Genomic DNA, 55,530 nt, shown 5'->3' with positions numbered 1-55,530 from the left:
CCGCCTGCATGGACTTCATCCGATAGGCGACGTTGCTCTCGAACACCCCCGACGGCTGCGCGGTCACGCCGCCCCGGTACTTGCGGACGATGCCCTGCCGCTCCAGCTCGTCCAAGTCGCGGTGGACCGTCATCAGGCTCACGCCGAAGCGGTCGGCCAGGTCGCCGGCACCGGCCGAACCCACCGACAGCACGTGGTCGGCGATCGCCCGCCGCCGCGCCTCGGGCCCGCGGCGACCGCTGTTGTCCTTGGTCATGCTGCGATCCTCTCGTGGCCGCGCACTCCAGGACGGGTGACCGGCTGCACCGAACGGCAATATGCCACGCGATGTTAACAAATCTCATGCCGACATCGGTGGACTTCTAACACCGACACGGGCGACGCAGGCCCCGCGCCGCCGTGGTCACGGAGTCCCGCGGGCCGTGATCCCGAACTTGGTATGGTGCTTCGATGTTATAACTTCACGTCTAACGATGATAAATCGAAGGGGTCATACCGTGCGAGGGTGTCTGTTCGGAGCGGCCCCGGGTCGGGACGGCGGAGGAGCGGTCGCCCGCCGAGGCGGCGGTGCACGCGCGGAGGCAGGGGTGAAGAGGTCATGAGCACCACCCTCTATCTGGTCCGGCACGGCGACACCGAGTGGGATGCGGAGAGCCGTTACGCGGGAGTGAGCGACATCGCGCTCACCGATACCGGCCGCGCCCAGGCCGAACGCCTGGGGCGCTGGGCCGCGGAGGAAAGGGTGGACGCGGTCTGGGCATCGCCGTTGAACCGGTCCCGCGCGACGGCCGCGCCCGCCGCGACCGCCCTGAACCGTCCGATCCTGATCGACGGCGACCTGGCCGAACTGGACTTCGGTTCGGCCGAAGGCCGCACCCTCGCCGAGCTGCCGCCGGCGGACGTGGCCGCGTTCCTCGCCGACCCCGTCCTCGGCGCGTTCCCGGGAGGCGAGGATCCGCGCAAGGCCGTCGCACGGGGAACGGCGGCACTACGGCGCGCCGCGTCCCGCCACCGGGACGAGAGAGTGCTGATCGTCGGGCACGACACGCTCCTGCGGCTGACGCTGTGCGGACTGCTCGGGATCGATCCCTCCACGTACCGGACCGTCTTCCCCCAGGTCCGGGGCTGCGCCGTCACCGAGCTGACGGTGACGGCGCAGTGCGGCGCCCTGATGAGCTACAACGTTCCCATCTCCTGAGGGCCGCAGGCGGGGTTCCGATTCCCCCGGACAGCTCGCTCGTCCGCCGCTCGCCCCTCCTCAGTAGTTGATCTACAACGTAAAGGACCGTGCGGGTGAGGCGCGTCGCCGGCTGCCGGGCGTCGCGCCCGGCAGCCGGGGGCGAACATGCGACGAGCCCGATTCAGGAGGCGGGAGAGGCCGGCTCTTCCTTGGGGGCGTCGGCGTTCGTGTAGACGAGGTGCACGACGCCGGTGGCCTCGAAGGTCGTCGAGGAGAGCAGCTTCAGGGGGACGGTCTTGCCGTCGGTGAACAGCTTCGCGCCGTGTCCGACGACGATCGGGTGCACGAGCAGGTGCAGTTCGTCGACCAGGCCCTGCTCCAGCATCCAGCGCACCAGCGCGGCGCTGCCGGTGGTGCCGAGCCGGGTGTCCGCCTTCAGCGCGGTCAGCTTCGCCGCGACGTCGCCGTTGATGAGCGTGGAGTTCTGCCAGGTCGCTTCGGTCAGGGTGTCGGACACCACGAACTTGCGCGCGCCGTTCATGGTCTCGGTCATCGGGTCGGCGGGGTCGGCGTTCGGCCAGTAGGAGGCGAACCCTTCGTAGGTGCGCCGGCCGAGGAGGGTCGCCTCGGCCTCGCCCATCAGCGCGCCGACGACGGCGCCCATCTGGTCGTCGAAGTAGGGGAAGTGCCAGGTCTCCGGCGCTTCGATGACGCCGTCGAGGGAGATGAAGAGGCTGGACTTGATGAATCCCATCGCGATGCTCCTTCTGTCGGGCGTCCGGGGCGGCCGCCTCGGACGGGTGGGTCGACCAAAGGTCGAACGGCGTCCCGGCGGATCGACAAACCCCCGAGATTTTTTCTCACCGGCGACGGACTCGTTGGACGATCGCCGCGGCGGGCCGCGTGCATGACCGGCCGGCCGTGGCGGACGCTCAGATGCTGCGCAGTACCGACACGACGATGCCCAGGATGACGGCGTCGTCTCCGTCGATGGTCTCGTAGTCGGGGTTGCGCGGTTCGAGGAGGACGTGGCCGTTGCGGCGCCGGTAGACCTTGACGGTGGCCTCGCCGTCGAGCATCGCGGCGACGATCTGACCCGGGTGGGCTTCGGGCTGCTGCCGGACCACGACGAGGTCGCCGTCGCAGATCGCGGCGTCGATCATCGAGTCGCCGCGCACGCGCAGGCCGAACACGGTGCCGCGTCCGGTGAGCTCCTGGGGGAGGGACAGCGTGTCGTCGACGTGCTCCTCGGCCGTGATGGGAGTGCCGGCGGCGATGTGGCCGACCACGGGGACGGTCACGGCCTCGTCGGGCCGGTGGCCCGGGTCCTCGCGCAGGAACGCCCGCACGTCGATCGGCCGGGACACCGAGGCGCCGCGCCGCAGGAACCCCTTCTCCTCCAGGCTCGCCAGATGCCGCGAGACGGACGAGGCGGACCGCAGCCCGACGGCGTCGCCGATCTGGCGTGTGCTCGGGGGATACCCGTACCTGACGACCCAGTCCCGGATCGTGACCAGGATCCGCTGCTGGCGTGCGGGCAGTGCGGAGGCGTCCAGGCCCTCGAACGCTTCAAGATCGCCGTATCCGGTCACCTTCGGGATTGTAGAGGTCGCGCGGCACTTCGAGCGTCACTTCGGCAGCACGTCCCTCGGCGGCTACAGCAGTTTCGACGCGCTCGTGAGCGCGTCGCGCAGGATCCGCTCCATCTCGTCGAACTGCGCCTGGCCGCAGATCAGCGGGGGCGCGAGCTGGACGACCGGTTCCGCGCGGTCGTCGGCGCGGCAGTACAGGCCGGACTCGAACAGCTTCGCCGACACGTGCCCGTGCAGGATCCGTTCGGACTCCTCCGGCGTGAACGTCTCCCGGGTCGCCTTGTCCTTGACGAGTTCGATCCCGTAGAAGAAGCCGCCGCCGCGGACGTCGCCGACGATGGGCAGGTCGGTGAGCCGGTCGAGGGTCGCGCGGAACGCGGATTCGGTCGAGCGCACGTGCTCGTAGAGGCCCTCGCGTTCGAGGACGTCGAGGTTCGCGAGGGCGACCGCGCAGGAGACGGGGTGCCCGCCGTAGGTCGACCCGTGCATGAACGGGACGCCGAGGCGGCGGAACGGCTCCATCAGCCGTTCGTCGGCGAGGACGGCGCCGAGCGGGGCGTACCCGGAGGTCAGGCCCTTCGCGGTGGTGATGATGTCGGGACGGTAGCCGTAGCGTTCGGCGCCGAAGGCGTGGCCGAGCCGGCCGAACGCGCAGATGACCTCGTCGGACACCAGCAGGACGTCGTGCCGGTCGCAGATCTCGCGGACGCGCTCGAAGTAGCCGGGCGGCGGCGGGAAGCAGCCGCCGGTGTTCTGCATGGGCTCCAGGAAGACGGCCGCGACCGTGTCGGCACCCTCGAACTCGATGGCCTCCTCGATGCGGTCGGCGGCCCACCGGCCGAAGGCGGTGCGGTCGTCGGCGTGTTCGGGCGCGCGGTAGAAGTTGGTGTTCGGCACCCGGATCGCGCTGGGCACGAGCGGTTCGAAGTCCTGTTTCGCGCCGGGGATGCCGGTGATCGACAGGGCGCCCTGCGAGGTGCCGTGGTAGGCGAGCGCGCGGCCGATCACCTTGTGCTTGCGCGGCCTGCCGGTCAGCTTGAAGTACTGCTTGGCCAGCTTCCAGGCGGTCTCGACCGATTCGCCGCCGCTGACGGTGAAGAACACGCGGTTCAGGTCGCCGGGCGCGGCGGCGGCGAGGCGGTCGGCGAGGTCGATCGCGGCCGGGTGGGCGTGCGACCACAGCGGGAAGTAGGCGAGCTTCCGCGTCTGCGCGGCGGCGGCCTCGGCGAGTTCCTCGCGGCCGTGCCCCACCTGGACGGCGAACAGCCCGGCCAGGCCGTCGAGGTAGCGCCGGCCGCGGTCGTCCCACACGTAGGCGCCCTCACCGCGGACGATCACGGGGACGGACGGGTCGTCGGCGTCGGAGTGCCGGGTGAAGTGCAGCCAGAGACGGTCGGTGGTCGGCATGTCTTCCTCTCGGGTCGTCGCGGTCAGCTGTCGAAGCCGAGGCCGAGCGCGTCCAGCGTCCGCAGCCACAGGTCGCGCCTGCCGCCGTTGAGGTCGGCGCGGGCCATGGAGCGGCGGGTCAGTTCGATGCCGGCCCAGCGGAGGGGTTCGGGCGGGAACGGGACGGGCTTGTCGCGCACCATCCGCAGCCGCGTGCGCGGCGTGTCGAGGCCGTCGAGCCGGTCGAGGACGACCTGCGCGGCGAACCGGGTCGCCGCCACCCCGAGCCCGGTGAAGCCGAGCGCGTAGCCGACGCGGCCGCGGGCGGCGGTGCCGAAGAACGCCGTGAACCGGCTGCAGGTATCGATCGCGCCGCCCCACGTGTGGGTGAAGCGGACGCCTTCGAGCTGCGGGAACGTGTGGAAGAAGTTCTCGGCGAGGACCTGGAAGGTGCCCGGCCGCTGGTCGAGGTCGCCGGAGAGGCGCGAGCCGTAGTGGTAGACGGCGTCGTAGCCGCCCCACAGGATCCGGTCGTCGGCCGTCAGCCGGTAGTAGTGGAACCGGTTCGCCGAGTCGGAGACGCCGCGCCGGTTCCGCCAGCCGACCGACGCGAGCCGCTCGGGCGTGAGCGGCTCGGTGACCATCGCGTAGTCGTACACGGGCACGACGTACGGACGGACGCGGCGGACGAGCGAGGGGAACGCGTTCGTCGCGAGCGCGACGCGGCGGGCCACCACCCGCCCGTAGCCGGTGCGGACGACCATGGCGGCGCCGCGCGTGCCGAGCCCGGTGGCGGCGGTGCGCTCGAAGATGCGCACGCCGCGCCGGACGCACGCGTCCCGCAGTCCCCACGCGAGCCGGGCCGGATCGACGAGCGCGGTGCCGCGCCGGTCGAGGACCCCGGCGAGATAGGTCGGCGAGGCCACCTCGGCGCGGACCTCGTCGGTGCCGAGGAACTCGGGGGCGTCGCCGAAGTGCCGTGCCGTCTCGGCCAGGTCGCGCAGCTCGCGGACCTGGTGGGGGCGGGTGGCGACGTGGAGTTCCCCGGTGCGCTCGAAGCCGCAGTCGATGCCGTACCGGTGCAGCGCGTCCTCGATCTCGTCGAGGTTCTCCCGTCCGAGCCGCTGCAGCTCGGCGAGTTCGTCCGGCCAGCGGGCCAGGCCGTTGCCGAGTCCGTGGGTGAGGGAGGACGAGCAGAAGCCGCCGTTGCGTCCGGACGCGGCCCAGCCGATCTCGCGGGCCTCGAGGAGCACGACGTCGCGGTCCGGGTCCCGTTCCTTGGCGAGCAGGGCGGTCCACAGGCCGCAGTACCCGCCGCCGACCACGGCGAGGTCGCAGTGCTCCTCCCCGGCCAGCGCGGGCGACGGCGCCGGACGCGCGGGGTCGTCGAGCCAGAACGGGACGGGTTCGGCGTCAACGAGCGAACGTACGGGATCAGTTCCGGCAACGCGCAACATGCCACCAATATAGTGGCATGTGGCTAAATGTCTACTGGTTCAGTTGTCGAAGCTGCTTCTGGCGACGAATTCAGTCGTCACTGGCTCGCCATTGGTAGCTCTCCTTGCGCAGCTGCAGGTAGACGAACGTCTCCGTGCCCGCGACCCCGGGGATCGACCTGATGGTGGTCGACAGCATCTCGGCCAGGTGCTCGTCGTCGTCGCACACGATCTCGCAGAGGATGTCGTAGGAGCCGGCGCAGAGGACGACGTAGATGGTCTCCCGCAGCTCGGAGAGGGCGGACGCGACGGGCTCCAGCGGCCCGTCGACCTTCACCCCGACCATGGCCTGGCGGCGCCCGCCCACCCGCATCGGGTCGGTGACGGCGACGATCTGCATGACGCCCGCCTCGATCATGCGCTGCACCCGCTGCCGGACGGCGGCCTCCGAGAGCCCGACCGCCTTCGCGATGGCCCCGTAGGACCGCCGGCCGTCCTGCTGCAGCTGCTCGATGATCTGCCACGAGATGTCGTCGAGGTCGGGGAGGGGTGAGCTCTTCCTGGTCATGACCGCATCATCGCAGGACGCGGACGGGACGGGCGGCGTCCGGAGAGCGCGCACGCAGATCGTGGCGATATCAGTCGTCATTGACATCGCTGACGACTCATCTCATAGTTTGTGGCTCCAATCTCAACGAAATCAGCACATGGAGGATCCTGGTGACGACCTTCACCAACGTCGTGGACGGTGCGCGGCGGGCTGCCGCCGACGGCCGGACGCTCGACGTCGTCGACCCGGTGACCGGGGAGGTCTACGCGACGTCGCCGCTGTCGGGGCGGGCCGATGTCGACGCCGCCGTGGCGGCGGCGGCCCGCGCGTTCGAGACTTGGCGGTGGACGACGCCCGCCGACCGGCAGCGCGCCCTGCTGAAGATCGCGGACGCGATCGACGCCCGGCTGGACGAGCTGATCGACGTCGAGTGCGCGGACACGGGCAAGCCGCGGGCGCTCACCGCGACCGAGGAGGTGCCGCTGTGCGCCGACCAGTTCCGGTTCTTCGCCGGGGCGGCGCGGGTGCTGGAGGGACGCTCGGCCGGCGAGTACATGGCCGGGCACACCTCGTTCGTGCGGCGCGAGCCGGTCGGGGTGTGCGCGCAGGTCACCCCGTGGAACTACCCGCTGATGATGGCCGTGTGGAAGGTCGCCCCGGCGCTGGCCGCCGGGAACACCGTGGTGCTCAAGCCGTCCGACACCACCCCGGCCTCGACGGCGCTGCTGGCCGAGATCTGCGCGGAGTTCCTGCCGCCGGGCGTGCTGAACGTGGTGTGCGGCGACCGCGACACCGGCCGCGCGCTGGTGTCCCACCCGCGGCCCGACATGGTGTCGATCACCGGGTCGGTGCGGGCCGGGATGGAGGTCGCCGGGGCGGCGGCCGCCGACCTCAAGCGCACCCACCTCGAGCTCGGCGGCAAGGCCCCGGTCGTGGTGTTCGCCGACGCCGACATCGCGGCGGCGGCCGAGGGCATCGCGGCCGCCGCGTACTTCAACGCCGGGCAGGACTGCACCGCCGCCAGCCGGGTCCTGGTCGCCGCCGACGTCCACGACGACCTGGTCGCCGCGCTCACCGAGCAGGCCCGCGCGACCCGCACCGCCGGGCCGTCCGACCCCGGCGCCGCCTACGGGCCGCTCAACAACGCCGACCAGCTCGCACGCGTCGCCGGCATGGTCGACCGGCTCCCCGGCCACGCCACCGTCCACCACGGCGGCGCACGGGTCGGCGACCGCGGCTACTTCTACGCCCCCACCGTGGTGTCCGGGCTCCGGCAGGACGACGAGGCCAGCCAGACCGAGATCTTCGGCCCCGTCATCACCGTGCAGGCCTTCACCGGCGAGGACGACGCCGTCCGCTACGCCAACGACGTCAAGTACGGGCTCGCGTCGTCGGTGTGGACGCGCGACCACGCGCGGGCGATGCGGATGTCGGCCAAGCTCGACTTCGGCTGCGTGTGGATCAACACCCACATCCCGTTCGTCGCCGAGATGCCCCACGGCGGGTTCAAGCACTCCGGCCACGGCAAGGACCTGTCGATGTACGGGTTCGAGGACTACACCCGCGTCAAGCACGTGATGAGCGCGATCGACGGGTGAGCGCCGGACGCCCGGGCGGCCGGTCAGACCGCCCGGGCGCCGCGCGTCAGGACGCGACGGGCGGGACGAGCCGGGGCGCGCGGTCCTCGATCGCCTGCGCGACGTCGAGGAGGCGGTCCTCGGTGAACCGGCCGCCGATGAGCTGGACGCCGATCGGCAGCCCGCCGGCCGTCCCGGCCGGGACGCCGACGCCGGGGAAGCCGAGGACCGGCAGCGACGTCATCGGCCACTGCGCGGCGACGACGGCGAGCCCGCGCTCGCGGTCGGCGATGTCGGCGTCCTGCTCGAAGGGCGGTTCGGCCGAGGCCGGTGTCAGCAGGACCATGCCCGTGCCGAGCAGCTCCTGCAGCCGGGTGATCAGCGTCGCGCGGCGCGCCCACCCCTGGACGTACGCGGCGATGCCGGGCCGCTCGCCCCAGAGCCCGGCGGCGTACTCGTAGGCGTAGGTCATGTGGACCCGTAGCGCCTCGTCGGCCACCTCGAGCATGCCGGGCAGTCCGGGGCGCATGTCCTCGAACAGCAGCAGCGACCACAGCCGGGCCGCCTCGCCGAGCAGCGGCAGGTCCAGCTCCTCGACCCGGTGGCCGGCGTCGGCGAGCCACCCGGCGGCCCGGTCGACCGCCGCGTCCACGGCCGGGTGCGGCGCCACGATGCCGACGTCCCGGACGACGCCCACCCGCACCGGCCCGGCGTGCGGCGCGCCCGCCGGCGGCAGCGCGGGGACGCCGAACGGGTCGCGCAGGTCCGCGCCCGCCATCGCGTGCAGGGCGGCGCGCGCGTCCGCGACCGTCCTGGCCAGCGGACCCTGGACGGCCCACGCCTGGACGGTCAGGGGAGGTTCGGGCCCCATGTCCTCGGGCGCGGTCCAGTTCGAGACGAGCCCGACCGTGGGGCGGACGCCGACGACGCCGCAGCAGGCGGCGGGGAAGCGGATCGAGCCGCCGATGTCGTTGCCCTGCGCGATCGGGGTCATCCCGGCGGCGAGCGAGGCGGCGGCGCCGCCGCTGGAGCCGCCGGGCGTGTGCGCGTGGCTCCACGGGTTGAGCGTCCGCCCGTGCAGGTCGTTCGTCGAGAACCAGCGGACGGAGAAGGCGGGGGCGTTGCTGCGGCCGAGGAAGATTGCGCCCGCCGCGCGCAGCGCCGCGACGCATCCGTCGTCGTGCGCGGCGGTCGCGCCGGCCATGGCCGCGACCCCGTGGGTGAGCGGCAGGCCGCGCTGCGGTGTGTTGATCTTGGTGGAGACGGGGACGCCGTGCAGCGGGCCGAGGGGCTCCCCGGCCGCCACGGCCGCGTCGGCGCGGCGCGCGTCGGCGAGGGTCTCCTCGGGACGGACGTCGGCCAGGGCGTTCAGCACCGGGTCGACCCGCTCGATCCTGCGCAGGCAGGACTCCGCCGCCTCGACCGCCGAGATCTCTCCGGTGCGGATTCCCGCCGCGAGCCGTGTCGCGGACATCTGCCAGAGTTCCATGCTGCTCCTGGGCGTGCTGACGCGATGAATGCGGAGGAGCGTACGTGATGCAACGTTGATGTACAACGGTGTTGTATCTCGGGTTCGTTCTGGTTAGCCTGCCGCCATGCCGGTGGAAATCGACGTAGCCCAGCGCCTCGCGACCATCGCCGACGCCACGCTCGACATCGTGGCGTCGGACGGACTCGACGGGGTGTCGATCAGAGCCGTGGCCAAGCGGATCGGCGGATCCACGACCCTGGTCACCAACTACCTGCGCACCCGGGAGGCGCTCCTGGTCAACGCGATCGAGCACGCGACCCGGGCGTGGGCGGCGGAGCTGGAGGAGGAGGTCGCGGGGGCCGGCGACCGCGAGCGCCTGACCGCCGCCGTCCGCTGGGCCGGCTCCACCGGCGGGAACGACGAGGTCCTGCGGCGGCTCTTCATGGAGATCCTCGGCCGCGGCGACCCCGAATCGGCCGCGGTGCGGACGCTGCGCGAGGACGCCCGGGAGAACCGCGCGGAGCTGGCCGAGGCGGCCGGCGCCGCGGGTGCGGGCGACCCCGAATTCACCGCCGACGTCCTGTTCCTGGTGCTCCGCGGCTTCTACATCTCCAGCCTGGAGGACCCGGAGCGCTGGAACGACGCCTCCATGACCCCGCTGCTCGAGCGGCTCGTCCGCCTGCTGACGACCGCGACCTAGTACCGGCCCCGCCCCGGACACACCCCCACCCCACCCACCCCCACCCCGGCCGCTTCATTTTCGAAGGGTCCACCCATGCCACGTTCACGTCGCCCCTTGATGCTCACCATCATTCTCGGTGCCTGCACGCTCACCGCCTGTAGTGGTGGCGGCCCGGCCGCGAAGGCCGAGGCGCCGAAGCTCACCACGTCCGTCCCGGCCCCGACCCGGGCCGTCGACACCGTCTCCTGGAACCTCCCCACGGGCGAGCCGGCCACGCTCGACCCGGTCCTCGCCGCGACCGAATCCGGCGGCACCGTCATCGCCAACATGTGCGAGGGCCTGTTCACCTACGGCCCGAACTACGAACGCGAACCCGCGCTCGCCACGTCCGTCGACCACCCGGACCCGCTCACCTACGTCGTCCGCCTCCGCGAGGGCGCGGAGTTCTGGAACGGCGACCCCGTCACCCCCGAGGACGTCCGCTACAGCGCCGAACGGGTCCTCGACCCGGCCTTCGGCTCGTCGTGGATCGCCTGGGCCCAGCACCTCGACCGCATCGAGATCACCGGAGCCCACGAGATCACCGTCAGGATGAAGAAGCCGGACGCCCTGGTCCCGAACTACTTCGCGAGCCCCGCCTTCTTCGTCGTCCAGAAGGAGTTCGCCGAGAAGGCCGGCAAGTCCTTCGGCACCGCTCGGGGCGGCGTCATGTGCACCGGCCCGTACGAGTTCGGCGAGTGGACCCAGGGGCAGCGCATCACCCTCACCCGCAACGACGCGTGGTGGAACACCTCCGTCCGCCCCAAGGTGAAGAACCTGGAGTTCCGCTTCATCGCCGACCCGGCCGCGCAGACCGCCGCGCTCGCGAGCGGCGACGTGGACGGCCAGTTCCTCGTCCCGGCCGCCGCCCGCACGCAGCTCGAGGGCAAGGGGAACCTGCTGTACGGCGAGAGCCTGAACACCACGTTCCTGTCGGTGCTGAACCGGCGGGGGGCGCTGGCCGACCCCGCCGTCCGGCAGGCCCTGCACGCGCTGCTCCCGTACGAGGGGATCGTCGAATCGGTCTACCGGGGGACGGCCGAGCCGCTGCGGGCGCTCGTCCCGCCCTTCGCGTGGGGCTACGGCGAGAACGTCTACGAGCAGGCGTACGAGAAGCTGCCCGTGCCGAAGCAGGACCTCGAGCGGGCGAAGAAGCTCGTCGCCGGGTCCCCGGGCGCGAAGCAGAAGATCGTCCTCGCCTACACCACGGCGATCGAGGAGGAGACGCGGATCGCCACCGCGATCGCCGACACCGCCGGGCAGGCCGGGCTGAACGTCGAGCTGAGGCCGCTCACCGGCGAGCAGTTCGGCGCGATGTTCGCCTCGCCCGAGGCCCGCAAGGGCGTGGACCTGTTCCTGTCCACCGGCTTCCTGAGCTTCCCGGAGCCGCTGGAGTACTACGCGTACTTCACCACCGGGCACTTCTACAACTTCCCCGGCTACCGCAACGAGCGGTACGACGCCGCGATCGCGCAGGCGCAGAGCACCGAGGACCCCGCCGGGCGCGCCCGGCTGGTCGCCCGGGCGCAGGCGATCCTCGCCGGCGACATGGTCAACCTTCCGCTCGTGTCGCAGTACCTCAGCGTCTACTACGGGCCCGACCTGGCCGGCCTGGCGCCCCGGGCGAACTACCTCTACACCCCCTGGGCGACCGCCCTCGGCGGCAAGTGACCGGGCGGACGCTCTCATGAAACGCCCGCCCACGAAACGCCCGCCCACGAAACGCCCGCCCACGAAACGACCGCGGATGACCGGCCCGCTCGCGGCCTGGATCGGCAGGCGCGCCGCCGGTGCGCTGCTGACCGTGCTGATCGCGTCGATCGTCATCTACGGAGCGCTGCGGCTGGTCCCCGGCGACCCGGTGCTCGCGGTGACCTCCGGGCGCCGCCTCACCCCCGAGCAGCTCGACGCGCTGCGGCACGCCTACGGCCTCGACCGGGGCTTCCTGCAGGGCTACTGCGCGTGGATCGCGGACGCCGTCCGCCTCGACCTCGGGACGTCGCTGAACTACCGGACCGGCGTCACCTCGCTCATCACCGGACGGCTCGGCGTGTCCGGCCCGCTGATCCTGTACTCGGCGGTCCTGACGGTCCTGGCCGGGGTGTCGGTCGCGCTGCTGTCGGCCGTCAAGGGCGGCGTCGTCAACCGGATCGCGACCGTCTCGGCGGCCGTCACCACCGCGACGCCCCCGTTCGTGGCCGCCATCGTGCTGCTGTCGGTGTTCGCGGTCGGGCTCGGCTGGTTCCCCTCGACGGGGGCGGGCACCGGCCCGGCCGACCGGCTGTGGCACCTCACCCTGCCCGCCGTCGCGATGGCCACCGCCGCCTACGGCGTCATCGCCCGCGTCGGCGACGCCGCGTTCGCCGACGAACTTGCCCGCGAGCACGTCGAGGCGGCGCGGAGCCGCGGGGTGGGCGGCGCGGCGCTCGTCCGCCGGCACGTGGCGCGCAACGCGCTCGGGCCGATGCTCACCCTCGTCGGCCTGCTCGCGGCGAGCCTGTTCGTCGGGACGGCCGTCGTCGAGACCGCGTTCGGCCTGGACGGCGTCGGGTCCCTGCTCGTCAGCTCGGTGTCGCGGCGGGACTTCCCCGTCGTGCAGGGCATCGCGCTCATCGCGGTCGTCCTGTTCGTCGCCGTCAACACGCTGGTCGACCTGGCGCTGCCGTTCCTCGACCCGCGGGTGACGATCGGGGGCCCGGTCCGATGACCCTGACGATCCCCGCGCTCCGCGCGAAGAACGTCCGGCGGCGGCGCCGCACCCCGCTCGCCGTGGGCCTCGCGGCCGCGTTCCTGCTCGCGGTCGTCGCCGCGGCCGTGCTGGCGCCCGCCCTCGCCCCGCACTCCCCGGACGGCACCGACCTGCTGAACTCGCTGGCGCCGCCCGGCTCGGAGGGGCACCTGCTCGGCACCGACTCCGCCGGACGGGACGTGCTGTCGCGGCTCCTGCACGGGGCACGGCTCTCGCTGCTCGCGCCCCTCGGCGTCGTGCTGCTGTCGGGCGTCCTCGGCACCGTGATCGGGCTGACCGCGGCCCGCGCGGGCGGCTGGGCCGACGCCGTCCTGTCGCGCGGCATGGACATCGTGTTCGCCTTCCCCGGCCTGCTGCTCGCGATGCTCGTCGTCGCGGTGTTCGGGCCGGGGCCGGCCGGGCCCATCTGCGCGCTGTCGGTGAGCTACACGCCGTTCATCGGCCGGATGGTCCGCAGCCTGGCGATCCAGGAGGGGACGCGCCCCTACATCGACGGATACCGCGTCATGGGGTTCGGCGAACTGTGGGTGACCGTCCGCCATCTCCTGCCGAACATCCTCCCGGCGCTCATCGCGCAGAGCGCGCTGGGATTCGCGCACGCGCTGATGGACCTCGCGGCCCTGTCCTACCTCGGGCTGGGGGTCCGGCCGCCGGAGGCGGACTGGGGCTCGATGCTCAGCCAGTCGCAGAGCGCCATCCTGCAGGGCGCCCCGTGGAGCGGGCTGATCCCCGGGATCGCGATCCTGCTGACCGTCGTGAGCGTCAACGTGCTCGGCGAGCACATCGGGGGATCCATCGGCCGCAAGACGAGCGAGGGGACGTGATCGTGCTCGCGAAGAAGGACGCACCCGACGGGACCCGGCGGGCCGCGGCCGTCCCGGACACCGTGCTCGACGTCTCCGGGCTCGGGCTCACGATCGGCGCGGGCGCGCGGGCCGTCCCGCTCCTCGCCGACGTCACCGTCCGCGTCGCGCCGGGGGAGACGGTCGGGCTGGTCGGCGAGTCCGGGTCGGGCAAGTCGCTGACGGCCCGGGCGGCGCTCGGCATGACGCCCCGGGGAGCCCGCGCCACCGGGAAGATCGCGGTCGCGGGCGTGGACGTGCTCACCGCCGGACGGGCGGACCTGCGCGAACTGCGCCGCACCCGCGTCTCGATGGTGTTCCAGGATCCGCGCGCCTCCCTCAACCCGGTGCGCCGCATCGGCGACTACCTCACCGAGGGGCTGCGCGCCGGCGGCGTCCCGGCCCGGGACGCCGCCGCACGGGCCCTGGACCTGCTCGGCCAGGTCGGCATCCGCGACCCGCGCGGCGCGCTGCGGCGCTACCCGCACGAGTTCTCCGGCGGGATGCTGCAGCGCGTCGTCATCGCCGGGGCGCTGTCGACGGAGCCCGCGCTGCTGCTGGCGGACGAACCGACGACCGCACTCGACGTCACCACGCAGGCGGAGGTGATCGCACTGCTGAAGACCCTCCAGTCGGCGCACGGCACCGGGATCCTGTTCGTCACGCACGACCTGGACCTCGCCGCCGCGATCTGCGACCGCATCTACGTCATGTACGCCGGGCGCATCGTGGAAGAGGCGGCCGGGACGACGCTCTTCGAGGCCCCCGCGCACCCGTACACGCGGGCGCTGCTGGAGGCGAGCCCGTCCGTGCACGGCGACAAGGTCGCGATCAGGGCCATCGAGGGCCGCCCGAAGCCGCTCGCCGAGGCGCCGGACGGCTGCGCGTTCCGCGACCGCTGCCCGCTCGCCGACGACGCCTGCGCCGCCGAGGTGCCGGCGCTCCGCGCGCACACCGTCCGCACGGACACCGTCCGCACGGGCGCGGGCTCGCGCGTCGCGTGCGTCCGTCCCGAGGAGGCGACCCCGTGAGCGGCCGGTCCGAGAACGACGTCGTCCGCGGCGAACCGGTCCTCCGCGTGTCGTCGCTGGTGAAGCGGTTCGGAACGTTCACCGCGGTGGACGACGTGAGCTTCGCGCTGCCGCCCGGCGGCTCGCTCGGCATCGTCGGCGAGTCGGGGTCGGGCAAGACGACGACGGCCCGCATCCTGGCGGGGCTCGAGGAACCGACGTCCGGGACCGTCGTGCTCGACGGGGAGCCCGTGGACGGACGGTCGCGCCGCGCCCGCCGCCGGCAGGCCCGCCGGCTCCAGATGATCTTCCAGGATCCGTACGGGTCGTTCGACCCCCGGCAGACCATCGCCCGGTCGATCGCCGAGCCGATGCGGCTGCACGCGCCGGGCCCGGCCGCGGCGCGCCGCGCCCGCGTCGGCGAGCTGCTGGACCAGGTCGGGCTCAGCGCCCGCGCCGGGGAGTCGCTGCCGCGCGACCTGTCGGGCGGCCAGCGGCAGCGCGCCGCGATCGCGCGGGCGCTCGGCATCGAACCGCGCGTGCTCGTCCTGGACGAGGCGGTCGCCGCGCTCGACGTGTCCATCCAGGCACAGGTCCTGACCCTCCTGGACGACCTGCGCCGCAGCACCGGCGTCTCCTACGTCTTCGTCGGCCACGACCTCGCCGTCGTCCGCCACATCACCGACACCGTGATCGTGATGCGGCACGGCCGCATCGTCGAGCAGGGCGACACCGAGCGGATCCTGCGCGGCCCCGAGCACCCGTACACCCGGCTGCTCCTCGACTCCATCCCCGGGCCCGGCTGGGACCCGGGCCGGGTGGCGCGCGACCGGCGCGCCCTCGACGCGTCCTGACCCCGCCCCTTCCCCCGACTTCACGGAGACCCTCACGTGCCGAACATCGAACGGGTCGGGCCCGCCCCCGTGCCCGCGGACGCCGCGCAGGTCGCGATCCCCATGCGCGACGGCGTCCGGCTCGCCGCCGACGTCTACCGCACCGACCCGCCGCGCCCGCGGCCCGTCGTGCTCGTCCGCCTGCCCTACGACAAGGACGGCGAGTACTGCTTCATGCCCGCGATCGCCCGCCGCTTCCGCGACCGGGGGTACAACGTCGTCGTCCAGGACGTCCGCGGCAAGTACCGCTCCGAGGGCGCGACGGAGTTCGGCCGCCACGAGGTCGACGACGGGTACGACACGGTCCAGTGGGTCGCCGGGCAGCCCTGGTGCGACGGCGACGTCGTCATGTGGGGCGACTCCTACTACGGCTACACCGCCATCGCGGCGGCGATCGGCGGCCACCCCGCCCTGCGCGCGATCGCCCCGCGCGTCACCGGATCGCAGCTCTCCACCGTCCTGGAGCACGGCGACGGCACCCGCGACGTCGAGCAGACCGCCCGCAAGGTCTACTTCGCGACGCACTACGTCGACGCCGGCCGGTACGAATGGGACATCGACTGGAACCGGCGCCCGCTGCGGGCCGCGTTCGAGGACTTCTTCGGACGGCTCGGCCGCCGCTCGGCGAACTTCGACGCCGAGTTCGGCGCGGCGGCGTCCCCGTTCGTTCCGCCGCCGCTGAAGGCGCTGCTCGAGGCGCCGCCCGTCCCGGCCCTGTACACGATCGGATGGTTCGACAACTGCGCCGTCTGGTCCTGGCACGACGTCCGCGCGCTGTCGCGGGACCCCGGCTGGGCCGCGAACCTGTACCTCCGCCTGGAGGCCATCGACCACGAGAACTACCGGCTCGACGACGCCCCCGTCGCCGCCCACGACGACCACGCGGTCACCGGCGCCGCACGGGCACGGATGCTCCCCGGCTACCTCGACCCCGCGATCGAGTTCTTCGGCGCCGTGCTCGGCCGCACCGGCACGCTCGCCGACCTGCCGCGCGTCCGGTACGAGCTGTGCCACGGCGGACGGCGCGCGGCCGGGGCATGGCCGCCGCCGTCGGCGCCCGACCTGACGTTCTACCTGTCGGCCGACCCGCGGCCGTCCCTCGCCGGCGAGGCCCCCGCGGACGCGCGGACGCTCGGCTGGACGCACGACCCGGCCGACCCGGTTCCCTCGGCCGGGGCGAACCCCTTCGCCGTCCTGCACGATCGCGGGGACCTTGCGTCGCTGGCCGACCGCCCGGACGTCCTGCGCCTCACCGGGCCGCCCGTCCGGGCCGACCTCGACCTCGTCGGCGCGGCGACGCTGCAGCTCCGCGTGACGGCGCCCGCGGGTGCGCACGTCCACGCCCGCCTTCTGGACGTGACGCCGGGCGGCGCCGCCTTCCTCATCGCCAAGGGGCAGGTGCGGCTCGACGTCCCGGCGGACGGCACGGACGGCGCGGGCGGCGCGGACACGGTCGTCGACCTGCAGAGCGTCGCGTACCGGCTGCGCGCCGGGCACCGGCTCGCGCTCGACCTCGCCAGCACCGACTTCCCCGAGTACGTCGTCGAGGCCCCGGACGGCGGCGACCCGTGGGACGCCGTGCCCGGGGCCCGGGTCAGGCGAGAGATCACGGTCGGCGGCGCCCGTCCGTCCTGCCTGCGCATCGGCGGACGGACGCCGGACCTGGTGCGGCGGTCGCTCGGTCTCGTGGGGGAGGGATAGCGGCCATGCGGAATCACGGCATCGGCTCGTGGACGGCCCGTCGCGCTCGCAAGACCCCCGGGAAGACGGCGATCGTCCATGGGGAGACACGCCGGACGTACTTGGAACTGCACGTGCGCGTGTGCCGGCTGGCGCGCGCGCTGCGCGGCCTGGGCGTGAGGCCCGGTGACCGGGTCGCCTACTGCGGCCCGAACCATCCGGCGTTCCTCGAGACGCTGTTCGCCACCGGAATGCTCGGCGCGGTGTTCGTCCCGCTCAACATGCGCCTGACCGGTCCCGAGCTGGCGTACCACCTGACCGACTCGGGGAGCGGGGTCCTCGTCCACGCCCCGGAGCAGGCGTCCGTGGTCGCCGAGGCTCGGGACGCGATGGCGGGGGACGCGGTTCCGCGTGGGGTCGCGTTCGTCGCTCTCGCCGGGCCGGAGCCCGGTTCGTCCGGGTACGAGGAGCTGCTGGCGTCGTCGTCGGGAGAGCCGATCGACGAGCCGGTGGGGCTCGACGACCCCTGCATGATCCTCTACACGTCGGGCACGACCGGCCGGCCGAAGGGCGCGGTCCTCACGCACGGCAACGTGGTCTGGAACGCGGTCAACGTCCTGGTCGACGTCGACCTCGCCGCCGACGAGGTCGCGCTGGTCGTCGCGCCGCTGTTCCACACGGCCGGCCTGAACATGATCTGCCTGCCGACGCTCCTCAAGGGCGGGACGGTCGTCCTGATGCCCGCGTTCGACCCCGCCGAGGTGCTGCGGACGATCGCGGCGCACCGGGTGACGTACATGTTCGGCGTCCCCGTCATGTTCGACGCGATGGCCGCGTGCCCGGCATGGGAGGCGGCCGACCTGTCGAGCCTGCGCAGGCTGAACTGCGGCGGGTCGCCCGTCCCGCGCGCCACCATCGACGCCTATCTGGCGCGCGGCCTGTCGTTCAGCCAGGGCTACGGCATGACCGAGGCGTCGCCCGGCGTCCTCTACCTGGCCGCCGGGGACGCCGTCCGCAAGGCGGGCACGGCCGGTGTGCCGCACTTCTTCACCGACGTCCGCCTCGTGGACGGCGACCTGCGCGACGTCGGCCCGGGGGAGAAGGGCGAGGTCCTGGTGGCGGGCCCGAACGTGATGGCCGGGTACTGGGGCCGCCCGGACGAGACCGCCCGCGCCATGGCCGGCGGGTGGTTCCGCTCCGGCGACGTCGCCGTCCTGGACGCCGACGGGTACGCGACGATCGTCGACCGGGTGAAGGACGTGATCATCTCCGGTGGCGAGAACGTCTACCCCGCCGAGGTCGAGGCCGCGCTCCGCGACCACCCGGCCGTCGCCGACTGCGCGGTCATCGGCGTCCCGGACGACCGCTGGGGCGAGGTGGGCCGCGCGATCGTCGTGCTCCGCGCGGGCGAGGATCCGGACGGGCGTCCGGCGGGCCGTCCGGAGGAGGACGACCTCGTCGCCTTCCTCCGGGACCGGCTCGCCAAGTACAAGATCCCGAAGTCGGTCGTGTTCGCCGCCGAGCTGCCGCGCAACCCGGCCGGGAAGATCCTCAAGAAGGCGCTGCGCGACCGCTACGCGCGCCCGGACCGGCCGCCGGACAGCTGGTCGTGGGCGAGCAGCGCGACGCCGAGCGACAGCCGGGACTCGTGATCGTCCAGCGGCACCCCGAGAAGCGCCTCGAGCTTCTTCAGGCGCGGATAGAGCGAGCTGCGGTTGCGGTGCGAGACCCGCGCCAGCTCCGCCTTGTTGCCGTCCACGGCCAGGTAGAGGCGGAGGAGGTCGAGCGTGCCGTCCTGCGTGCGGGCGTCATGGGCCAGGACGCGCGACAGCTCGACCTCCGCGAACCCCTGCAGGCGCGGGTCGTCCCGCAGCGCGTGGATCAGGCCCCGGATGCGGACGTCGGAGTGCCGCCGGAACCCCTGCGCGGCGGGCGGCATCGACACCGCGACGTCCACCACGACGCACGCCGACCGCAGTGACTCGCGGGCGTCGAGCAGCCCGGTCACCGGTTCCCCGACGCCGAGGCGCACGTCGTCGCCCGCCGCCTCGCGCAGCCCGGCGGCGAGCGACCGCAGCGCCCGCTCCTCGCGCTGCGCGGAGGGCAGGCACAGGACGACGCCGACCTGCCCTCCGCCCAGGACGCCGATCAGCCCGTCGGCGCCGGCGCCGCGCAACGTCTGCGCCACCTGCTCCGACAGCCGGAGCAGGTGACGGCGGGCCGTCCGTTCGTCCTGGGGAGCGCGCCCGGCGCGGCGGACCGCGACGCCCACGTAGCGGCGGCCGGGACGGATGCCGAGCGACGTCAGGCTCGCGATCGCGTCCGCCTCGCTCGCCGGCGACCCCTCCTGGAGGGCCCGCAGCAGCCCGTCCTGCGCGCGGAGCCGCTCGGTCAGCTCGTCCCGCGTCGTCCTGCGGTGCAGCTCCAGCGCCTCGGCGGCCCGTTCGAGGACCATGAGGACGCGGTCGTGCGCCTCCCGGGCGTCCTCCCCGCCGTCGCCGGCCCGGGAGTCCACGGCGACGAGCCGCGCCCACGAGCGGCCCCGCGCGCCCACGTCCGCCGCCGCCCAGTCGGCCCCGGGCGCCGGATCGTCCCTGGTGAACGGGCGGGCCAGCCGCGACCGGCGCTCCCAGCCGTCCAGCAGGCCCGCGACGTCCCCGTCCGCGGCGTGGAAGGCGATCACGCGGCGGCCGAGGTCCTCCAGCACCACCGACCGCCCGGTCAGGTCGCCGGTGCCGCGGACGATCTCGTCCGGCGCCGCGCCCGCGAGACTCAGCCGGGTGAACGCCTCGTGCATCGCCTTGGCGAACTCCACCTGCTCGTACTGCGCGGCGACGAGGCGCCGGTGCGCCGCCTCGGTGACCTCGACGAACCGGACCTGCGCGCGCAGGCACACCAGCGGCAGGCCGAGGTCCTCCGCGCGGGCGACCGCCTCCGGCTGGACCCGCGGGTAGGACGGCCCCAGCTCCACCACCAGCCCGGCCGCGGACGCGCCCGCGAGCTGCTCGACCAGCGCCACCGCCGACCGCGCCGACGCCGCCATGGCCTGCCCGGTGGTCAGCACCAGCTCGCCGCCCGCGAGGACCTCGCTCACGTTCGGGACGTCGCTGACGTGCACCCACCGCACGCTCCGACCGAGCAGGCCGGCGCCCGCGAGCACCTCGGGCCGCCCCGCCCGCGTGGCCGGCAGTTCCAGGACGTCCGCCACCGTCAATCCCACGGCACCCTCCCAGCCTCGACACAGTGTCGTCTCCCGGACGGTTCCGGCGACACATCGTCCGATGACGTCCCATTATGCGGGTGCCAGACTTCCCGGCATGCCCACTCCTCACAGCGCCCTCATCACGCACTGGATCGCAGGCCGGCGCCACGCAGGGACCGGCGGCCGCCGCGGCCCGGTGACCGACCCCGCGACCGGACGGACCACCGCCGAGGTCGTCCTCGCCGAACCCGCCGACGTCGACGCGGCCGTCGCGAGCGCCGCCGCGGCGGGCCGGGCCTGGGCGGCCGCCACGATCGCCGCCCGGACGCGCGTCCTGTTCGCCTTCCGGCAGCTCGTCGACGCGCGCAGGGACGAGCTCGCCGCGCTGATCACCGCCGAGCACGGCAAGGTCCGCTCCGACGCCCTCGGCGAGGTCGCCCGCGGCCTGGACGTCGTCGAGTTCGCCTGCGGGATCGGCCACCTGCTGAAGGGCGACGCGTCCACGAACGTCTCGACCGGCGTGGACGTCCGCGACATCCGGCAGCCGCTCGGCGTCGTCGGGATCATCAGCCCGTTCAACTTCCCGGCGATGGTGCCGATGTGGTTCTTCCCGATCGCCGTCGCCGCCGGCAACGCCGTCGTGCTCAAGCCGAGCGAGAAGGACCCGTCCGCGTCCCTGTGGCTGGCCGAACGGTGGAAGGAGGCCGGGCTGCCGGACGGCGTCTTCACCGTCGTCCAGGGCGACAAGACCGCGGTGGACGCGCTCGTCGACCACCCGGACGTCGCGGCGGTCAGCTTCGTCGGGTCCACGCCCGTCGCGCGGTACGTCTACGGGCGCGCGGCGGCGGCGGGCAAGCGCGTGCAGGCCCTCGGCGGCGCGAAGAACCACATGGTGGTCATGCCGGACGCCGACCTCGACGACGCGGCCGACGCCGCCGTCAACGCCGGGTTCGGCTCCGCGGGGGAGCGCTGCATGGCCGTGAGCGTCGTCGTCGCGGTCGGCGGCATCGCGGACGAACTGGTCGAGAAGATCGCCTCGCGGACCCGTGCGCTGCGGACCGGCGACGGCGCCGGGGACGCCGACATGGGGCCGCTCGTGACGCGCGAGCACCGCGACCGCGTCGCGTCCTACGTGGCGGCGGGCGAGGCCGCCGGCGCGACCGTCGTCGTCGACGGCCGCACCGTGGAGCCGGACGGGGACGCGGGCGGGTTCTGGCTCGGCCCGACCCTCCTCGACCGCGTCACCCCCGCCATGACGGTCTACACCGACGAGATCTTCGGCCCCGTCCTCGGCGTCGTGCGCGTCGAGACCTACGCCGAGGCGCTGGAGCTGATCAACGGCAACGCGCACGGCAACGGCACCGCGATCTTCACGCGGGACGGAGCCGCGGCCCGCGCCTTCGAGAACGACGTGCAGGTCGGCATGGTGGGGATCAACGTGCCGATCCCGGTCCCCGCGGCGTTCCACTCGTTCGGCGGCTGGAAGTCGTCCCTGTTCGGGGACGCGCACGCGTACGGCGCCGACGGTGTCCGCTTCTATACCCGGGGCAAGGTCGTCACCTCGCGCTGGCCCGACCCGGCCGCCGCGCCGTCCGGCGGCGTCGAACTCGCCTTCCCGAGCAACCGCTGAAAGGGGCCGCCATGTCGCGCACCCGCGAACTCGACCGCCGGCACGTCTTCCACTCCTGGTCGGCGCAGAACCGCATCGACCCGATCGTCCTCACGGACGCGGAGGGCGCCCACGTGTGGGACGAGGACGGCAACCGCTACCTCGACTTCACCTCCCAGCTCGTCTACACCAACCTCGGCCACCGGCACCCCAAGGTCGTCGAGGCGATCCGGGAGCAGGCCGCCCGGCTGTGCACGGTCGCGCCGCAGTACGCCAACGACCGGCGCTCGGAGGCCGCCCGGCTGATCGCCGAACGCGCGCCCGAGGGCATGGAGCGGGTCTTCTTCACCAACGGCGGCGCGGACGCGAACGAGCACGCCGTCCGGATGGCGCGGCTGCACACCGGCCGTCCCAAGGTGCTGGCCGCCTACCGCTCGTACCACGGCGGCACCCAGACCGCGATCAACCTGACCGGCGACCCGCGGCGCGTCCCCAACGACACGGCCACCGCCGGAGTGGTCCACTTCTTCGGCCCCTACCTGTACCGCAGCGAGTTCCACGCGACGACGCCGGAGGAGGAGTCCGAGCGCGCGCTGGCCCACCTGCGCCGGACGATCGAGGCCGAGGGCCCGTCGACGATCGCGGCGATCGTCCTGGAGACGATCCCCGGCACCGCGGGCGTCCTGACGCCGCCGCCCGGGTACCTCGCGGGCGTCCGCGCCCTGTGCGACGAGCACGGCGTCCTGCTGATCGCGGACGAGGTGATGGCCGGGTTCGGCAGGGCGGGCGCCTGGCTGGCCATCGACCTGTACGGACTGAAGCCCGACCTGATCACCTTCGCCAAGGGCGTCAACTCCGGGTACGTCCCGCTCGGGGGCGTGATCCTCAGCGACGCCGTCGCCGACACGTTCGGGGACCGCCCCTACCCGGGCGGCCTCACCTACTCCGGGCACCCGCTCGCCGCGGCCGCAGCCGTCGCCACCCTGACCGCGATGGAGGAGGAGGACGTCGTCGGCCGGGCCGCCCGGCTCGGGACGGACGTGTTCGCGCCCGGCCTGGCGGACCTCGCGGACCGGCACGAGGCCGTCGGCGAGGTGCGGGGGACGGGCGTGTTCTGGGCCGTCGAGCTGGTCGCCGACCGCCGCACCCGCGAGCCGCTGCCGGACGCGGCCGTCGCCGCGATCGTCGCCGAGTGCCGGGCGCGCGGGCTGCTGCCGCTGCCCAACGCCAACCGCGTCCACCTCGTGCCGCCCTGCACCCTCGCCGCCGGGGAGGCCCGCGACGCGCTCGCGATCCTCGACGAGGCGATGCGGAAGGCGCTCGGCGGTTCAGGCGAGGGAGCGCCAGGCGCGGGACAGGGCTAGCCGGAACTGCTCCTCCTGCCGGGCGGTCAGCTCGTCGAGCATGCGCCGCTCCAGCAGGCGGACCGGCTCGGCGAGCTCCGCCAGCAGCGCGCGTCCCGCGTCGGTGAGGTGGATGAGCAGCTCCCGGCGGCTGGCGGGGTTGCGCTCGCGCCGGATGAGCCCGCGGCCCTCCAGGGTGCGCACCATGTCGGCCATCGACTGCGCCGTGACGAACGAGTCGCGGGCCAGCTGCGCCGCGGACAGGCCGTCGTGCCGTTCCAGGACGGTGAGGGCCGTGTACTGCAGCGCGGTCACCCCGGCGGGGCGGACGATGTCGTCCAGGTTCGACCGGACGGCGAGTTCCAGCCGTTTGACCATGTAGAGCAGCGACGGCGCCGTCCGGCCGCCGGTCGTCCGCTCGTCCTTCGCGAAGTCGTTCACGCTCTGATCCTGTCATCGATCACGCACCGACGATTGACAGGAAACCTGTTCGTCGTGAGACTGTCGAATCAGCAGGAATCCTGACGATCTTGGAAGGTGCGACATGCGGTTGGACGGCAGCAGGGCGATCGTGACCGGGAGCGGCCGCGGCTTGGGCCTCGCCTACGCCGAGGCGCTCGCCGCCGCGGGCGCCGCGGTGGTGGTCAACGACGTGGACCGGAAGACGGTGGACGCGGCGGTGGAGAAGATCACCACGGCGGGCGGCCGCGCGGTCGGCGTGGTGGCGGCGGTCGGGGACGCCGAGGCGGCCGAGACGCTCGTGAACGCGGCCGTCGAGGAGTTCGGCGGCCTGGACGTGCTGGTGACCAACGCGGGCATCCTGCGCGACCGGGTGCTGTGGAAGATGACCGACGACGACTTCGACGCGGTGATCGGCGTGCACCTGCGCGGGACGTTCACCTGCGCGCGGGCGGCGGCGGTGCGGATGCGCGAGCAGGGGACCGGCGGCCGGATCGTCCTGGTCGGCTCGCCCGCCGGGCAGCGCGGCAACTTCGGGCAGACCAACTACGCGGCGGCCAAGGCCGGGATCGTGGCGATGGCGCGGACCTGGGCGATGGAGCTGGCCCGCGCCGAGATCACCGTGAACGCGATCGTCCCGGTGGCCGCCACCGAGATGACCAAGACGATCCCGGCGTTCGCCCCGGCCATCGAAGAGGCAGAGCGCACCGGCGCCCCGTTCCCCGGCTGGCTGCGCAAGGACGAGGGCCTGGGCACCCCCGAGGACGCCGCCGGGCTCGTGACGTTCCTGGCCTCCGAGGCGTCCAAGGGCGTCACCGGGCAGGCGATCGGGATCGGCGGCGACCGGCTCGCGCTGTGGTCCCACCCGGCGGAGAAGGCGGTCGCGTTCGCCGACGGCGGCTGGAGCGCCGACGCGATCGCCGAGCAGTGGCACACCGGCGTCGGCGCCGCGCCCGAGACCTACGGCGTCCCCGCCCCCAAGGCCCCGGGAGCCTGACATGCCCGACATCAACGTGGCCGAGCTGGTCGCGATCGACGTCCACACCCACGCCGAGATCTCCAAGACCGGGCACCGCTCGCTCAGCCCCGAACTGTTCGGGGCGTCGGAGGAGCATTTCAAGGCCCACGGCCACCGGCAGCCGTCCATCGGCGAGATGGCGGCGTACTACCGGGAGCGGAAGATGGCGGCGGTGGTGTTCACCGTGGACGCCGAGCACGCCACCGGCTGGCCCCGCATCGCCAACGAAGAGGTCGCCGAAGGCTGCGCCGAACACCCCGACGTGCTGATCCCGTTCGCCAGTATCGACCCCCACAAGGGCGAGGCCGGCGTGCGCGAGGTGCGCCGCCTCGTCCAAGAGCACGGGGTGCGCGGGTTCAAGTTCCACCCCAGCATCCAGGCGTTCGCCCCCAACGACCCGATCGCCTACCCGCTTTACCAGGCCATCGAAGAACTCGGCGTCCCGGCCCTGTTCCATACCGGCCAGACCGGCATCGGCGCAGGCGTCCCGGGCGGCGGCGGCATCCGCCTGAAGTACTCCAACCCGATGCTCGTGGACGACGTCGCGGTCGACTTCCCCGAACTGCGGATCATCCTGGCGCACCCGTCGTTCCCGTGGCAGGACGAGGCCCTCGCCGTCGCCGTCCACAAACCCCACGTCTACATCGACCTGTCGGGCTGGTCGCCCAAGTACTTCCCGCCCCAGCTCGTCCGGTACGCCAACAGCCTGCTGCAGGACAAGGTCCTGTTCGGGTCCGACTTCCCCGTCATCACCCCCGACCGCTGGCTGACCGACTTCGACGGGCTCGACATCAAACCGCAGGTCCGCCCCAAGATCCTCAAGCACAACGCCGCCCGCCTGCTCGGCCTCACCCACCGGGAGACCGCGTGATCACCGCCACCGGACTCGACGAGATCAAGGCCCTCGCCGGCACCGACCTCGGCCACAGCGACTGGCTCGAGATCACCCAGGAACGGGTGAACACCTTCGCCGACGCCACCGACGACCACCAGTGGATCCACACCGACGCCGCCAAGGCGAAGGACGGCCCTTTCGGCGGCACCATCGCCCACGGCTACCTCACCCTCTCCCTCGTCATCCCCCTCTTCAACGACCTGCTGGCCATCCAGGGCACGACGATGAGCATCAACTACGGCCTGGAGAAGGTCCGCTTCCCCAGCCCCGTCCGCGTCGGCGCCCGCGTCCGGCTGGCCGCCACCGTCGCCGAGGTCACCGACGTCCCCGGCGACGGCGTCCAGATGACCTGCGACTTCACCATCGAGATCGAGGGCTCCGACAAGCCCGCCTGCGTCGCACGCCCCGTCTACCGCCACTACGCCTGAGAGAGACCGACGATGCCGTTCGCCCCCGCCCTCACCTTCGCCTTCGAGATCCGCGCGACCCTCGCGCCGACCCTGCACGTCGGCCACGGCGACGGGGAGAAGACCGAATTCACCCCCATCACCGGCGGCACCGTCGACGGCCCCCTCCTCCGCGGCACGGTCCTCCCGGGCGGCGGCGACTGGTCCAACACGCGCGGCCGGGTCGTCGAACTGGACGCCCGCTACCTTCTCCGCACGGACGACGGCGCGGTCATCGACATCGTCAACCGCGGCTACTACCACGAGGACGCGGACTGCCCCGACCAGCACGACGGCGACCTCCAGGTCACCAAGGCGGGCGTGTACTACCGGACCTCGCCCACCTTCCGCACCGACGCCCAGGCGTATCGATGGCTCGCCCGGACCGTCTTCGTCGGCCTCGCCCGCGAAGCGGAAGACCATTCCGTGGCCATCCGCATGTACGCGCTCTCCTGACGCACCGCCGGACGGCAGGGCGGGGAATCCGCGGTCAGGCGGTGGCCGGGGCGCGGCGCAGGGCGACGGTGGACGCGATCGCGGCGAGGACCCAGATGGCCGGGCCGGACACGCCGCCGATGACGTCCACGTGCCCGGGCAGCACCATCACCATGAGGAACGCCGCGTCCACGATCCCGAGGGTCAGGAGGTTGAGCCAGTGGCCGCGGCGGCTGTTCAGGCGGTTCATGGTGAGCGCGACGGCGATGGCCTGCCCGCCCAGGAGGGCGGCGCACAGGAAGAACATCAGGCTCTCGGCCTGCGCCTCGCCCGCGGACGCCTCCGCCGAGATCCCGCCGAGCACCATCGAGACGCCCAAGCCCAGATGCAGCACGCCCCACAGCACGTACAGCGCCGTAGCGGCGACCGTCCATCCGCTCGCTCCGTTATATTGTTTCACGTCGTGAAATATACACGCCGTGAACCACTGGAGCAGTGTGGACGCCTTCCCGCAGGACCGAGCAGACGTGACCGGAGTCCTACGCGCGATCCGTGAGCTGCACACGGAGACCGAGGCCCTGTTCGACGCGGTCGCCGAACGCTACGGGCTCAATCGCAACGACCTGCGCTGCCTGGAGCTCCTCCAGCGGGAGGGCGAGATGCGCGCCCGGCGGCTCGCCGCCCTGAGCCATCTCAGCCCCGCCGCGGTCACCAAGGTCGTCGATCGCCTGGTGGCGGCCGGGTACGCGACCCGCCGGCAGAGCGCCGACGACCGCCGCGCCCAGATCATCGGCGTGTCCGACCGGCACGCCGGCCTCCGCGCCGCGATCTGGGACCCGGTCCGCGACGACGCGGTCGCCGTCCTGGAGTCGGTGAGCCCGCAGGAACTGCACGCCGTGGCCTCGGTCGTCCACCGGCTCGCCGATGTGAACCGGAGCCACGCCCTCCGCAACTCCGCCTCTGCGGAGGGGGACACTGAAGATCGACCCGGGACGCGGTAGGCCATGGACGACGAAGAACCCCACCGGCTCGGCCGACGCGAACAGATCACGAATGCGCCGAGGGCGGCGGCGGGCGGGGGAGACGGTGGCCGGGCCGAACGGAACCGACCGGGGCGTGCCCTTGCGGTTCGTCCGGCCCGGCTTCAGGCGGATGGGTTCGAGGTCAACGCAGTTTCGCGGTATCGGTCGGGAGCGCGATCTGGCCCGTGACGAATTCGCTCCAGAGGCCGAAGCGGAGGCGTGCGCCGGGGCGTGCCGTGGTCTCGGCGAAGCCGACCGGGCGGCCGTCGACCATGCGGGTGGCGCCGAAGGAGAGTTCGAAGCGGGCCGTCCCCGCGCGTTGCCCCGGCGGGACGGGCGTGGGCGGCACGATCTCGTCCAGTGTCCAGCGGTGGGCCCGGCGGTAGGGCGCGGAGGCCCGTTCGAAGGTCTGCTCCAGGACCATGCCGGCTTCCGGGATCACGACGAGGGCGCCGCGCATCCCGTCGACCCGGCTGTTGAACAGCAGGACGTCCTGCTCGGTGCCGTCGAAGGCGGTCAGCCGGCCGGAGCCGACCTGCGAGCCCGGCGGGCAGGCCCGCACGCCCTCGGTGTCGATGGTCGTCCTCGCGCAGGTCGGGAACGCCTCGGGGTTGAAGCTGATCGAGCGGTCGAACAGGAACACGAACCGGCGCGCGGCGGCGGGCACCGTGTTCTGGGCCGTCCGGCTGCGGCGGTCGAACGCGACGGTGACGCTGCGGCCCGCGTTCCGGGTGGCCTGCACGGTGATCGCGTCCAGGTTGCGGGGACCCGTGACGTCGGGCTCGTGGGGCCGCAGCGGGCCGCCGGGCGCGGGGTCGGGGAACGAGCCCGCCGCCGCCACGGAGGCGGATCCGGCGAAGACGAGGGCGGTGGCGGCGAGGACGAAACCGGTGCGTGTGAATCGCATGCATTCCTCCGATTCGGCGGTGTATCGACGACCCCAGTTGATCAACCCGCACCGAAAAGCGACATAAAGAGCGGCAATTCTCTCCGCGCATGCAGCGACCCGCCATCGAGGTGGCGAAGAGTCGCAGGAGAGGCTTCGATAAGCATGGGCGAAATCGCCATCGCACACGGCGCGGAAGTGACTTCATATGGCTCGTACTGGACGCGGTCAGACGCCCGCACAGCGAGAAGCGCTTTCTCGGCTCGGTGCCCCTGGACGGGAGATCAGAAGCCGGGGTCGTCGAGGTCGCCGTGGACCGCGTCCAGACCCAGCAGCGCGGCGACGACCGCGACCGGCAGGAGGAAGGCCAGGACGAGGATGCTCCAACTCCAGGTGGTCAGCCTCCGCGCCGAGTCGGGGTGGGAGCTCGAACGGCCGATCGCCAACGCGGCGGTGATGATTCCGGGGACCGCGAGCACGTTGCAGCACAGGACGACCGCGAGCACGTTGCAGATGAGGGCGGAGGTGGTCCAACCCGAGGCGGTCGCCCCACTGCCGTAGTACCCGGGATAACGCGCCTCAGAATGATTCCGGCTCTGTTCGTGGCCGTGCGGATCGGACCATCCCGGAGGAGTTCGTCCATAATCGTTCACAGATCACCTCACCTTGGAGGGGAAAAGCGATGGCTCGCCACGGCGGGCGGCCGTTCAGCGGCCTTGGAAGGTGATTTCCACACGTCGGTTCTCGGCGCGTCCCTCGGGGTTGTCCTCCCCGTCCTTCGTGTTGGGCTGGACGGGATCGGCCTCGCCCCGGCCGGTCGCCTCGATCCTGAGCGCCCCGGCCGTCCGCAAGAGTTCCGTGCGGACGGATTCGGCGCGATCTCGGGACAGCCGCATGTTGTCCGCGTCCGTTCCGAGCGAGTCGGTGTAACCGGTGACGCGCACGGTGCCGGTGGCGCCGCGCAGCCGCCCGGCGACCGCGGCGATCGCGGTGCGGGCGGCCGGGGTGAGTTCGTGCTCGCCGAACTCGAAGAGCACGTCGGCGTTGATGCGCACGGTGGTGGTGGAGCCGTCGGTGCTCTCCCGGCGGAGCGGGACGATCGAGGCCGCGAGGTCGATGTCCTGGATCGACGCCGCGTGGTCCAGGTCCTGAACGGACTGGGCGATCTCCCGATCGGTCGGTTCGGGCGCGGCGGCGGCCGGTGCGGGCACGAACACGGCCCCCAGCAGGATCGCCGTCGCGACGGTCCGGGCGCGGCGGCTCACCGGGTCACCGGGACGTTGCGGAACGGGGCCCACTGCCCGAACGAGACGTCCACGGTGCGCACGTTCTCGGGCGGCGCGGCGAACGTGTAGGTCTGCACGTTGGGCTGGCCGTTGCGGACCTTGTCGAAGATGTAGTGCGGCTGGAGTTGGCGGCTCCCGGCCCTGACGACCCGGTAGCGCTTGAGGTTGACGGTGTCCAGGAGCGCGACGTCGGGGGCGCTCCTGCCGTTGAGCTGGGAAACGCTGACCTGCTCCGATCCCGCGTCGCGCGGAGTGAGCACCAGGGTCAGGTGGGCCAGCCGCCCGGACACCTTCAGCTCGATGATGCCGATCTCCAGCGTGGCGCCGTCGGCGATCGGCGAACCGAACGTCTGGCGGGCGATCGTCCTGCTCGGGTCGACCGTGCCGACCGTGCCGCCGGCGGGACGGGCTCCGGTGCCGCGCCCGGGCTCCTCGGCGTCCTCGCCCCCGCCGAGGCAGCCGGTCAGGCTCACGGCGGTGACGACGGCGACACAGGCGGTTCTCAGCGGGGTGCGCATGCGTGCTCCTTGGGGGCAGACCTCGTGGGGTCAGCGGTCGGGGTAACCCAGCGCCCGCCGGCACAGCCGCAGGAGGAGGGCGTGCATCTCGTCTTCCTCTTCGGGGCTGTGCTCGCGAGAGAAGAGCATGTACCAGTTGCGTTCGCACATGTAGGTCAGCGTGATGCACATGGCGCGGGCGTCGCCCAGGTCGGGCACCAGGCCCTCGGCCCTGTCCCGTTCGAGCGCGGCGGCCTGCACGTCGGCGGCCCGTTCGAAGAAGCGGCGCCACGTCTCGCGCAGCGCGGCGTCGCGCCCGGACTGGTCGATGATCGCGCACAGCAGGCCGCTGTTGTGCCGCCACCACTCGGCGAAGCCGGAGAGCACGTCCTCGATGATCTGCTCGAGTCCCCGGCCGGCGTGCACGGTGAGGATGCCCATGGCCGCCTCGATCGTGCGGTCGAGCGCGGCCCGCACCAGCGCGTCCTTGTTGTCGAAGTAGAAGTACACGGCGGCACGCGACAGCCCGGCGCCCGCGGCGATCTGCGCGAGGTCGATCTCTGCGAGCGGTTTGACCGCCATCAGCCGCTCGACGCTGTCGAGCAGGGCGATCTCCTGCCGGTCGCCGCGACTCATCCGCGGCCGCCTGCGCCCCGCCCGCGCCGCGGATCCCGGCGACGTCGGAGCTGCTTCGGATGCCAAGTCACACCTTCTACATGGAGGCCGGCCGCGCGAGCCCGCACCGGAACGAGCGCGGCCGACACTCTGTCGGAGGATCTGAACAGATCGTCTTTTATTCTCAACATGTTGTCAAACTCCGGCGGCGCCGACGCCGGCGCGCCGCAGCGCACCCGGTGCACGCGGCGCCGGCTCGTCCTTAGCTCCGAACCGGGGCGCTGCGCACGACGCCGGCGCCTTCGGCGACGCGGGTCACGACCGCGGCCGGTGGAAGGCACTGGCCGGAGAGGTCGGCCTGGTCACCATGGCCCCGCGCTCGAAGAGGCGGGCGCGTGCCTGTACCCGGGACCGGTGCGGGCGTCCGTCCTGACCGCGTGGGCGCTCGGTCTCGCGAGCCTCAAGCCGGCGTTCGTCCCGGACGGGTGGGTGACCGCCGGGAACTCAGGGCAGGATCGAGTCGACGTAGCCGCCGTCGACGCGCACCGCGGCGCCCGTGGTGGCGGAGGCGTGCGCGGAGGCGAGGTAGACGATCATGTTGGCGATCTCCGCCGGTTCGATGAGCCGCTTGAGCAGCGAGTTCGGGCGGTGCTCGGCCATGAACCGGCGCTGCGCGTCGTCCCAGGGCAGGTCGTCCCCGACCATCTCCGCGACGAAGTCCTCCACGCCCTCGGTGTGGGTCGGGCCCGCGAGGACGGTGTTGACCGTGACGCCCGTGCCCGCGACCGCCTTGGCGTACCCGCGCGACACGGCGAGCAGCGCCGTCTTCGACACGCCGTAGTGCACCATCTCCTCGGGGATCGCCACCGCCGAGTCGCTGGCGATGAACTGGACCCGGCCCCAGCCCCGCTCCGTCATGCCGGGAAGGTAGAGGCGGGCGAGGCGCACCCCGGACAGCACGTTGACCTCGAAGTAGCGCCGCCACTCGTCGTCGTCGATCTCGAGGACCGGGCGCGCGCCGAAGACGCCCAGGTTGTTCACCAGGATGTCGACATCGGGCACCTGGTCGCGCACCGCCTCGGCGCCCTCGGCCGTCGCGACGTCGGCCGCCGCTCCGCGCAGGTCCGCGCCCGGAAGCTCCGAGCGCAGGGCGTCGAGGGTCTCGGTGACGCCCTGCTCCGATCGTCCGTTGACGACGGTGGTCGCTCCGGCCCGCGCCAGCCCGGCGGCGATGGCGCGGCCGATGCCCTTGGTGGAGCCGCTGACGAAGGCGGTCCGTCCGCTGAGATCGATGTCCATGCCGGTGACCGTTCCCGTTGCGGCGCCGGTCAGGCGTGCAGGCCGACGCCGCGCCTTCACGGGCCGTGAAACGTGCGCGGGTTGAACGGGTCTCGCCTTCCGCCCTCCCGATGACCGGGAAACACGGTGTGGGCGCCGCAGGGCGTGCGGCTGTGATGGCAGTCACGGCGCACGGTCCTCTTGGTGGGAGTTGCACATGATCGAACTCGGAATGATGGCCCCGTTCGCGGACGGCCTGATCACCTCGGGCGGGTTCCTGCGGGACTACCGGCCCGCCGGAGGGCCTGCCGATGCCCGACCCCCTCGACACCATCGCCTACATGGCCGGCGGGTCGGACGCGCTGCGGTTCGGGACCGCGATGGTCGTCGCGCCGCTGCACAGCCCGGTCGTCCTGGCCAAGCGCGCCGCGACCATCGACCTGCTCTCCGGCGGGCGGCTGATGCTCGGCCTCGGCATCGGCTGGCAGAAGGAGGAGTACGCGGCGGTCGGCGTGCCGTACGCGCGGCGCGGGGCGCGCCTGGACGAGTGCATCGCCGCGATGCGGGCCCTGTGGGGCGAGTCCCCGGCGAGCCACGCGGGCGAGTTCGTCGCGTTCGACCGCGTGCACTGCCTGCCGCGGCCCGCATCCGGCTCGGTCCCGATCGTGCTCGGCGGGAACAGCGAACCGGCCGTCCGGCGGGCGGGCCGCGTCGGCGACGGCTGGTTCCCCTACACCATCGGGCCCGCGGAGTTCGCCGAACGGGCGGGCCTGCTGCGCGCCGCGTCCGCCGGGCGCCCCGTCGAGATCACCGCCTGGCCCGGCAGCCACGCCCCCGACCGCGAGACCGATCCGGCGTTCGTCCGCCGGTACGTCGAGGCGGGCGCGACCCGCATCGTGATCGGGCCCCGGGTGGGCGGCCCGGACGGCGTCCTCGGGCCGCGCGGGCTGGGCGCCCTGCGCGAGCAGATCGCCCGGTACCGCGAGACCGTGCTGGAGAAGCTGTGACCACCGTCCTGGACACCGTCGTCCTGCCCGAGGCCGCCGCGGAGGACTGGCTCGTCCGCTGGCGCGGCGAGTACCTGCCGGGCGCCCTGGAGCGCGGCATGCTGCTGGAGCGGGTGTGGCGCTGCTACACCGGCCTCGAACAGGTCACCGTCCATGTCCTCTGGTCGCTGCCGACGCCCTACGACTTCTACGCGATGCGCGCGACCGCGGCCGCCGACCCGTCGGTGCGGGCCTTCTGGTCCGCCACCGACGCCGTCGCCCACGACCGCGCGCGGCGCGTGCTGGAGGAGGTTCCATGTCCCGCTGGGTGATCCTCGCCGCCGTCCGGTCAGCGCGAAATGCCCGAGGTGGTTGGTGCCGAACATCAGCTCGTGACCGTTCGCGGTCTTGCGGCGCGGCGGGTGATCGAGCGCGACGCCCATGGCGGGTACCGGCGAGCGCCGTTTCTCTCGGGCCGGGTCAGGAGGCGGTGATCGCGTGTTCGAGGAGTGACCGGTGGCGGAGCATCCAGGCGGCCGATCGTGCTCGCCAGGCGAGGGCCCACAGGGGTTCGGCGTCGGTGCTCTCGGGGGTGATCTGTGCCGCGACGGCTTCGGCGGCGCAGTCGCGGACGGCGTACTCGATCATCCGTGTCACGAGCGGCCGCCGGTCGGGGATGGCGAGGCCGTAGCCGTCCAGGAAGCGGCGCAGTTGGACGGCGCGGGTCGCGGCGTCGGGCAGGTGCTGGCGTTCGGCGACGTCGTCGTCGTGGAGTTGGGCGTTCAGCCAGCCGGTGGCGGCGATCTCGTCGAGGCGGTCGGTGGGGCCGGCGGTCGGCCAGTCGATGAACGCGACGGGCAGGCCGTCGCGGGCGACGATGTTCCAGGGCCCGGTGTCGCGGTGGCCGATGATGGCGTCGGGCGCGTCGGAGTGGAACGGCCATGGGTGCCAGACGGCGTCCGGCGGCGGGCGGAAGGTGGCGGTGGCGTCGTGGAGTTCGCGCAGCAGCCTGCCGACGTGCCAGATCCCTTCGTCGCTCCAGGCGTGGGGATGGACGAGGTCGCCGTCGATGTAGGTGAGGACTTCGCGGCCGTGGCCGTCGTGGCCGTCGCCGACCACTCGGGGGCTGCCGGGGAAGCCGACGGCCTCCAGGTGGTCGAGCAGGGCGTGGACCGCCGGGGTCCATGGCCCGGCGGGGCGCAGCACGGTGCCGCCGCGACGCAGGACCACAGTGGGCTGGCCTTCGGGACCGGTGAGCGGCTGAAGGGGGATGTGCGAAGACACTGACGCTCCTTGAGGTACGAACCCGTGAAGCGCTGGGCTTCACGCAGGCGAGACCGCAGGGACGGTGTCCCTGCGCTGGGATCGCTTCGACTTCAGGAGCGCAACGGTGAGGTGACGGCCGACCGCTCTGTGGCCGGCGGCGGTGGTGCAGGTCAGGCCGTGGCGCGCTCTGCGGCCGAAGCGGTGGCCGGGGCCTCGCCGGAAACCTTGATGGTCATGAACGACCTCCCGCGATCGGATCGGCGGCGTCATCGAAACGCTGCCACGGGCATCGACGCCCCGCAACATTTTTTCGAGGCTCCGGGACGGCTCTCCCGGGCGTGGCGCGTCGCGGCCACGTCACTAATCGTGGTGGGCGGGTGGCGTTGCGCACGTTTGGGGCTTTGCCTAGAGGCAACTTTGCTTTGACGAAGCGAGGAGGTCCCTAAGTGGAAGCTGTCAATGTTTTTGTGCTCGGCCTGGAAGAGGACAACTTCGACACCCTGCTGGACGTCCCGCACGCCGAGCAGTACCGGTTCCACCCGCTGCTCGGCCCGGAGGAGCTGCTGCACGGCGAGATCGACATCGACGCTCTGCTCGACAAGGCGCAGCGGCGGCTGGAGGAGTTCGACGGGAGCATCGACGCGATCGTGGGCTACTGGGACTTCCCGGTCAGCACCATGGTGCCGATCCTGACCCGCCGGTTCGGGCTGCGCGGGCCCGATCTGGAGGCGGTGGTCAAGTGCGAGCACAAGTACTGGAGCCGGCTCGAACAGCGGAAGGTGACCGACGCCTACCCGCGGTTCTCGCTGCTGGACCTCGAGAACGCCGAGCGGCCGCCGGAGGGCATGCGGTACCCGATGTGGCTGAAGCCGGTGAAGTCGGTGTCCTCGGAGCTGGCCTTCCACGTGCGGGACGACGCCGAGTTCCGGGACGCGGTCGCGCGGATCCGCGAGGGCATCGGCCGGCTGGGCAAGCCCTTCGACCGCGTCCTGCGCCTGCTCGACCTGCCGCCGGAGATCGCGGAGGTCGGCGGGGAGGCGTGCCTCGCGGAGGAGGCGATGTCGGGCGCCCGCGCCGCCGTCGAGGGGTACGTCCGCGACGGCGAGATCAAGGTCTACGGCCTGCTCGACTCCATCACGTATCCCGGCAGGTCCAGCTTCCTGCGGCACCAGTACCCGTCCCGGCTGCCGCCCGAGATGCAGCGCAGGCTGGCGGACGTCTCCACGCGCGTGATCGCGCAGGTCGGGCTGGACAACTCGACGTTCAGCATCGAGTACTTCTGCGACCCGGAGACGGGCGAGGTCGGCCTGCTGGAGATCAACCCGCGCCACTCGCAGTCGCACGCCCGGCTGTTCGAGGAGGTCGACGGCATGCCCAACCACCACTGCATGCTCAGCCTCGCGCTGGGAAGGGATCCGAGCCTGCCGGACCGGAAGGGCCCGCACGCGCTGGCCGCCAAGTGGTACCTGCGGCGCTTCTCCGACGGCGTGGTCCGCGACCGGGCGAGCGCGGAGGAGATCGCGCGGGCCGAGCGGGAGATCACGGGCGTGAGCATCCATCCCCTGGTGGACGTGGGGCAGCGGCTGTCGGACGCGCCGCAGGCGGAGGACAGCTACAGCCACGAACTCGCGCACATCGCCGTGGCCGCGTCCGACGAGGAGGAGCTTCAGGACAAGTACGACCGGTGCGTCAAGGCGCTGGGGTTCGTCTTCGACGAGGGCCGCGGGCCGGACGAGCGCTGAGGCGACGGCGCGACCGAGGGAACGAAGCGACCTAGGGGGCGAGCGATGCGTGAGGTCACCGCACTGCCGTGGGCGGTCAAGGAAGAGGAACACCTGTGGATCCCGATGTCGGACGGGACCCGGCTGGCGGCCCGGCTCTGGCGCCCGGTGGCGTCCGACGACGAGCCGGTGCCGGCGGTCCTGGAGTACATCCCGTACCGCAAGCGCGACCTCACGGCGGTGCGGGACTCGATCCACCACCCCTACATGGCGGGACACGGCTACGCCTGCGTGCGCGTCGACATCCGCGGCACGGGAGAGTCGGAGGGGGTGCTCACCGACGAGTACCTCGACCAGGAGCACCGCGACGCCGAGGAGGTGCTGGCCTGGCTCGCCGACCAGCCCTGGTGCGACGGGCGCACCGGGATGATGGGCATCTCCTGGGGCGGGTTCAACTCCCTCCAGGTGGCGGCCCGCAGGCCGCCGAGCCTGCGGGCCATCGTGATCGCGTCCTTCACCGACGACCGGTACGCCGACGACATGCACTACATGGGCGGCTGCCTGCTGTCGGACAACCTGGCCGAGGCGTCCACGATGTTCGCCTACACCACCTGCCCGCCCGATCCCGCGCTGGTCGGCGAACGCTGGCGGGACATGTGGAAGGAGCGCCTGGAGGGCAGCGGCCTGTGGCTGGAGAACTGGCTCGGCCACCAGCGCCGCGACGGCTACTGGCGGCGCGCGTCGGTCTGCGAGGACTACTCGGCCGTCCAGTGCCCGGTGTTCGCCGTCTGCGGCTGGGCCGACGGGTACTCGAACGCGGTGTTCCGGCTGATGGAGCACCTCGACGTCCCGCGCAAGGGGCTGATCGGCCCGTGGTCGCACCGGTACCCGCACCTGGGGGAGCCGGGCCCGGCCATCGGCTTCCTCCAGGAGGTCGTGCGCTGGTGGGACCGGTGGCTGAAGGACGAGGACAACGACGTGATGGACGAGCCGATGCTGCGCACCTGGATGCAGGACAGCGTGCCGCCGTCCACCTCCTACGAGGAGCGTCCCGGCCGCTGGGTCGGGGAGCCGTCGTGGCCCTCGCCGCACGTCCGGCGCGACGCGCTGCCGCTGGCGCCGCACCGGATCGCCCGTCCGGCGGAAGAGGTCCCCGAGGACGAGTTGACGATCCAGTCGCCGCTGTCGGTGGGGCAGTTCGCCGGCAAGTGGTGCTCCTACAGCGCGCCGCCCGACCTGCCCTACGACCAGCGGGAGGAGGACGGCGGCTCGCTCGTCTTCGACACCGACGTGCTGACCGAGCGCTGCGAAATCCTCGGCGGCCCCGTCGTGGAACTCGACGTGGCCGCCTCGGAACCGGTCGCCATGATCGCCGCCCGGCTCTCCGACGTGGCGCCGGACGGCCGCGCCACCCGCGTCACCTACGGGCTGCTCAACCTCACGCACCGGGACGGCGACGACCGTCCCGAGCCGCTGGAGCCCGGTCGCCGCTACCGGGTGCGCATCCGGCTCAACGGCGTCGCCCAGGCGTTCCCGCCGGGCCACCGCATCCGGCTGTCGCTGTCCAGCTCGTACTGGCCGCTGGCCTGGCCGCCGCCGCGCCAGTCCCGGCTCTCGGTGTTCACCGGCGGCAGCCGGCTGATCCTGCCCGTGCGTCCGGTCGCCGAGTCCGACGAGGTGTCGATGCGGCCGTTCGACGAGCCGGAGGGCGCGCCGCCGCTGCGCACCGCGCAGGTGAGCCCGGGCGACCAGCAGTGGCGGGTCTCGCGGGACCTGGTGGGCTACGAGTCGGCGCTGGAGGTCGTCAAGGACGGCGGCGTCCAGCGGTTCGACTCCATCGACTTGGACGTCGGCCGGCGCGTCGACCAGCGGTACAGCTGGGTGGCCGACGACTTCACGTCCGCCGCCGGCGAGGTCGTGTCGACCATGACGTTCCACCGCGGGGACTGGGAGACGCGGACGGTCACCCGCACGGTCCTGACCTGCACCGAGGACGAGTTCCACGTCCACGCGCAGCTCGACGGCTATGAGAACGACCGCCGGATCCACTCCGATAACTGGAACCTCAGCATCCCGCGCGACCACCTGTAGGGGAGACCGGGCCGTGCACGCGGCGGGCGCGTCCCGTGGGCATCTCACGGGGCGCTTACCGGCCTTTTTCGCCCCATGCGCGGGCACCGGGCCCCGTCTTGCTGAGCCTATGATCATCGGATGGCGCTGCGACTTGTTCAGGTGAACTTCAAGGCCGGAGACGACTCGGCGCTCGGCGGGTTCTACGCGGACGCGCTCGGCTGGAAGGTCTCCAGCGAGGGACCCGGTGTGACCAACCTCGAGCCCGAGGGCTTCGAGTGGCCGGACCCCGCGGCCTTCTACATCGATGTCGTCAAAGTGCCGGACCCCGAAGCGGTGAAGTACCGCGCGCACCTCGAATTCGCCACCACCTCCGAGGCCCACCAGGCGGAGCTGGTCGCGCGCTTCCGGGAGCTCGGCGCGACGCCCGCCGACGCGGGCCAGGGCGACGTCCCGTGGACGGTCTTGGCCGACCCGGAGGGCAACGTCTTCAGCGTGCTGGAGCCTCGGGAGATCTACCGGGACACCGGCCCGATCGCCGCGGTGGTCGTCGACTGCGCGGACCCGCGCGCCATGGCCGGGTTCTGGGACCGGGCGCTGGACTGGACCGTCCATGAGATGACCGACGACCGCGCGACGCTGCGCTCCGCCGAGGGCGTCGGGCCGTATCTGGAGTTCCGCCGCACGACCGGCGCGCCGCCCGTGCGGACGCGCGTCCACGTGGACCTGCTGCCGGACCCGATCGACGACAAGGAGGCGGAGGCGGCCCGGCTGCGCGCCCTCGGCGCCACCGACGTCGACCTCGGTCAGGGTGACGTCCCCTGGTCGGTCCTGGCCGACCCGGAGGGCAACGAGTTCTGCGTCCTCGGCCGAGGCTGACGCGGAACCCCCGCACCGGTGCCCGCCGGATCACCGATGACCGTTGATCGGGTCGCCGGTGTGCCGCCGGGTGCCGTCCGGGTCGAGGAGCTGCTCCAGGCGGGCGTGGTAGGAGGACGGCCAGGGGCGGGCGCCGTCGGCGACGCGCACGTTGGTCACGCCGGGCATCCGGTCGGCGAGAGTGCGGGCCAGGGCGGCCGCCTGGGCCCGGCTGCCGTTGAAGGGCATGATCACCGTGCCGTTCGGGCCGCGGCCGGCCAGCCCCTCGGCCGTCAGCCACCGGGTGAACTCCGCGGTCGCGGGGCGGATCACCAGGTTCGTCCAGCCGTCGACCCCCAGCATCTGAGCGGCGACCTCGGCGGTCGGGTCGGCCATCCTGGCGTCGTGGCAGGCGCGCAGCAGCATCCGCGCGAGCTTCTTGGCGGCCCTTCCGGCGGGCGCGTCGGCATCTCCGGTGGTCATGATGATCACCTTCCCAGACCGGTGGCGGCCACGCGTCATGCGGACGTCCTCGGCCGATGATCCGCCGTACCGGCCTCCGGTGCCGCGATCGGGCAAGGCTCGCCGGGGCGCGGCCGGATTAGCCTGGCCCGTATGGAGGAGCTCAACGGGGTGGAAGTCCTCGCGTTCCCGGATGCGGCGGCCTTCGAGGACTGGCTGGCCGAGCACCACACCCGCCGCGAGGGGGTGTGGGTCAAGGTCGCGAAGAAGGCGTCGGGGATCGCGTCGGTCACGGACGACGAACTGGTCGACGCAGGACTGTGCTGGGGCTGGATCTCCGGGCAGCGCCGGAGCCTGGACGACCGGTACTACCTGCAGAAGTACGGGCCCCGGCGGGCGCGGAGCCTGTGGTCGCGGGTGAACGTCGAGAAGGTCGCGGCGCTGGCGGCGGCGGGCCGGATGCGGGAGCCCGGGCTCGCCGAGGTGCGGCGGGCCCGGGAGGACGGCCGCTGGGACCGCGCGTACGCGTCGCAGGCGACGGCCGTCGTCCCGGACGACCTCGCCGCGGCGCTCGCCGCGGACCCGGCGGCGCGCGCGGCGTTCGACGCGCTCGACCGGACCGCCCGCTATCTCGTGATGCTCCCGCTGCTCCAGGCCGCGACGCCGGAGACCCGGCGGACGCGGCTGGAGCGGACGGTACGGGACCTGGCGGAGGGGGCGCACGCGGAGAAAGGCGAACGTCCCGGTTGACCGTGTTGACGGACGCCGGAGCGGCTTCGGCGGGCCGAACTCCCGTTCGTGGAGTCCGGCCCGCCGTTTTTCTAAGACGGGCCGTGATCGGGCCGCCTCGTTCCCGGCGTCCGGGACGGGCGCCGGGTCACAGCGCGAGCAGGATGCGATGGGCGATGCCGGTGTCCCGCAGCGGTTTGAGGACCAGGCGCACCAGGGCCAGGGCGTTGTCGTCACCGGCGATCCGGTTGGCGCTGAGCTCCCCGCAGGACAGGCACTGGTGAATGATCATCCACTCGCCGTCGGGCCGCACCGACATGCCGAGCGCCTCCATCCGGCCGCGGCAGTCCGCGTCCCGGTCGCCGGGGACGCGCCGGTCGACGTGCAGGCTGGCCAGGCAGTTCGGGCAGTGATTGCGGTGCGTGGTGCCGGGCGCGTCCGGCGACACCTCCAGCCGGCAGCCCACGCATCGGAAGTCGTTCGCCCGGTGACCCCCCTGGCCGTGGAGGACGTCCTTGTGCCGCTGCGGACGCCGCGCGGCCTGTGCGCGCCCGCGGGAGTTCCTCACGCGTCTCGGCATGATCGGCCCGCTCCTTTCCGGTTCACAGGTCGGCGAACACTTCGAGCGGGAACGGCGGCTGCGCCAGTGGCCGCACGGCCATGCGCATCAGGATGAGCTGGTTGTCGTCGGCGCAGACGGGATTGGAGGTCAGCTCGTCGCAGAGCACGCAACGGTGGATGACCATCCAGTCGCCGGTGCGGAGCACGGCGATGGCGATCGGCGACATCCTGCCCCGGCACTCGCTGGGCCCGCCCTCGACGTGGTCGAGGACGTGCTGGGAGTGCAGGCACGACGGGCAGTGGTTGCGCCGCGTGCCGTCGCCGGCGGCGACGGACACGGTCAGGCCGCATCGCACGCAGGTGAAAGTGCCGAGCAGGTTGTTGTGCGAAGTGGTTCTGGACACCCGGGATACCCCTTGCTGAGAAGTCTGCGATGACAGCAAGAGCAGGCCGAGCGGCCTCGACAGGGCCCCGGCCCCGCACATGCGCGGGCCGGGTCAGAGCACCTGGAACTCAGGTCCGGTCACCGTCCAGGACGGACGGCAGGACGAGACGGACGCCTGGTCAGGCGGTGCAGCGAAGCGCGCTCGGCGCTGGCCGGGACACAAAATCTCTTTCTAGGGCCCGCGGGCCCGAAGCAGATCGAAGGAACGCCGCCAAAGTACCAACGGCCTTCCGGCGGGCGCCAACGATTTATCGGGCACCGCTCCGCCGCCGCGAACAGCGGAGACGTCCGGACCGCGAGGACGGTCGCCGACGCATCGTGACCGGCTCGGTCAGCCCGGCACGTTCATGCGCTGGATGCCGATCACCGAGATCAGCCGCAGCGCCTCCTCGGCGGGGGAACCGGGGTCGGCCGTGTAGATCACCACCTGCTGGTCGCGGTCCGAGACGTCCAGCACGTTGCAGTTCAAGGTGATCGGGCCCACCAGCCGGTGGTGCAGGGTCTTGCGCATGCTCGTGCCGGGCGTCACGTCGTGCGAGGCCCACAGCCGGGCGAACTCCGTGCTGCCGGTCACGAGCTCCGCCACCAGGTCGTCCACTTCGGGCGCGCCGGGGTAGCGGGCGGCGGCGGCGCGCAGCCGCCGGACCGCCTCGACGGCGAACACGACCCGGTCCGCGTCGGCCAGGACGGGCAGCCGTGAGCCGTCCGGGCGCGGCCCGAGGAAGGCGTACCGGATCAGGTTGCGGTCGCGCCGGGACAGCCCGGAGAAGTCCGCCATCAGAGCGGCCGCCAGGTCGTTCCAGGCGATCACCTCGTAGGTCGCGGACAGCACGATCGCCGCGGCCAGCGGCAGCCGGTCGAGCAGGTCGAGGACGTCCCGGCGCACCTCGCGGCACGGGCCGGACGGCGGAGCCGGCGGGGCGCCGGCCAGGCGGTGCAGGTGGTCGCGTTCGGCGTCCGAAAGACGCAGTGCCCGGGTCAGCCCGGCCAGCACCTCCCCGGACGGGCGCGGGGCCCGGGCCTGTTCGAGACGGGTGTAGTACTCCGGCGAGATGTACGCGAGCTGGGCCACCTCCTCGCGGCGCAGGCCGGGGGTACGGCGCCGCCGCCCTGCCGGGAGGCCCACGTCGGCGGTGGTGATCCGCTCCCGCCTGCTGCGCAGGAAGGCGGCCAGTTCCTGTCTGTCCACGCCTCCACTATGGCCGGGCGCCGCCGTGCTCAGCCAGGTACAACCGATGCCTGGCTGAGCGCGGCTACCGGTTCCAGGCTCGTCGCCATGACCAATGACACGAACACGGGCCTGCTGGCCGGCAAGGTCGCCTTCGTCACCGGTGCCGGGCGCGGCATCGGCGCCGCCGCGGCGCGGCTGTTCGCCCGGGAGGGCGCCGCCGTGCTGCTCGCCGCCCGGACCGAGGAGCAGCTCAAGGCGGTCACCGAGGAGATCCGCGCGGCGGGCGGCACCGCCGACCACGTCGTGTGCGACCTGGCCGACCCGGGCAGTGTCCGCGCGGCGGTGGACCGCGCTGTGACGCTGTACGGCAGGCTCGACGCCGCCTTCAACAACGGCGCGACGGCGGTGCCCCCGGCACCGATGGACCGGATGCCGGAGGCCGACTTCGACCTGATGTACTCCGTGAACCTCAAGGGGCAGTGGGTCGCCATGTCCGCCGAGGTGGAGGCCATCCGCGCCACGGCCGGGACCGGGGCGATCGTCAACACGTCCACCGTCGGCAGCTGGGGCCCGAACCCTCTGCTGCCCGCCTACGGCGCCATGAAGCGGGCGCTCAACAGCCTCACCGAATCGGCCGCCGCCACCTACGGCCCGGAGGGCATCCGGGTCAACGGGATCGCGCCCGGCACCACGCTGACCGAGATGGTCCAGGACTGGGAGGCCGCCGCGCCCGGGATCGTCGAGCAGCTCAACGCGCGGACCGCGCTGCGGCGCGCGGCCGCGCCCGAAGAGGTCGCCGAGGCGGCCGCGTGGCTGCTCGCCGACCGCTCGTCCTACGTGACCGGGGCCGTCCTGCGGGTGGACGGCGGCCTGGTGTAACGGCACCACCGACGGGCGGGCGCTCGGGTCCCTCATACCCGGGCGGGGCTGCTCGGATGGCGGCCGTCCAGGCCAAGGTGGCCGAGCGGCCCGCCGGACCTCCCGGATGCGCCGCGGCCCGCCGGAGTACGTCGCCCTCCGTGTGGGATGCGTCGCTTTGGGTAGCGCGACGATCGTGCGGACCGTACGCCGGGTCCACGCGGACGTCCGCCGGTGCCGGGCGCGCGGCGGGACGGCGGCGCCGTAGCCGGTTCGCTTCGGAGGGGAGGCGCGGAGTCGATGTCGCGGTGTCGTGCTCGGATCGCAGGTTCCGAGAAGAGGAGGAAGCGCTTCGCGGTGGCGGGCGCCGGGTGCCTGGGGTCGATGGTGGCGGCGCAGGTCGCGTCGGGGGTGCGACCGGACCCGGTGCGCTGGACGGGGCCGGTGGTGGGGCTGCTGACGGCGGGCGCGGGCTGCTTCGCCGCGTCCCGCCTGGGCGCCGGGCGCGCGGCGAGAGCCGTGGGTGCGGCGGCGACGCTGGGATACGCCGCCGAATGGGTGGGCGTGCGGACGGGCGTGCCGTTCGGCAGGTACTCCTACACGGGGGTTCTGCGGCCGCAGGTGGGCGGCGTTCCCGCGGCGGTCGCGGCGGCGTGGGCGGGCATGGGGCTGGCGTCGCACGCGGTCGCGGCCACGCTCGTCCCGGACGGACGGCGGTGGGCGCGGGTCGCGGTCGGCGCCTCGGCGCTCACCGCCTGGGACCTGTTCCTGGACCCGCAGATGACGCGGCTGGACCTGTGGAGATGGGCGCGGAGCGGGGCGTACCGGGGCGTGCCCGCGAGCAACTTCGCCGGTTGGCTGGCCGCGTCGGCGCTGCTGACGGCGGTGGTCGACGCGCTCGTCGGACCGGAGCGGGACGTCGCGCGGGGGCTGGTGGCGATATACGTGGTCATGGCGGCGATGGAGACGGTGGCGTTCGCGGCGGTGTTCCGGCCGCGCGATCCGCTCGTGGCCGTGGTCGGCGGAACGGCGATGGGGGCCTTCGCGGTTCCCGCGGCGCTGCTGGCGGCCCGGACGGGCGGCGGGGACGGCCGATGGCCGAGGTGATCGTGGTGGGCGGCGGCGTCGGCGGCATGGTCGCCGCGCTGCTGCTGGCGCGGGCCGGGCACCGGGTGCGGCTGCACGAGCGGCTGGACCGGCTGGGCGGCAAGCTCGCCGAACGCACGCGGGACGGATTCGCCTTCTCGCTCGGGCCGTCGCTGCTCACCCTCCCGGACGTGTTCCGCGAACTGGGCGCCGCCCGGCAGGCCGTCGCCCTGGACGAACTGTGCCGGTACCGGTTCGCGGACGGCTCGGTCCTGCGGGCCTACCGCGACCCGGCCCGCATGGCCGCCGAGGTGGACCGCTTCGCGCCGGGGCAGGGCGCGGCGTGGAGTGCCTTCCACGCGTGGGCGCGCCGGTGTTTCGAGGCGTCGCAGCGGACGTTCTTCGCAGGGCCGATCGGCCGTCCGCCACGGGAGGCCCGCCCCGCCGACCTCCTGGCGGTCGCGCCGGGACGGACGCTGCACGGTCTGGCGCGCCGGTTCTTCGACGACCGCAGGCTGCGGCAGTACGTCGGGCGGTACGCCACGTACGCCGGGTCGAGCCCCTATCGCGCACCGGCCGCGCTGGGGTGCGTTCCGGCGATCGAACACGGTGGCGGCGGCTGGTACGTGCCGGGCGGGATGGCCCGGCTGGCGGACGATCTGGCGGGCCTGCTCGACGGCGCGGGCGTGGAGGTCCGCACCGGCAGCACGGTGGTGCGGGTGCTGGCCGACGCCGAGTCCGTGAAGGGCGTGGCGCTGGCGTCCGGAGAGCGCGAGGGCGCGGACGCGGTGGTGGTCAACGCCGACGCGGCGGCGCTGTACGGCCGGTTGCTGCCCGACCGGCGGCGGCTGCGCCGGATCGCCGGGCTCGGCCCGTCGTCCTCGGCGTTCCTGATGCTCGCGGGCGTGGACGGCCGGACCGGCGGGCTGCCGCATCATTCGGTGGTCTTCTCGGACGACTACCGGCGGGAGTTCGCGGACGTCTTCCGGCGGCGCGTGCCGCCCCGGGACCCGACGGTCTACATCGGGTGCTCGGCGGTGGACGACCCGTCGCAGGCGCCGCCCGGGGCGGAGAACTGGACGATGCTGGTCAACGTCCCCGCGCGCGACCCGGAGCGGTGGCCGGTGACGCCCGAGGCGTACCGCGATCTCGTGCTGGAACGGCTGGCGCGGCGCGGGCACGACCTGGCGGGACGGCTGAGGTTCGTGGAGCTGTTCACGCCCGCGGACCTGCGGGACCGGTACGGCGCGTGGGGCGGAGCGATCTACGGCACCGCCTATCGGGGACGGACGGCGCCGCTGCGCCGCCCGGGGAACCGCGGGCCGCGCCGCGGCCTGTACCTGGTGGGCGGCTCCGTGCATCCCGGGGGCGGGCTTCCGCTGGTGGCGATGAGCGGACGCATCGTGGCGTCCCTCGTCGACGAGGACTTCCCGCTCGTCCGGTCGCGGCCGGCGGGAGCGCGGTCGTGAGGGCGCTGACCGCGGCGGAGACGGTCGCGGCGCTGGTGGTGGCGGCGCGGCTGGCGCGGGGGCGGAACCGCCCGCCGGCCCTGGCCGCGCCCCCTCGGGCCCGCCCGGCGGAGCCGATCTCGGTGGTGATCCCCGCCCGCGACGAGGAACACCGGCTCCGGGGGTGCGCGGCGCCGCTGCTGGCGGACCCGGCCGTGCACGAAGTGATCGTCGTCGACGACCGGTCGCGCGACGGCACCGCGCGCACGGCCGCCGACCTCGGCGCGACCGTCGTCGCGGGCAGCGAGCCGCCCGCCGGATGGGTGGGCAAGCAGTGGGCTCTGCGGCAGGGACTGCACGCCGCGACGGGACCCGTCGTGGTGCTGCTGGACGCCGACGCCCGCCCCAAGGACGGGTTGTGCACGGCGCTCGCGGGCCTGCTGGAGCACTGCGACCTGGTCAGCGCCGGCCCCCGCTTCCTCACCGGCGGCGCCGTGGAGCAGGCGTTGCACGCCTCGCTCCTGACCACCCTGGTGTACCGGTTCGGGCCGATCGGCCCGGCCGCTCGCGGGCCCGGGCGGCTGCTCGTCAACGGGCAGTGCCTGGCCTTCCGCAAGGACGCGATGGTCCGGGCCGACGGGTTCGCCCGGGTGCGCGGCCATCTCACCGACGACGTCGCGCTGGGACGGCTGCTGGCGCGCGACGGGTGGCGGGTCGCGTTCGTCGACGCGGGCGCGTTGCTGGAGGTCGACATGCACACCGGCGTCGCGGACGTGTGGCGGGAATGGGGCCGCTCGATCGCGCTGCGGGACGTGACGACGCCGGCCGGGCTCGCCGGTGATCTGGCGGCGGTGTGGCTGACCATGGCGCTGCCGGTGCTGCGCCTGCTGTCCGGGCGGCCCGCGCCGCTGGACCTGGCACTGCTCGGGCAGCGGTTCCTGCTGACGGCCGCGCTGCGCGGCAGCTACGGGGCTCCGGGCCTCGGGCTGCCGCTGTCGCCGCTGCTGGACCCGCTCGGCGCCGTCCGGCTCACGCTGTCCGTGCTGCGTCCCGCGCGGACGTGGCGCGGCCGCGCCTACGACCGGGACGCGACCGGTCCGCCCGGCCGGAGGGCGCGGTGGAGGCGGCCGGACGGCGTCGCCGTGCGCGCTCGGCAAGGGCCGCCTGCCCGAAGCGGGCGCCGATGAACGTCATCAGCGCCCCGGTGCCCGCGACGTGCGCGGCCGGCGCGAACGGCAGCTGCAGCGCGGGCAGCGAGAACACCGCGACCCGCGCGCCCGCGGCGAACGAGCGGGTGGCCAGGCCGGTGGCGCCCAGCAGCCCGAGGCCGAGGCCGAACGCCGGCGGGCAGATGACCGCCATGCCGCCGGCGAAGGTCAGCACGCAGCGCCCGCCGCGGCGCCCGGCGAACAGCGGCCAGGCGTGCCCCGCCATCGCCGCGCCCACCGCCGCGTACACCGGGACGACGCTCCGCCCGCGGACCTGCCCGAGCGGGCCCGTCCGGCGGCCGCTCGCCGCAAGGGCGAGCAGGCCCGCCGCGGTGCCCTTGAGGAGGTCCCCGGCGAACACGGGCGCGGCCGAGCGGGCGCCCAGGCGTCCCATGACGTTCCAGAAGCCGGGATTGCGGTCGCCCACCGACCGCGGGTCGAAGCCGTGGGCGCGGCCGACCAGGACCGCCACCGGCACCGAGCCGAGCAGGTAGCCGCCGATGACCGGGACGAGCACGGACGCGGCGGGAACGGGGGTGACGGGATCGGGCGTCATCGCTTCCTTCCATCTGCTCAGGTACGCGACCGCGGACGCGATGCGGTACATGGCGCTGGACCGTCCGCGGCTGCGCGCGGCCGCGGGGCTGTCGTTCTGGCGTTTGCTGGGGACCGGCCGCGGCCGCTCCATGAGCCTGGGCGCCGACCTGCGCCGCTGGGCGCTGTTCGCGGTCTGGGACGGCGAGGCCGCGCTGGAGGATTTCCTGGAGCACTCCGTCGTGGCGCGGCGGTGGCGCGACGAGACCGAGGAGGCCTGGCACGTGCGGCTGCGGCCGCTGTCCTCCCGCGGACGATGGGGCGGCCGGGACCCGTTCGGCGGGCTCGGCACCCGACGCCCGCCGGACGCGCCGGAGGTTCGTGTGCCGGGCGCGCCCGTCGCCGTCCTGACCCGCGCGTCGATCCGCCCGCGCCGGCTCGCGGCGTTCTACCGCGCGGTTCCCGAGGTGGACCGGGCCCTGCGGGACCAGGACGGCTGCCTGGCGTCGATCGGCGTGGGGGAGTGGCCGCTGGCGCGGCAGGCGACGTTCTCGCTGTGGCGGGACGCGGCGGCGATCGACAGGTTCGCCTTCCGGGCCGGCGCCCACCGCGAGGTGATCGGGCGGGTGCGCGCGCACGACTGGTACTCCGAGGAGCTGTTCGCGCGGTTCGTCCCCTTTGCGCATCACGGAAGCTGGGACGGCCGTGACCCGCTGCGCGCCCGCACCGCGGAATGACCGGCTCATGCGCGGCCGCCGGCGGCCGCGTCCACGAGGCCGCCGGCCATGGCCGGGGCGGAGGCGACCGCGCAGGCGCGCGCGATGGCCGCGGCCCCGGACGATCCGTGGGCGACGAGCACGGCACCGTTCAGGCCCAGCAGCGCCGCGCCGCCGTGGGTGTCGGCGCTGTAGAGCCGGCCGACCGCGGCGAGGGCCTCCGGGGCGGCGGCCGCCCGGTCGGCGGCCATGCCCAGCACCGTGCGGACGCAGCCTTCGATGTTCTTCAGGACCACGTTGCCGGTGAATCCGTCGGTGGCCACCACGTCCACGCGTCCGGCCAGCACGTCATGGCCCTCGACATTGCCGTGGAACCGTATCGGCAGGTCCGGCAGCAGCAGGGAGGCTTCGCGGACGAGCCGGTTGCCCTTGCCCGGCTCGGAACCGATCGACAGCAACCCCACCAGGGGTTCGGGCACGCCCACGACCGCCTGCGCGTACCGGCTGCCCAGGACGGCGAACTGCGCGAGCATCGGCGCGGTCGGGTCGGCGGTCCCGCCCGCGTCGACCAGCACGGTGGAGCCGCTCGCCGTGGGAAGGGCGACGGCGAGCGCGGGGCGCAGCACGCCGTCCGCCCGTCCGAGGGAGCGGACGGCGCAGGCCACCACGGCCCCCGTGGAGCCGGCCGACACGAAGGCCGCCCGGTCGCGCCGCGCCAGCTCGCAGCCGACCCGCAGGCTGGTGGCGGGGCGTGCGGCCGCCCGCGCCGCCGCGCCCGCCATGGGGACGACGTCGTCGGCGTGCACGACCTCGAGTTCGCCGATGCCGCCATGCCGGCGCAGTTCCCGATGGATCTGCTCCCGGCGGCCGACCAGCGTCACCCGCACACCGTGCTCCCGATGCGCGGCGAGTGCGCCCGGCACCGTCTCCGGCGGCCCGTGGTCGCCGCCCATCGCGTCCAGCACCACCGGACGTCCCGGCCCCCGCGGCCCGCCGCACGCGGGCCCGGCACGTCCGGACGGGCGGGCCCGGGCGCCGCCGGGCGCGGTCATCTCGCTTCTCCCGCGACGGGCGGGCGCCGCTCGGCGCGGGCCGCGGCGGACGCCGCCACCAGATGCCGCGTGAAGATCACGGCGCGGCGCCGCCGCGGGACGCATGCCCGCCCGGCGAGCACGTCGTGGTCGGCCGCGGCGATACGGTCCAGGATGCCGCCGTACAACGCCGACGCGGCGCGGATGCACGGACGCGACGAAGGCACCAGCATGTCGATCCCCTCCTGCGCGCGCCTGTAGTGGCGGCGGGCCCGCGCGGCCTCGAAGGCCACCAGTTCGCGCAGTGCCCGGCTGCTTCCGTTCCCGGCGAGTTCGGCCTCGCCGACCCCGAACCGCGCCATGTCCTCCAAGGGCAGGTAGATGCGGCTGAGCGCCCTGTCCTCGGCCACGTCCCGCAGGAAGTTGGTGAGCTGGAAGGCCCGTCCCAGTTCGCGGGCGGGTTCGCGCGCGCTCCGCCCGGCGCCGGGCAGCGTCTCCAGCACTGGGAGCATCATCAACCCGATCGCGGCCGCCGATCCCTCCATGTAGGCCAGCAGGTCCTGGTAGGTGTCGTAGCGGGTGACGGTCAGGTCGGCGCGCATCGACGCCATGAACGCCCAGATGTCGTCGTGCTCGATGCCGAAGGACCGCACCGTGTGCGCGAACGCCGGGAGCACCGGGTCCGGGACCGGCTCCCCGGCCAGGCTCGCCTCCAGGCGGGCCGCGACGCCGTCGAGCGCCGCGGCCCGCCCGTCCGCGGCGCCGCGGCCGTCGCCGCACCCGCCGCCCGCGTCGACGATGTCGTCGACGTGCCGCGCGAACCCGTACAGGGCGTGGACGTGCCTGCGTTTCCACGCGGGCAGCAGCAGCGCGGCCAGATAGAACGAGCGGCCGTGGCGGGCGTTGACGCGGCGGCACTGCTCGTAGCTGGCCGTCAACGTCACCGCGCCCGTGCCCGCCGTCATCGGTCGCCTTCCAGGATCCGGGCGGCGGCCAGCCGGCCCGAGATCAGCGCGGGCGGAACACCGACGCCGGGGGCGGTGTACATGCCGGCGAAGTGCAGGCCGGGGACGTGCCGGCTGCGGCCGGACGGGCGCAGCCACGCGGTCTGGGCGAAACGGTGGTCCAGCGCGAACGGCGTCCCCGCCGAATGCCCCAGCCGCGCCCACGCCGGTGGATCGAACGTCAGCCGCGGCCGTCGCGAGAGGTCGCCGTAGCCGAGGTCGGCGAGCCGTGCGAGCAGGCGCTCCTGAAGCCGGGGTGCGAGCCGGTCCCAGTCGGCGCCGGACGCCAGGTTCGGCGCGGGTTCGAGCACGCTGAGAGCCGCGTGCCCGGGCGGCGCGGCCGAGCCGTCGGCATCGGCGTCGACGTAGGTGATCAGCAGGCTGGGGTCGGGCTGCGGGCGCCCGGCCGACAGCGCGTCGAACGTCTCCTTCCACGTCCGTCCGAAACGCAGCGTGTGGTGCGCCCGGCCGGGCGTCCGCCGTTCCAAGCCGACGTGCACGACCAGGCAGGACGGCGAGTAGCGGGGCCGCCGCAGCCGCCAGTCGTCCGCGTGTTCGGGCAGCAGTTCCGACTGGGCGCGCACCCGGTCGCAGGCGATCACCGCGTGGCTCGCGGCGATCCGCTCGCCGGTGTCCAGCCGCACCGCCCGCACGCCCCCGGGGCCGGTCTCGACCCGCTCGGCGCGCACGCCGTACCGCATCTGCGCGCCCGCCTTCTCCGCGACGTCCGCCAGCGCCCGCGGGACGGCGCGCATGCCTCCGCCGCGCGGGAAGTAGACGCCGCCGACGGTGTCCATGTGCGCCACCACCGCATAGATGGCCAGGGCCCGGTGCGGGGCGAGCCCGACGTACAGGGACTGGAAGGTGTGCGCCCTGATGAGCCGCTCGTCGCGCAACTGCCCGGCGACGAACCGGTCCAGCCGCCGGAACCCGCCCGCCGCGGCCAGCCTCAGCAGCGCGTACGGACGCGCCATGTCGCGCAGCCGGGTCGTGTCGGCGTCGATGAACGACGGCCATTCCGCCTCGAACATCGCGCTGAGCCGGCGCCGGAACCGCAGGTACCGTGCGGCCTCGTCCGGCCCGCACAGGGCCCGGACGTTGTCGGCCATCTCCCGCGCGCCGGCCACGACGTCGAGCCGCGAGCCGTCGGGGAAGGCCAGCCGGTAGAAGGGGTCCAGGCGCCGCAGCGGCAGCCGTCCGTCGATGTCCTCGCCGGCCGCGCCGAAGGTCGCCGCCAGCACGCCGGGCATGGTCAGCACCGACGGGCCGGTGTCGAACCGGTAGGGCCCCAGCTCCGCCGACCCGCAGCAGCCGCCCGGTTCCCGCTCCGCCTCGACGACCACGACCTCGCGCCCGCGCGCCGCGAGATGGATCGCCGCCGACAACCCGGCCAGTCCCGCGCCGACGACCACCACCGGGCCGGACGAACGCACGGGCCCGGGCACAGGGCGCCCACCGGTGCGGCCCTTGGTCCCCGTCACCGGGAGCGGGCGTCCGGTGCCGCCTCCGCGCACGCCCATGATCCGCCTCCGCGGCGGCCGGCGCTTCCCCGCCGCCGGATCCGCGGACGGCGCGCCGAGGGCGGCCGGGTACATGGGACGAGAGTTCCGGTCATCGTTTCCCCCTGTCGAATCCCCCTGTCGAAATGGTCGCCCCGTACCCGGCGTCCACCGGCACAAGCGCCGTCCAAAGAAACCTTTGCCCCGCCGCCCGGGCGGGGCGGCTCCGGCGGGGGACGGCTCGTCAGCCGTGGCCGGGGCCGTCGTCGGTGCTGTGGGGGAGAAGGGGGAACAACCGGGCGATGAGGGCCACGGGCCGGGCGCCTTCGGGGCGGGACAGGGGGCGCTCCTCCCGGTCCCGGTAGGGGGCGAGCGCCCGCCGGACGGCGTCCGCGACCCGGCTCATCTCCTCCGGGGTCAGGTACGCGACGGCGCTGAAGGCCTCGTCGTGGCGGAGTTCGGGCGGCACTTGGTCACGCCGGGCGAGCCAGTGGTTCCAGCTCTCGTCCTCCAGCCCGCGGGCGAGGTCGCCGAACGCCTCGCCCGAGGCGTCGGCGGCCCGGTCGGACCGCCGCAGCCGCCAGGGGCGGGCGCGGCCCCCGCTGCGCGGGGCCTCCTCGATGAGCCCGTGCCGCGCGAGCCGCCTCAGGTGGAACGAGCAGAGGCCGGAGCTGTAGCCCAGACGGGCGGCCGCCTCGGTCGCGGTGACGGTGCCCACCTGGTCCAGCAGGTTCAGGAGCGCGGTGCGGACCTCGTGCGCGCGCAGTCCGCCGCCGGTGCCTCGCAGGGCGTCGAGGTCGTCCTCAGTCACTTTGCAAAGTCTGCTACTTTGCAAAGATCATGGCAACTCCCGCCGGAGCGTCAGGCCGCAGCGACGTTCGCGGCGTGCGGACGAGGAGGGGCGGCATGGCCGATCGTCACGAGCGATCCGATCCCGTCGACCGGCGCGTTCACGTGCAGGGACGTCCCGTCGACTCCTATCCGGACCTGGCGCCGGAGGCGCGACGGGGTTCGGTGCGCCGGATCACCGTGGTCGGGGAGGAGGTCCTACGGCGCCCCTGCCGCGAGGTGACCGACTTCGGTTCACCGGAGTTGTCGGCCCTGATCGACGACATGTTCGTGACGATGTACGTCGCGGACGGCGCGGGGCTGGCGGCCAACCAGGTCGGCGTCGACCTCCGGCTGTTCGTGTACGACTGCCCGGACGACGACGGGGTCCGGCATGTCGGTCACATCGTCAATCCCGTTCTGGAACTGCCCGAGGCGGGCGGCCGCAGGCTCCTCAACGACGTCGAGGGGTGCCTGTCGGTGCCCGGCGCCTCCATGGAGGTCCCCCGCACCGACCGCGCCGTGGCACGAGGGTTCGACAAGGACGGACGCCCGCTCGTCATCGAGGGGACGGGCTACTTCGCCCGCTGCCTGCAGCACGAGACGGACCACCTGTCCGGCCGCACCTACATCGACCGGCTCTCCAAACGCGACAGGAAAGAGGCGCTGCGGCAGATGGAAGAGCGCCGCGACGACGTCTTCGCCCAACGCGCGGCCAAGGCCGCCGACCTGGCCACGGAAGGAAGTGAAGGGGCATGACGGGAACGGCCGCGGAACTGTGGCGGTATCCGGTCAAGTCGATGCTCGGCGAGGAACTGCCCTCGGCGGACCTGGCCGCGACGGGCGTCGCCGGTGACCGCGGCTGGGCGCTGCTGGACGCCGAGAGCGGCCGGATCGCGAGCGCCAAGAGCCCCCGCCTCTGGCGCGCCCTGCTGACGATGTCGGCGGCGACCGACGGCGACGGGGTGCGGATCGCCCTGCCGGACGGCCGGACGGTGCGCAGCGGCGACGACGACGCCGACGCCGAACTGTCGAAGGCGCTCGGACGCCGGGTCGTCCTCACCGACACCCGTCCGGACGGCGCCACGCTGGCGCGCGCCGTCCCCGACCAGGTCCTCGCGGCCGGGGTCGCCGCCGAGGTGGAGGACGAGGAGGTCGTCCTCGGACAGGGGTCCCCGCCCGGCACGTTCGTCGACTTCGCGCCCGTCCACCTGGTCGGCACCGCGACGCTCGCGGCGATCGCGGAGGCGGGCGAGCGCGGCGTCATGGAGGCCGCGCGCTACCGGCCCAACATCGTGCTCGACACCGAGGGCCCCGGCTTCGGAGAGAACGCCTGGGTCGGCCGCGACCTGAAGATCGGCGAGGCCGTCCTGCGCGTCATGGCGCCGACCCCGCGCTGCTCCGTGCCGACACTGGAGCACGGCGCACTGCCCCGCGACACCGCGGCGCTCCGGGCCCCCGCCCACCTCAACCTCGTCGAGCCCCTGCCCGGACTCGGCCCCCGCCCGTGCGCCGGCGTCTACGCACAGGTCGTCACGCCGGGACGGGTGAACGCGGGGGACACCTTCCGCCTCCTGTGAATGACCAGCCCCGGGAACGGGCACCACGTACGCTCGCCCACACCCCGGACACCGAGTACGCCGTCGCGGGTGATGCGGTTATGTACTGGTGTACATATCTTGTGTACGCTCGTACATATGGGTCGATCGTCCGGCGTTGAGTGGTATGTCGTGAAGGGTGGGGGATGAGCGGGGGGACCGCGGGGCGGCGGCCTCGGCGGCATGACCCCGAGCGGCGGGAACGGTTGATCGGTGCCGCGCTCGCTGTCATCGCCGACCACGGCGTCGCCGGGACGACGCACCGGCGGATCGCCCGCGCCGCGGACGTCCCGCTGGGCTCGATGACCTACCACTTCGCCTCCCTGGAGGAGGTGCTCGCCGAGGCGTTCACCCGGCACGCCGACTCCGTGGCGCGCGTCTTCGACGAGCGGCTGGGCGCGGCGCGGAACCGGGCGGAGGCGGTCGAGGCCGTCAGCGCGCTCGTGTCGGAGGACCTGCTCGGCTCGCAGCACGACCTCGTCCTCACGGTGGAGCTGTACGTCGCCGCGGCGCGGAACCCGGCGCTGCGGGCCGTCACCCAGGCGTGGATGGCGCGGAGCCGCCGCGCCCTCGAGCGGCACTTCGACGCGACCACGGCCCGGGAGGTCGACGCGCTGATCGAGGGGCTCGTCCTGCACGGCGCCCTGTCGACCGACCCGATGACGTCCGAGCAGATCCGCCACGCCGTCCACCGCCTCCTTCGCTGAACGGAAGCCGATGTCCGAAGCCGCGGTCGCCCGCGCCGCCCCCGGTGCGCCCTCTCGTGACGCGCGCCGAGCCCGTATCGCCGTCGCCGCGCTGTTCCTCACCAACGGCGCGGTCTTCTTCAACGTCGTCCCGCGCTACCCGCAGATCAAGGACGAGCTGGGCCTGAGCAACGCCGTGCTCGGGACGGCGCTCGCCGGGTACCCGGTCGGCGCGGTGCTGGCCGGGCTGTTCGCCGGTGCGGCCGTCCGGCGTTTCGGGTCCGCCCGTCCGGCCGCGTTCGGGATCGTCGTCACCACCGTCGCGACACTGGCCGTCCCGGTGGCGCCGACCTGGTTCGCCTTGGCCGCCGCACTGTTCGTCGTCGGGGCCTTGGACTCGGTCGTCGACGTCGCGCAGAACGCCCACGGCCTGCGGGTCCAGCGGCTCTACGGACGCTCCATCGTCAACTCGCTGCACGGCGTGTGGAGCATCGGAGCCGTCCTGGGCGGGCTGATGGGCTCGGCCGCGGCCGGGCTCGGCATCCCGCTCGTGATCCACCTCGCCGTCTCCGCGGTGCTGTTCGGGTCCGTCGCCCTCGTCGCCCACCGCTTCCTGCTGCCCGGGCCCGAGGACGCCGAACGCTCCGGCGACGCCCAGGACGTCGCGGCGGCCGACGGGCACGCGGC

At 73.5% G+C, this 55,530-nt stretch carries 57 protein-coding genes and 1 pseudogene (2 of these 58 cut by a window edge); 32 read left to right on the top strand and 26 right to left on the bottom strand.

The features are described from left to right. Positions 1-256: the 5' end (the start) of a DeoR/GlpR family DNA-binding transcription regulator gene (locus tag AB0L25_RS15680; RefSeq protein ID WP_500172468.1), read on the bottom strand. Its footprint begins 536 nt before the window's first position; only the first 256 of its 792 coding nucleotides appear in the window; it begins with the start codon at positions 254-256; its stop codon lies off the left edge, out of view. 342 nt (positions 257-598) lie between these two features. On the opposite strand from AB0L25_RS15680, the gene AB0L25_RS15675 reads away from it, so the two are divergent. Then, positions 599-1,198 carry a histidine phosphatase family protein gene (locus AB0L25_RS15675; protein WP_500172466.1) on the top strand — a complete coding sequence of 200 codons (600 nt, stop codon included), beginning with the start codon at positions 599-601 and terminating at the stop codon, positions 1,196-1,198. A gap of 163 nt (positions 1,199-1,361) precedes the next feature. Here the strand turns inward: AB0L25_RS15675 and AB0L25_RS15670 are convergent, their stop codons facing one another. The 5 genes from AB0L25_RS15670 to AB0L25_RS15650 form a co-directional block, all read right to left on the bottom strand. After that, entirely contained in the window at positions 1,362-1,934 is a 573-nt protein-coding gene (locus tag AB0L25_RS15670) for a dihydrofolate reductase family protein (RefSeq protein WP_500172464.1), read from the bottom strand. 178 nt (positions 1,935-2,112) lie between these two features. Continuing rightward, entirely contained in the window at positions 2,113-2,772 is a 660-nt protein-coding gene (gene lexA / locus AB0L25_RS15665; protein ID WP_500172462.1) for a transcriptional repressor LexA, read from the bottom strand. 63 nt (positions 2,773-2,835) lie between these two features. After that, positions 2,836-4,206, bottom strand: a complete 1,371-nt coding sequence (locus tag AB0L25_RS15660; protein WP_500172538.1) for an aspartate aminotransferase family protein — start codon at positions 4,204-4,206, stop codon at positions 2,836-2,838. Then, a complete protein-coding gene (locus AB0L25_RS15655) occupies positions 4,203-5,615 on the bottom strand; it encodes an NAD(P)/FAD-dependent oxidoreductase (protein ID WP_500172460.1) in 1,413 nt (470 codons plus the stop codon). Before AB0L25_RS15655 ends, AB0L25_RS15660 begins: the two co-directional genes overlap by 4 nt. Positions 5,616-5,685: 70 nt before the next feature. Beyond that, positions 5,686-6,162, bottom strand: a complete 477-nt coding sequence (locus tag AB0L25_RS15650; RefSeq protein WP_500172459.1) for an Lrp/AsnC family transcriptional regulator — start codon at positions 6,160-6,162, stop codon at positions 5,686-5,688. 152 nt (positions 6,163-6,314) lie between these two features. On the opposite strand from AB0L25_RS15650, the gene AB0L25_RS15645 reads away from it, so the two are divergent. After that, complete coding sequence (locus tag AB0L25_RS15645; RefSeq protein WP_500172457.1) at positions 6,315-7,742, top strand: gamma-aminobutyraldehyde dehydrogenase; 1,428 nt, start codon at positions 6,315-6,317, stop codon at positions 7,740-7,742. A gap of 46 nt (positions 7,743-7,788) precedes the next feature. Here the strand turns inward: AB0L25_RS15645 and AB0L25_RS15640 are convergent, their stop codons facing one another. Next, a complete protein-coding gene (locus AB0L25_RS15640; protein ID WP_500172455.1) occupies positions 7,789-9,210 on the bottom strand; it encodes an amidase in 1,422 nt (473 codons plus the stop codon). A gap of 106 nt (positions 9,211-9,316) precedes the next feature. On the opposite strand from AB0L25_RS15640, the gene AB0L25_RS15635 reads away from it, so the two are divergent. The 8 genes from AB0L25_RS15635 to AB0L25_RS15600 all read left to right on the top strand — a co-directional run bounded on the left by AB0L25_RS15635 (position 9,317) and on the right by AB0L25_RS15600 (position 18,739). Then, positions 9,317-9,892 (top strand): TetR/AcrR family transcriptional regulator, encoded by a 576-nt coding sequence (locus tag AB0L25_RS15635; RefSeq protein WP_500172453.1) that lies wholly within the window; start codon positions 9,317-9,319, stop codon positions 9,890-9,892. 99 nt (positions 9,893-9,991) lie between these two features. Further along, positions 9,992-11,584 (top strand): ABC transporter substrate-binding protein, encoded by a 1,593-nt coding sequence (locus AB0L25_RS15630; RefSeq protein ID WP_500172451.1) that lies wholly within the window; start codon positions 9,992-9,994, stop codon positions 11,582-11,584. A gap of 76 nt (positions 11,585-11,660) precedes the next feature. After that, positions 11,661-12,620, top strand: a complete 960-nt coding sequence (locus AB0L25_RS15625; protein WP_500172449.1) for an ABC transporter permease — start codon at positions 11,661-11,663, stop codon at positions 12,618-12,620. Further along, positions 12,617-13,486: an ABC transporter permease gene (locus tag AB0L25_RS15620; protein WP_500172446.1), complete on the top strand. Its 870-nt coding sequence runs from the start codon at positions 12,617-12,619 to the stop codon at positions 13,484-13,486. Before AB0L25_RS15625 ends, AB0L25_RS15620 begins: the two co-directional genes overlap by 4 nt. Then, positions 13,483-14,535, top strand: a complete 1,053-nt coding sequence (locus tag AB0L25_RS15615; RefSeq protein ID WP_500172444.1) for an ABC transporter ATP-binding protein — start codon at positions 13,483-13,485, stop codon at positions 14,533-14,535. Before AB0L25_RS15620 ends, AB0L25_RS15615 begins: the two co-directional genes overlap by 4 nt. Continuing rightward, complete coding sequence (locus tag AB0L25_RS15610) at positions 14,532-15,368, top strand: ABC transporter ATP-binding protein (RefSeq protein ID WP_500172442.1); 837 nt, start codon at positions 14,532-14,534, stop codon at positions 15,366-15,368. Before AB0L25_RS15615 ends, AB0L25_RS15610 begins: the two co-directional genes overlap by 4 nt. A 36-nt stretch (positions 15,369-15,404) precedes the next feature. Further along, positions 15,405-17,108 carry a CocE/NonD family hydrolase gene (locus AB0L25_RS15605; protein ID WP_500172440.1) on the top strand — a complete coding sequence of 568 codons (1,704 nt, stop codon included), beginning with the start codon at positions 15,405-15,407 and terminating at the stop codon, positions 17,106-17,108. Between the two features lie 5 nt (positions 17,109-17,113). After that, entirely contained in the window at positions 17,114-18,739 is a 1,626-nt protein-coding gene (locus AB0L25_RS15600; RefSeq protein WP_500172438.1) for an acyl-CoA synthetase, read from the top strand. On the opposite strand, the gene AB0L25_RS15595 is transcribed toward AB0L25_RS15600, so the two are convergent. Continuing rightward, the gene (locus tag AB0L25_RS15595) at positions 18,661-20,307 is read right to left on the bottom strand and encodes a PucR family transcriptional regulator (protein ID WP_500172436.1); all 1,647 of its coding nucleotides are present in this window, start codon (positions 20,305-20,307) and stop codon (positions 18,661-18,663) included. The two genes, AB0L25_RS15600 and AB0L25_RS15595, sit on opposite strands and share 79 nt — an antisense overlap. Before the next feature lie 97 nt (positions 20,308-20,404). On the opposite strand from AB0L25_RS15595, the gene AB0L25_RS15590 reads away from it, so the two are divergent. Continuing rightward, positions 20,405-21,919 (top strand): CoA-acylating methylmalonate-semialdehyde dehydrogenase, encoded by a 1,515-nt coding sequence (locus AB0L25_RS15590; protein ID WP_500172434.1) that lies wholly within the window; start codon positions 20,405-20,407, stop codon positions 21,917-21,919. Between the two features lie 11 nt (positions 21,920-21,930). Then, positions 21,931-23,262, top strand: a complete 1,332-nt coding sequence (locus AB0L25_RS15585; protein WP_500172432.1) for an aspartate aminotransferase family protein — start codon at positions 21,931-21,933, stop codon at positions 23,260-23,262. On the opposite strand, the gene AB0L25_RS15580 is transcribed toward AB0L25_RS15585, so the two are convergent. After that, positions 23,227-23,682, bottom strand: a complete 456-nt coding sequence (locus AB0L25_RS15580; RefSeq protein WP_500172430.1) for a MarR family winged helix-turn-helix transcriptional regulator — start codon at positions 23,680-23,682, stop codon at positions 23,227-23,229. The genes AB0L25_RS15585 and AB0L25_RS15580 overlap by 36 nt on opposite strands. A 103-nt stretch (positions 23,683-23,785) precedes the next feature. On the opposite strand from AB0L25_RS15580, the gene AB0L25_RS15575 reads away from it, so the two are divergent. The 4 genes from AB0L25_RS15575 to AB0L25_RS15560 are packed head-to-tail and all read left to right on the top strand — an operon-like array spanning position 23,786 to position 26,515. Next, the gene (locus tag AB0L25_RS15575; RefSeq protein WP_500172428.1) at positions 23,786-24,697 is read left to right on the top strand and encodes an SDR family oxidoreductase; all 912 of its coding nucleotides are present in this window, start codon (positions 23,786-23,788) and stop codon (positions 24,695-24,697) included. A 1-nt stretch (position 24,698) separates the two neighbouring features. Then, the gene (locus tag AB0L25_RS15570; RefSeq protein ID WP_500172426.1) at positions 24,699-25,589 is read left to right on the top strand and encodes an amidohydrolase family protein; all 891 of its coding nucleotides are present in this window, start codon (positions 24,699-24,701) and stop codon (positions 25,587-25,589) included. Beyond that, a complete protein-coding gene (locus AB0L25_RS15565) occupies positions 25,586-26,041 on the top strand; it encodes a MaoC family dehydratase (protein WP_500172424.1) in 456 nt (151 codons plus the stop codon). Before AB0L25_RS15570 ends, AB0L25_RS15565 begins: the two co-directional genes overlap by 4 nt. A gap of 12 nt (positions 26,042-26,053) precedes the next feature. Further along, positions 26,054-26,515: a DUF3237 domain-containing protein gene (locus AB0L25_RS15560; protein ID WP_500172422.1), complete on the top strand. Its 462-nt coding sequence runs from the start codon at positions 26,054-26,056 to the stop codon at positions 26,513-26,515. A gap of 34 nt (positions 26,516-26,549) precedes the next feature. Here AB0L25_RS15560 and AB0L25_RS15555 read toward each other — a convergent pair whose 3' ends face one another. After that, on the bottom strand, positions 26,550-26,954 hold the full coding sequence (locus tag AB0L25_RS15555; RefSeq protein ID WP_500172420.1) for a hypothetical protein: 405 nt from the start codon (positions 26,952-26,954) through the stop codon (positions 26,550-26,552). A gap of 67 nt (positions 26,955-27,021) precedes the next feature. Here AB0L25_RS15555 and AB0L25_RS15550 point away from each other — a divergent pair, with 67 nt between their 5' ends. Next, positions 27,022-27,495: a MarR family winged helix-turn-helix transcriptional regulator gene (locus AB0L25_RS15550; protein ID WP_500172418.1), complete on the top strand. Its 474-nt coding sequence runs from the start codon at positions 27,022-27,024 to the stop codon at positions 27,493-27,495. A gap of 163 nt (positions 27,496-27,658) precedes the next feature. Here the strand turns inward: AB0L25_RS15550 and AB0L25_RS15545 are convergent, their stop codons facing one another. The 6 genes from AB0L25_RS15545 to AB0L25_RS15520 form a co-directional block, all read right to left on the bottom strand. Next, a complete protein-coding gene (locus tag AB0L25_RS15545) occupies positions 27,659-28,423 on the bottom strand; it encodes a hypothetical protein (RefSeq protein ID WP_500172416.1) in 765 nt (254 codons plus the stop codon). Between the two features lie 263 nt (positions 28,424-28,686). Then, the gene (locus AB0L25_RS15540) at positions 28,687-28,908 is read right to left on the bottom strand and encodes a hypothetical protein (protein WP_500172414.1); all 222 of its coding nucleotides are present in this window, start codon (positions 28,906-28,908) and stop codon (positions 28,687-28,689) included. A 201-nt stretch (positions 28,909-29,109) separates the two neighbouring features. After that, complete coding sequence (locus AB0L25_RS15535; protein ID WP_500172412.1) at positions 29,110-29,667, bottom strand: OmpA family protein; 558 nt, start codon at positions 29,665-29,667, stop codon at positions 29,110-29,112. Then, positions 29,664-30,206: a hypothetical protein gene (locus AB0L25_RS15530; protein ID WP_500172410.1), complete on the bottom strand. Its 543-nt coding sequence runs from the start codon at positions 30,204-30,206 to the stop codon at positions 29,664-29,666. Before AB0L25_RS15530 ends, AB0L25_RS15535 begins: the two co-directional genes overlap by 4 nt. 30 nt (positions 30,207-30,236) lie before the next feature. Next, the gene (locus tag AB0L25_RS15525; protein ID WP_500172408.1) at positions 30,237-30,821 is read right to left on the bottom strand and encodes a TetR/AcrR family transcriptional regulator; all 585 of its coding nucleotides are present in this window, start codon (positions 30,819-30,821) and stop codon (positions 30,237-30,239) included. 483 nt (positions 30,822-31,304) lie between these two features. Continuing rightward, a complete protein-coding gene (locus AB0L25_RS15520) occupies positions 31,305-32,099 on the bottom strand; it encodes an SDR family NAD(P)-dependent oxidoreductase (RefSeq protein WP_500172406.1) in 795 nt (264 codons plus the stop codon). A gap of 290 nt (positions 32,100-32,389) precedes the next feature. Here AB0L25_RS15520 and AB0L25_RS15515 point away from each other — a divergent pair, with 290 nt between their 5' ends. Next, positions 32,390-33,085 (top strand): TIGR03619 family F420-dependent LLM class oxidoreductase, encoded by a 696-nt coding sequence (locus AB0L25_RS15515; protein WP_500172404.1) that lies wholly within the window; start codon positions 32,390-32,392, stop codon positions 33,083-33,085. Next, entirely contained in the window at positions 33,082-33,396 is a 315-nt protein-coding gene (locus AB0L25_RS15510; RefSeq protein WP_500172402.1) for a hypothetical protein, read from the top strand. The genes AB0L25_RS15515 and AB0L25_RS15510 overlap by 4 nt, the downstream gene beginning before the upstream one ends. Positions 33,397-33,544: 148 nt before the next feature. Here the strand turns inward: AB0L25_RS15510 and AB0L25_RS15505 are convergent, their stop codons facing one another. Next, on the bottom strand, positions 33,545-34,348 hold the full coding sequence (locus AB0L25_RS15505; protein WP_500172400.1) for an aminoglycoside phosphotransferase/kinase family protein: 804 nt from the start codon (positions 34,346-34,348) through the stop codon (positions 33,545-33,547). Positions 34,349-34,776: 428 nt separating this feature from the next. On the opposite strand from AB0L25_RS15505, the gene AB0L25_RS15500 reads away from it, so the two are divergent. The 3 genes from AB0L25_RS15500 (at position 34,777) to AB0L25_RS15490 (ending at position 39,000) form a co-directional block, all read left to right on the top strand. Beyond that, complete coding sequence (locus AB0L25_RS15500; RefSeq protein ID WP_500172398.1) at positions 34,777-36,072, top strand: ATP-grasp domain-containing protein; 1,296 nt, start codon at positions 34,777-34,779, stop codon at positions 36,070-36,072. Between the two features lie 45 nt (positions 36,073-36,117). Next, a complete protein-coding gene (locus AB0L25_RS15495) occupies positions 36,118-38,142 on the top strand; it encodes a CocE/NonD family hydrolase (protein WP_500172396.1) in 2,025 nt (674 codons plus the stop codon). Positions 38,143-38,262: 120 nt separating this feature from the next. Next, positions 38,263-39,000: a VOC family protein gene (locus AB0L25_RS15490; protein ID WP_500172394.1), complete on the top strand. Its 738-nt coding sequence runs from the start codon at positions 38,263-38,265 to the stop codon at positions 38,998-39,000. 30 nt (positions 39,001-39,030) lie between these two features. Here AB0L25_RS15490 and AB0L25_RS15485 read toward each other — a convergent pair whose 3' ends face one another. Beyond that, positions 39,031-39,462: a hypothetical protein gene (locus AB0L25_RS15485; protein WP_500172392.1), complete on the bottom strand. Its 432-nt coding sequence runs from the start codon at positions 39,460-39,462 to the stop codon at positions 39,031-39,033. A 132-nt stretch (positions 39,463-39,594) separates the two neighbouring features. Here AB0L25_RS15485 and AB0L25_RS15480 point away from each other — a divergent pair, with 132 nt between their 5' ends. After that, positions 39,595-40,191 carry a YdeI/OmpD-associated family protein gene (locus tag AB0L25_RS15480; RefSeq protein WP_500172390.1) on the top strand — a complete coding sequence of 199 codons (597 nt, stop codon included), beginning with the start codon at positions 39,595-39,597 and terminating at the stop codon, positions 40,189-40,191. Between the two features lie 127 nt (positions 40,192-40,318). Here the strand turns inward: AB0L25_RS15480 and AB0L25_RS15475 are convergent, their stop codons facing one another. The 3 genes from AB0L25_RS15475 to AB0L25_RS15465 form a co-directional block, all read right to left on the bottom strand. Then, entirely contained in the window at positions 40,319-40,750 is a 432-nt protein-coding gene (locus AB0L25_RS15475; protein ID WP_500172388.1) for an RNHCP domain-containing protein, read from the bottom strand. A gap of 22 nt (positions 40,751-40,772) precedes the next feature. Further along, complete coding sequence (locus AB0L25_RS15470; protein WP_500172386.1) at positions 40,773-41,135, bottom strand: RNHCP domain-containing protein; 363 nt, start codon at positions 41,133-41,135, stop codon at positions 40,773-40,775. 372 nt (positions 41,136-41,507) lie between these two features. After that, the gene (locus AB0L25_RS15465; RefSeq protein ID WP_500172384.1) at positions 41,508-42,365 is read right to left on the bottom strand and encodes a helix-turn-helix transcriptional regulator; all 858 of its coding nucleotides are present in this window, start codon (positions 42,363-42,365) and stop codon (positions 41,508-41,510) included. A gap of 87 nt (positions 42,366-42,452) precedes the next feature. On the opposite strand from AB0L25_RS15465, the gene AB0L25_RS15460 reads away from it, so the two are divergent. The 4 genes from AB0L25_RS15460 to AB0L25_RS15445 all read left to right on the top strand — a co-directional run bounded on the left by AB0L25_RS15460 (position 42,453) and on the right by AB0L25_RS15445 (position 46,926). Further along, positions 42,453-43,226, top strand: a complete 774-nt coding sequence (locus tag AB0L25_RS15460) for an SDR family NAD(P)-dependent oxidoreductase (protein ID WP_500172382.1) — start codon at positions 42,453-42,455, stop codon at positions 43,224-43,226. Between the two features lie 336 nt (positions 43,227-43,562). After that, a complete protein-coding gene (locus tag AB0L25_RS15455; RefSeq protein WP_500172380.1) occupies positions 43,563-44,312 on the top strand; it encodes a carotenoid biosynthesis protein in 750 nt (249 codons plus the stop codon). Then, complete coding sequence (locus AB0L25_RS15450; RefSeq protein ID WP_500172378.1) at positions 44,300-45,760, top strand: phytoene desaturase family protein; 1,461 nt, start codon at positions 44,300-44,302, stop codon at positions 45,758-45,760. Before AB0L25_RS15455 ends, AB0L25_RS15450 begins: the two co-directional genes overlap by 13 nt. Further along, positions 45,757-46,926 (top strand): glycosyltransferase family 2 protein, encoded by a 1,170-nt coding sequence (locus tag AB0L25_RS15445; RefSeq protein WP_500172376.1) that lies wholly within the window; start codon positions 45,757-45,759, stop codon positions 46,924-46,926. The genes AB0L25_RS15450 and AB0L25_RS15445 overlap by 4 nt, the downstream gene beginning before the upstream one ends. Positions 46,927-46,939: 13 nt before the next feature. Here the strand turns inward: AB0L25_RS15445 and AB0L25_RS15440 are convergent. Beyond that, positions 46,940-47,503, bottom strand: a pseudogene (locus AB0L25_RS15440) (glycerol-3-phosphate acyltransferase); the annotation flags it as partial. Between AB0L25_RS15440 and AB0L25_RS15435 the strand changes: the two are divergent. Then, a complete protein-coding gene (locus AB0L25_RS15435) occupies positions 47,484-48,218 on the top strand; it encodes a spheroidene monooxygenase (protein ID WP_500172374.1) in 735 nt (244 codons plus the stop codon). The pseudogene AB0L25_RS15440 and the gene AB0L25_RS15435 overlap by 20 nt on opposite strands. A gap of 5 nt (positions 48,219-48,223) precedes the next feature. Here the strand turns inward: AB0L25_RS15435 and AB0L25_RS15430 are convergent, their stop codons facing one another. The 4 genes from AB0L25_RS15430 to AB0L25_RS15415 all read right to left on the bottom strand — a co-directional run bounded on the left by AB0L25_RS15430 (position 48,224) and on the right by AB0L25_RS15415 (position 52,542). After that, positions 48,224-49,249: a phosphate acyltransferase gene (locus tag AB0L25_RS15430; protein WP_500172372.1), complete on the bottom strand. Its 1,026-nt coding sequence runs from the start codon at positions 49,247-49,249 to the stop codon at positions 48,224-48,226. Then, the gene (locus tag AB0L25_RS15425) at positions 49,246-50,193 is read right to left on the bottom strand and encodes a phytoene/squalene synthase family protein (RefSeq protein WP_500172370.1); all 948 of its coding nucleotides are present in this window, start codon (positions 50,191-50,193) and stop codon (positions 49,246-49,248) included. The genes AB0L25_RS15430 and AB0L25_RS15425 overlap by 4 nt, the downstream gene beginning before the upstream one ends. Then, complete coding sequence (gene crtI, locus AB0L25_RS15420; protein ID WP_500172368.1) at positions 50,190-51,752, bottom strand: phytoene desaturase family protein; 1,563 nt, start codon at positions 51,750-51,752, stop codon at positions 50,190-50,192. Before crtI ends, AB0L25_RS15425 begins: the two co-directional genes overlap by 4 nt. A 223-nt stretch (positions 51,753-51,975) precedes the next feature. Next, positions 51,976-52,542, bottom strand: coding sequence for a helix-turn-helix domain-containing protein (locus AB0L25_RS15415; RefSeq protein WP_500172366.1), 567 nt, complete (start codon positions 52,540-52,542; stop codon positions 51,976-51,978). A gap of 95 nt (positions 52,543-52,637) precedes the next feature. On the opposite strand from AB0L25_RS15415, the gene def reads away from it, so the two are divergent. The 4 genes from def to AB0L25_RS15395 all read left to right on the top strand — a co-directional run. Next, a complete protein-coding gene (gene def, locus AB0L25_RS15410; RefSeq protein WP_500172364.1) occupies positions 52,638-53,318 on the top strand; it encodes a peptide deformylase in 681 nt (226 codons plus the stop codon). After that, positions 53,315-54,139, top strand: a complete 825-nt coding sequence (locus tag AB0L25_RS15405) for an MOSC domain-containing protein (RefSeq protein WP_500172362.1) — start codon at positions 53,315-53,317, stop codon at positions 54,137-54,139. Before def ends, AB0L25_RS15405 begins: the two co-directional genes overlap by 4 nt. A 164-nt stretch (positions 54,140-54,303) precedes the next feature. Further along, positions 54,304-54,864, top strand: a complete 561-nt coding sequence (locus AB0L25_RS15400; protein WP_500172360.1) for a TetR/AcrR family transcriptional regulator — start codon at positions 54,304-54,306, stop codon at positions 54,862-54,864. Between the two features lie 10 nt (positions 54,865-54,874). Next, positions 54,875-55,530: the 5' portion of an MFS transporter gene (locus AB0L25_RS15395; protein ID WP_500172358.1), read on the top strand. 598 nt of this gene lie beyond the right edge of the window; 656 of the gene's 1,254 nt are visible here — the first part of the coding sequence; it begins with the start codon at positions 54,875-54,877; its stop codon lies off the right edge, out of view.

The sequence above is a fragment of the Spirillospora sp. NPDC052242 genome (assembly GCF_040679555.1).
Classification (GTDB): Bacteria; Actinomycetota; Actinomycetes; order Streptosporangiales; family Streptosporangiaceae; genus Spirillospora.
This window is presented reverse-complemented; position numbering and strand designations above follow the sequence as displayed.

Bases quoted from the DNA above. Each gene is read 5' to 3' on its own strand.
- AB0L25_RS15675 (WP_500172466.1), top strand. From the start codon at position 599: ATGAGCACCACCCTCTATCTGGTCCGGCACGGCGACACCGAGTGGGAT.
- AB0L25_RS15670 (WP_500172464.1), bottom strand. From the start codon at position 1,934: ATGGGATTCATCAAGTCCAGCCTCTTCATCTCCCTCGACGGCGTCATC.
- AB0L25_RS15655 (WP_500172460.1), bottom strand. From the start codon at position 5,615: ATGTTGCGCGTTGCCGGAACTGATCCCGTACGTTCGCTCGTTGACGCC.
- AB0L25_RS15650 (WP_500172459.1), bottom strand. From the start codon at position 6,162: ATGACCAGGAAGAGCTCACCCCTCCCCGACCTCGACGACATCTCGTGG.
- AB0L25_RS15640 (WP_500172455.1), bottom strand. From the start codon at position 9,210: ATGGAACTCTGGCAGATGTCCGCGACACGGCTCGCGGCGGGAATCCGC.
- AB0L25_RS15635 (WP_500172453.1), top strand. From the start codon at position 9,317: ATGCCGGTGGAAATCGACGTAGCCCAGCGCCTCGCGACCATCGCCGAC.
- AB0L25_RS15630 (WP_500172451.1), top strand. From the start codon at position 9,992: ATGCTCACCATCATTCTCGGTGCCTGCACGCTCACCGCCTGTAGTGGT.
- AB0L25_RS15625 (WP_500172449.1), top strand. From the start codon at position 11,661: ATGACCGGCCCGCTCGCGGCCTGGATCGGCAGGCGCGCCGCCGGTGCG.
- AB0L25_RS15620 (WP_500172446.1), top strand. From the start codon at position 12,617: ATGACCCTGACGATCCCCGCGCTCCGCGCGAAGAACGTCCGGCGGCGG.
- AB0L25_RS15600 (WP_500172438.1), top strand. From the start codon at position 17,114: ATGCGGAATCACGGCATCGGCTCGTGGACGGCCCGTCGCGCTCGCAAG.
- AB0L25_RS15590 (WP_500172434.1), top strand. From the start codon at position 20,405: ATGCCCACTCCTCACAGCGCCCTCATCACGCACTGGATCGCAGGCCGG.
- AB0L25_RS15585 (WP_500172432.1), top strand. From the start codon at position 21,931: ATGTCGCGCACCCGCGAACTCGACCGCCGGCACGTCTTCCACTCCTGG.
- AB0L25_RS15575 (WP_500172428.1), top strand. From the start codon at position 23,786: ATGCGGTTGGACGGCAGCAGGGCGATCGTGACCGGGAGCGGCCGCGGC.
- AB0L25_RS15570 (WP_500172426.1), top strand. From the start codon at position 24,699: ATGCCCGACATCAACGTGGCCGAGCTGGTCGCGATCGACGTCCACACC.
- AB0L25_RS15560 (WP_500172422.1), top strand. From the start codon at position 26,054: ATGCCGTTCGCCCCCGCCCTCACCTTCGCCTTCGAGATCCGCGCGACC.
- AB0L25_RS15545 (WP_500172416.1), bottom strand. From the start codon at position 28,423: ATGCGATTCACACGCACCGGTTTCGTCCTCGCCGCCACCGCCCTCGTC.
- AB0L25_RS15530 (WP_500172410.1), bottom strand. From the start codon at position 30,206: ATGCGCACCCCGCTGAGAACCGCCTGTGTCGCCGTCGTCACCGCCGTG.
- AB0L25_RS15525 (WP_500172408.1), bottom strand. From the start codon at position 30,821: ATGAGTCGCGGCGACCGGCAGGAGATCGCCCTGCTCGACAGCGTCGAG.
- AB0L25_RS15520 (WP_500172406.1), bottom strand. From the start codon at position 32,099: ATGGACATCGATCTCAGCGGACGGACCGCCTTCGTCAGCGGCTCCACC.
- AB0L25_RS15515 (WP_500172404.1), top strand. From the start codon at position 32,390: ATGCCCGACCCCCTCGACACCATCGCCTACATGGCCGGCGGGTCGGAC.
- AB0L25_RS15495 (WP_500172396.1), top strand. From the start codon at position 36,118: ATGCGTGAGGTCACCGCACTGCCGTGGGCGGTCAAGGAAGAGGAACAC.
- AB0L25_RS15490 (WP_500172394.1), top strand. From the start codon at position 38,263: ATGGCGCTGCGACTTGTTCAGGTGAACTTCAAGGCCGGAGACGACTCG.
- AB0L25_RS15485 (WP_500172392.1), bottom strand. From the start codon at position 39,462: ATGACCACCGGAGATGCCGACGCGCCCGCCGGAAGGGCCGCCAAGAAG.
- AB0L25_RS15480 (WP_500172390.1), top strand. From the start codon at position 39,595: ATGGAGGAGCTCAACGGGGTGGAAGTCCTCGCGTTCCCGGATGCGGCG.
- AB0L25_RS15475 (WP_500172388.1), bottom strand. From the start codon at position 40,750: ATGCCGAGACGCGTGAGGAACTCCCGCGGGCGCGCACAGGCCGCGCGG.
- AB0L25_RS15460 (WP_500172382.1), top strand. From the start codon at position 42,453: ATGACCAATGACACGAACACGGGCCTGCTGGCCGGCAAGGTCGCCTTC.
- AB0L25_RS15450 (WP_500172378.1), top strand. From the start codon at position 44,300: ATGGCCGAGGTGATCGTGGTGGGCGGCGGCGTCGGCGGCATGGTCGCC.
- AB0L25_RS15430 (WP_500172372.1), bottom strand. From the start codon at position 49,249: ATGACCGCGCCCGGCGGCGCCCGGGCCCGCCCGTCCGGACGTGCCGGG.
- AB0L25_RS15425 (WP_500172370.1), bottom strand. From the start codon at position 50,193: ATGACGGCGGGCACGGGCGCGGTGACGTTGACGGCCAGCTACGAGCAG.
- crtI (WP_500172368.1), bottom strand. From the start codon at position 51,752: ATGGGCGTGCGCGGAGGCGGCACCGGACGCCCGCTCCCGGTGACGGGG.
- def (WP_500172364.1), top strand. From the start codon at position 52,638: ATGGCCGATCGTCACGAGCGATCCGATCCCGTCGACCGGCGCGTTCAC.
- AB0L25_RS15405 (WP_500172362.1), top strand. From the start codon at position 53,315: ATGACGGGAACGGCCGCGGAACTGTGGCGGTATCCGGTCAAGTCGATG.
- AB0L25_RS15400 (WP_500172360.1), top strand. From the start codon at position 54,304: ATGAGCGGGGGGACCGCGGGGCGGCGGCCTCGGCGGCATGACCCCGAG.